51 protein-coding genes (1 of these 51 running past the window's edge) are annotated in these 57,671 nt (G+C 40.1%); 23 read left to right on the plus strand and 28 right to left on the minus strand.

All coding sequences use genetic code 11. From position 1 onward, the window contains the following. Positions 1–129: 129 nt before the first annotated feature. The 14 genes from alr to ppsA form a co-directional block, all read right to left on the minus strand. Positions 130–1,203 (minus strand): alanine racemase, encoded by a 1,074-nt coding sequence (gene alr, locus FTU17_RS07770; protein WP_180135052.1) that lies wholly within the window; start codon positions 1,201–1,203, stop codon positions 130–132. A gap of 48 nt (positions 1,204–1,251) precedes the next feature. Further along, the gene (dnaB, locus tag FTU17_RS07775; RefSeq protein ID WP_078188586.1) at positions 1,252–2,691 is read right to left on the minus strand and encodes a replicative DNA helicase; all 1,440 of its coding nucleotides are present in this window, start codon (positions 2,689–2,691) and stop codon (positions 1,252–1,254) included. Between the two features lie 237 nt (positions 2,692–2,928). After that, entirely contained in the window at positions 2,929–3,375 is a 447-nt protein-coding gene (rplI, locus tag FTU17_RS07780; protein ID WP_078188585.1) for a 50S ribosomal protein L9, read from the minus strand. Between the two features lie 9 nt (positions 3,376–3,384). Next, entirely contained in the window at positions 3,385–3,612 is a 228-nt protein-coding gene (rpsR, locus tag FTU17_RS07785) for a 30S ribosomal protein S18 (protein ID WP_004278792.1), read from the minus strand. A 12-nt stretch (positions 3,613–3,624) separates the two neighbouring features. Next, positions 3,625–4,011, minus strand: coding sequence for a 30S ribosomal protein S6 (rpsF, locus tag FTU17_RS07790; protein ID WP_004696436.1), 387 nt, complete (start codon positions 4,009–4,011; stop codon positions 3,625–3,627). A gap of 157 nt (positions 4,012–4,168) precedes the next feature. Continuing rightward, the gene (locus tag FTU17_RS07795; RefSeq protein ID WP_180135053.1) at positions 4,169–4,960 is read right to left on the minus strand and encodes a DUF3142 domain-containing protein; all 792 of its coding nucleotides are present in this window, start codon (positions 4,958–4,960) and stop codon (positions 4,169–4,171) included. 7 nt (positions 4,961–4,967) lie between these two features. Beyond that, positions 4,968–7,082, minus strand: a complete 2,115-nt coding sequence (locus tag FTU17_RS07800; protein ID WP_373684063.1) for a hypothetical protein — start codon at positions 7,080–7,082, stop codon at positions 4,968–4,970. 103 nt (positions 7,083–7,185) lie between these two features. Next, entirely contained in the window at positions 7,186–8,064 is an 879-nt protein-coding gene (cyoE, locus tag FTU17_RS07805; protein ID WP_180135055.1) for a heme o synthase, read from the minus strand. 10 nt (positions 8,065–8,074) lie between these two features. After that, entirely contained in the window at positions 8,075–8,401 is a 327-nt protein-coding gene (locus FTU17_RS07810; RefSeq protein WP_078188582.1) for a cytochrome o ubiquinol oxidase subunit IV, read from the minus strand. Beyond that, entirely contained in the window at positions 8,401–9,021 is a 621-nt protein-coding gene (cyoC, locus tag FTU17_RS07815) for a cytochrome o ubiquinol oxidase subunit III (protein ID WP_078188581.1), read from the minus strand. Before cyoC ends, FTU17_RS07810 begins: the two co-directional genes overlap by 1 nt. A gap of 4 nt (positions 9,022–9,025) precedes the next feature. Then, positions 9,026–11,014, minus strand: coding sequence for a cytochrome o ubiquinol oxidase subunit I (gene cyoB, locus FTU17_RS07820; protein WP_067767311.1), 1,989 nt, complete (start codon positions 11,012–11,014; stop codon positions 9,026–9,028). Positions 11,015–11,017: 3 nt separating this feature from the next. Continuing rightward, positions 11,018–12,085: a ubiquinol oxidase subunit II gene (gene cyoA / locus FTU17_RS07825; protein ID WP_078188579.1), complete on the minus strand. Its 1,068-nt coding sequence runs from the start codon at positions 12,083–12,085 to the stop codon at positions 11,018–11,020. Positions 12,086–12,387: 302 nt separating this feature from the next. Continuing rightward, on the minus strand, positions 12,388–13,170 hold the full coding sequence (locus tag FTU17_RS07830) for an RDD family protein (protein WP_180005233.1): 783 nt from the start codon (positions 13,168–13,170) through the stop codon (positions 12,388–12,390). 82 nt (positions 13,171–13,252) lie between these two features. After that, positions 13,253–15,631, minus strand: a complete 2,379-nt coding sequence (gene ppsA / locus FTU17_RS07835; RefSeq protein ID WP_180135056.1) for a phosphoenolpyruvate synthase — start codon at positions 15,629–15,631, stop codon at positions 13,253–13,255. A 153-nt stretch (positions 15,632–15,784) separates the two neighbouring features. On the opposite strand from ppsA, the gene FTU17_RS07840 reads away from it, so the two are divergent. Next, positions 15,785–16,621: a pyruvate, water dikinase regulatory protein gene (locus tag FTU17_RS07840; RefSeq protein ID WP_078193964.1), complete on the plus strand. Its 837-nt coding sequence runs from the start codon at positions 15,785–15,787 to the stop codon at positions 16,619–16,621. Between the two features lie 1,001 nt (positions 16,622–17,622). On the opposite strand, the gene FTU17_RS07845 is transcribed toward FTU17_RS07840, so the two are convergent. The 5 genes from FTU17_RS07845 to FTU17_RS07865 all read right to left on the minus strand — a co-directional run bounded on the left by FTU17_RS07845 (position 17,623) and on the right by FTU17_RS07865 (position 21,601). After that, positions 17,623–18,195 carry a flavoprotein gene (locus FTU17_RS07845; RefSeq protein ID WP_180004943.1) on the minus strand — a complete coding sequence of 191 codons (573 nt, stop codon included), beginning with the start codon at positions 18,193–18,195 and terminating at the stop codon, positions 17,623–17,625. Between the two features lie 262 nt (positions 18,196–18,457). Next, positions 18,458–18,934 carry an inner membrane protein YiaA gene (gene yiaA / locus FTU17_RS07850; protein WP_180007913.1) on the minus strand — a complete coding sequence of 159 codons (477 nt, stop codon included), beginning with the start codon at positions 18,932–18,934 and terminating at the stop codon, positions 18,458–18,460. A gap of 233 nt (positions 18,935–19,167) precedes the next feature. Then, positions 19,168–20,175, minus strand: coding sequence for an LLM class flavin-dependent oxidoreductase (locus FTU17_RS07855; protein ID WP_180135057.1), 1,008 nt, complete (start codon positions 20,173–20,175; stop codon positions 19,168–19,170). Between the two features lie 179 nt (positions 20,176–20,354). Beyond that, entirely contained in the window at positions 20,355–20,882 is a 528-nt protein-coding gene (locus tag FTU17_RS07860; RefSeq protein WP_168377731.1) for a hypothetical protein, read from the minus strand. 290 nt (positions 20,883–21,172) lie between these two features. Next, a complete protein-coding gene (locus tag FTU17_RS07865) occupies positions 21,173–21,601 on the minus strand; it encodes a glycine zipper domain-containing protein (protein WP_078193959.1) in 429 nt (142 codons plus the stop codon). Positions 21,602–21,969: 368 nt separating this feature from the next. On the opposite strand from FTU17_RS07865, the gene prfA reads away from it, so the two are divergent. Both prfA and prmC read left to right on the plus strand, forming a co-directional pair. Beyond that, a complete protein-coding gene (gene prfA / locus FTU17_RS07870) occupies positions 21,970–23,058 on the plus strand; it encodes a peptide chain release factor 1 (protein ID WP_180051129.1) in 1,089 nt (362 codons plus the stop codon). Further along, the gene (gene prmC, locus FTU17_RS07875; RefSeq protein ID WP_180135058.1) at positions 23,058–23,876 is read left to right on the plus strand and encodes a peptide chain release factor N(5)-glutamine methyltransferase; all 819 of its coding nucleotides are present in this window, start codon (positions 23,058–23,060) and stop codon (positions 23,874–23,876) included. Before prfA ends, prmC begins: the two co-directional genes overlap by 1 nt. A gap of 76 nt (positions 23,877–23,952) precedes the next feature. Here the strand turns inward: prmC and FTU17_RS07880 are convergent, their stop codons facing one another. After that, positions 23,953–24,306, minus strand: coding sequence for a hypothetical protein (locus tag FTU17_RS07880; RefSeq protein ID WP_078188566.1), 354 nt, complete (start codon positions 24,304–24,306; stop codon positions 23,953–23,955). A gap of 200 nt (positions 24,307–24,506) precedes the next feature. Further along, entirely contained in the window at positions 24,507–25,541 is a 1,035-nt protein-coding gene (locus FTU17_RS07885) for an AraC family transcriptional regulator (RefSeq protein ID WP_180135059.1), read from the minus strand. Positions 25,542–25,682: 141 nt separating this feature from the next. Here FTU17_RS07885 and FTU17_RS07890 point away from each other — a divergent pair, with 141 nt between their 5' ends. The 3 genes from FTU17_RS07890 (at position 25,683) to FTU17_RS07900 (ending at position 29,863) form a co-directional block, all read left to right on the plus strand. Continuing rightward, complete coding sequence (locus FTU17_RS07890; protein WP_180040376.1) at positions 25,683–26,453, plus strand: SDR family NAD(P)-dependent oxidoreductase; 771 nt, start codon at positions 25,683–25,685, stop codon at positions 26,451–26,453. Between the two features lie 319 nt (positions 26,454–26,772). Beyond that, positions 26,773–27,909 carry an acyl-CoA dehydrogenase family protein gene (locus FTU17_RS07895; RefSeq protein WP_078193952.1) on the plus strand — a complete coding sequence of 379 codons (1,137 nt, stop codon included), beginning with the start codon at positions 26,773–26,775 and terminating at the stop codon, positions 27,907–27,909. Between the two features lie 310 nt (positions 27,910–28,219). Beyond that, entirely contained in the window at positions 28,220–29,863 is a 1,644-nt protein-coding gene (locus tag FTU17_RS07900; protein WP_180135060.1) for an AMP-binding protein, read from the plus strand. Between the two features lie 99 nt (positions 29,864–29,962). Here FTU17_RS07900 and FTU17_RS07905 read toward each other — a convergent pair whose 3' ends face one another. Further along, positions 29,963–31,162 carry a multidrug effflux MFS transporter gene (locus FTU17_RS07905; protein WP_257227376.1) on the minus strand — a complete coding sequence of 400 codons (1,200 nt, stop codon included), beginning with the start codon at positions 31,160–31,162 and terminating at the stop codon, positions 29,963–29,965. A gap of 71 nt (positions 31,163–31,233) precedes the next feature. Here FTU17_RS07905 and FTU17_RS07910 point away from each other — a divergent pair, with 71 nt between their 5' ends. From FTU17_RS07910 to FTU17_RS07940, 7 genes are all read left to right on the plus strand, one after another. Beyond that, positions 31,234–31,836 carry a TetR/AcrR family transcriptional regulator gene (locus FTU17_RS07910; protein WP_180135061.1) on the plus strand — a complete coding sequence of 201 codons (603 nt, stop codon included), beginning with the start codon at positions 31,234–31,236 and terminating at the stop codon, positions 31,834–31,836. Between the two features lie 104 nt (positions 31,837–31,940). Beyond that, complete coding sequence (locus FTU17_RS07915) at positions 31,941–32,720, plus strand: HesA/MoeB/ThiF family protein (protein ID WP_180135062.1); 780 nt, start codon at positions 31,941–31,943, stop codon at positions 32,718–32,720. A 58-nt stretch (positions 32,721–32,778) separates the two neighbouring features. Further along, positions 32,779–34,077 (plus strand): AarF/ABC1/UbiB kinase family protein, encoded by a 1,299-nt coding sequence (locus FTU17_RS07920; RefSeq protein WP_180040380.1) that lies wholly within the window; start codon positions 32,779–32,781, stop codon positions 34,075–34,077. Positions 34,078–34,160: 83 nt separating this feature from the next. Next, on the plus strand, positions 34,161–34,541 hold the full coding sequence (folB, locus tag FTU17_RS07925; RefSeq protein ID WP_168377722.1) for a dihydroneopterin aldolase: 381 nt from the start codon (positions 34,161–34,163) through the stop codon (positions 34,539–34,541). Then, on the plus strand, positions 34,498–34,947 hold the full coding sequence (locus FTU17_RS07930) for a 2-amino-4-hydroxy-6-hydroxymethyldihydropteridine diphosphokinase (protein ID WP_180135063.1): 450 nt from the start codon (positions 34,498–34,500) through the stop codon (positions 34,945–34,947). Before folB ends, FTU17_RS07930 begins: the two co-directional genes overlap by 44 nt. Before the next feature lie 162 nt (positions 34,948–35,109). Next, entirely contained in the window at positions 35,110–35,688 is a 579-nt protein-coding gene (locus tag FTU17_RS07935) for a DedA family protein (RefSeq protein WP_257227377.1), read from the plus strand. 77 nt (positions 35,689–35,765) lie between these two features. Beyond that, a complete protein-coding gene (locus tag FTU17_RS07940) occupies positions 35,766–36,446 on the plus strand; it encodes a hypothetical protein (protein WP_180022028.1) in 681 nt (226 codons plus the stop codon). Between the two features lie 59 nt (positions 36,447–36,505). Here the strand turns inward: FTU17_RS07940 and coq7 are convergent, their stop codons facing one another. Both coq7 and FTU17_RS07950 read right to left on the minus strand, forming a co-directional pair. Beyond that, complete coding sequence (coq7, locus tag FTU17_RS07945; RefSeq protein WP_078188555.1) at positions 36,506–37,141, minus strand: 2-polyprenyl-3-methyl-6-methoxy-1,4-benzoquinone monooxygenase; 636 nt, start codon at positions 37,139–37,141, stop codon at positions 36,506–36,508. A gap of 3 nt (positions 37,142–37,144) precedes the next feature. Then, positions 37,145–38,464: an MFS transporter gene (locus FTU17_RS07950; protein ID WP_078188554.1), complete on the minus strand. Its 1,320-nt coding sequence runs from the start codon at positions 38,462–38,464 to the stop codon at positions 37,145–37,147. Positions 38,465–38,641: 177 nt separating this feature from the next. Here FTU17_RS07950 and FTU17_RS07955 point away from each other — a divergent pair, with 177 nt between their 5' ends. Together FTU17_RS07955 and FTU17_RS07960 are read left to right on the plus strand one after the other, a co-directional pair. After that, positions 38,642–41,383, plus strand: coding sequence for an autotransporter assembly complex family protein (locus FTU17_RS07955; RefSeq protein ID WP_180135064.1), 2,742 nt, complete (start codon positions 38,642–38,644; stop codon positions 41,381–41,383). Positions 41,384–41,404: 21 nt separating this feature from the next. Beyond that, positions 41,405–45,925, plus strand: coding sequence for a translocation/assembly module TamB domain-containing protein (locus tag FTU17_RS07960; RefSeq protein ID WP_180040388.1), 4,521 nt, complete (start codon positions 41,405–41,407; stop codon positions 45,923–45,925). A 71-nt stretch (positions 45,926–45,996) separates the two neighbouring features. Here the strand turns inward: FTU17_RS07960 and xseB are convergent, their stop codons facing one another. From xseB to FTU17_RS07980, 4 genes are all read right to left on the minus strand, one after another. After that, the gene (gene xseB, locus FTU17_RS07965) at positions 45,997–46,191 is read right to left on the minus strand and encodes an exodeoxyribonuclease VII small subunit (RefSeq protein WP_180004957.1); all 195 of its coding nucleotides are present in this window, start codon (positions 46,189–46,191) and stop codon (positions 45,997–45,999) included. Continuing rightward, entirely contained in the window at positions 46,181–47,461 is a 1,281-nt protein-coding gene (xseA, locus tag FTU17_RS07970; protein WP_180135065.1) for an exodeoxyribonuclease VII large subunit, read from the minus strand. The genes xseB and xseA overlap by 11 nt, the downstream gene beginning before the upstream one ends. A 123-nt stretch (positions 47,462–47,584) precedes the next feature. Continuing rightward, positions 47,585–48,880 (minus strand): Y-family DNA polymerase, encoded by a 1,296-nt coding sequence (locus FTU17_RS07975; protein ID WP_180135066.1) that lies wholly within the window; start codon positions 48,878–48,880, stop codon positions 47,585–47,587. A gap of 15 nt (positions 48,881–48,895) precedes the next feature. Continuing rightward, positions 48,896–49,543, minus strand: coding sequence for a LexA family transcriptional regulator (locus FTU17_RS07980; protein ID WP_180135067.1), 648 nt, complete (start codon positions 49,541–49,543; stop codon positions 48,896–48,898). 299 nt (positions 49,544–49,842) lie between these two features. On the opposite strand from FTU17_RS07980, the gene FTU17_RS07985 reads away from it, so the two are divergent. From FTU17_RS07985 to FTU17_RS08020, 8 genes are all read left to right on the plus strand, one after another. Then, on the plus strand, positions 49,843–50,277 hold the full coding sequence (locus tag FTU17_RS07985) for an I78 family peptidase inhibitor (RefSeq protein ID WP_078189190.1): 435 nt from the start codon (positions 49,843–49,845) through the stop codon (positions 50,275–50,277). Positions 50,278–50,389: 112 nt separating this feature from the next. Next, a complete protein-coding gene (locus tag FTU17_RS07990) occupies positions 50,390–50,749 on the plus strand; it encodes a hypothetical protein (RefSeq protein WP_078193938.1) in 360 nt (119 codons plus the stop codon). Between the two features lie 296 nt (positions 50,750–51,045). Next, positions 51,046–51,315 (plus strand): hypothetical protein, encoded by a 270-nt coding sequence (locus tag FTU17_RS07995; protein ID WP_078189189.1) that lies wholly within the window; start codon positions 51,046–51,048, stop codon positions 51,313–51,315. 296 nt (positions 51,316–51,611) lie between these two features. Then, a complete protein-coding gene (locus FTU17_RS08000) occupies positions 51,612–54,251 on the plus strand; it encodes a bifunctional aconitate hydratase 2/2-methylisocitrate dehydratase (protein ID WP_078193936.1) in 2,640 nt (879 codons plus the stop codon). 99 nt (positions 54,252–54,350) lie between these two features. Then, complete coding sequence (locus FTU17_RS08005; protein ID WP_180040398.1) at positions 54,351–55,361, plus strand: hypothetical protein; 1,011 nt, start codon at positions 54,351–54,353, stop codon at positions 55,359–55,361. Positions 55,362–55,467: 106 nt separating this feature from the next. After that, complete coding sequence (locus tag FTU17_RS08010; protein WP_180059714.1) at positions 55,468–55,683, plus strand: hypothetical protein; 216 nt, start codon at positions 55,468–55,470, stop codon at positions 55,681–55,683. A gap of 205 nt (positions 55,684–55,888) precedes the next feature. Then, a complete protein-coding gene (gene gltS, locus FTU17_RS08015) occupies positions 55,889–57,112 on the plus strand; it encodes a sodium/glutamate symporter (protein ID WP_180011287.1) in 1,224 nt (407 codons plus the stop codon). A gap of 95 nt (positions 57,113–57,207) precedes the next feature. After that, on the plus strand, positions 57,208–57,671 hold the 5' portion of the coding sequence (locus FTU17_RS08020; RefSeq protein WP_180105529.1) for a tetratricopeptide repeat protein. The gene runs 394 nt beyond the window's last position; the window shows 464 of its 858 coding nt (coding positions 1–464); it begins with the start codon at positions 57,208–57,210; the stop codon falls past the right edge of the window.

A 57,671-nucleotide genomic window follows, 5' to 3' on the forward strand; every position in this document is an offset into this window, starting at 1 on the left:
TTGTTATAGACCACATTTAAGTTTAAATATGAACACCCCGAATCAGACGTATGAGCAAACTAAAACCGAGCTAATTGCTTAACTCGGTTTGAAGTGGAATACTGTCAATCTATTTCAGGACAAGACAAATTAAGCTAATTTACGTACAGGGCGCGCGCTCATACGGCATAATAATTCATAGCCAATGGTTCCGTTCGCTTCTGCAACGTCATCAACTAAACGGTCTTTACCCCAAAGCTCAACTTCAGTGCCTATTGGTGCATTCATACCAGTGATATCAATCGCAATCATATCCATGGCAACACGACCAATCACACGTGTTTTCTGTCCTTGAATAGATACATAGTTTTGTTTAGGGAAGGCACGTGGATAACCGTCACCATAACCAATCGACACAATCGCAAGATTCATTTCTTGTTCTGCAACGAAAGTCGATCCATAACCCACAGATTCACCAGCTTGAATGGTATTTAAAGCAATCACTTCAGCGGTAAAGGTCATCACCGGTTTAAGATCTAATGCTTCTACAGAACGGTCTGAGAAAGGTGTCGCGCCATATAGCATGATGCCTGGGCGAACAAAATCAAAATTCAGTTCTGGCCATTTGAAAATCGCAGCCGAGTTACAGCACGAACCCATGATTGGCGCACAAGCTTCTTTTACGTGTAAGAATTGTTCACGTTGTTGGTCATTTAAAGGATGATTTTCTGCGTCTGCATTGGCAAAGTGCATCGCCAGTACGCAAGTAAAACCTTCCGCCTTTAAAGCATTGATGACATCAATAATTTCAGGCACTTTAAAACCTAAACGGTTCATACCGCTGTTGAGTTTGACCCAAACTTTCAGACCTTGAGCAATATAGGCATCCTTATGTGCACGTAACCAATCTAGTTGTTGCTGATGATGCACCACACATTCAATTTTTTTATCGATGATAATTTGCATTTCATCATCTGAGAAAATGCCTTCAATTAAAGTAATGGGTTGTTCATAACCCAGTTCGCGAATTTCTAAGGCTTCTTCTAGGCAGGCAACACCGAAGGCATCACTGTCTTTTAAGGCTGCTAAGCAGTCTTTAACTCCATGTCCATAAGCATTGGCTTTCACCATGCTTACAATTTTAGCGGTTGGGGCAAGTTGTTTGACACGGTTTAAATTATATTGAAGTGCTTGTTGATCAATATAAACTGTAGCTTGGCGCACCCTAAATACTCCTACAGGGTCGATGAATTAATGGATGATAAAGAGTCTTTACTCTTCATCATCATACTGAGCATAAAACTCAGGGGAGAGGTTACTAAATTTGGTGTATTGACCTTCGAAGGCAAGACGCACAGTACCAATTGGACCGTTACGCTGTTTACCAATAATAATTTCTGCAGTACCTGCTTCTTTAGACTCTTTGTTATAAACCTCGTCGCGGTAAATAAACATGATCAAATCGGCATCCTGCTCGATTGCACCTGATTCACGTAAGTCGGACATCACTGGGCGTTTATTAGGACGGTTTTCCAGTGATCGGTTCAACTGAGACAGTGCAATTACAGGGCAGTGCATTTCTTTAGCCAGTGCCTTTAAGCTTCGGGAAATTTCCGAGATCTCGCCAACACGGTTATCGCCCATACCGGGTACTTTCATAAGCTGCAAGTAATCGACCATGATACAGCCGAGTTTACCGCCATGCATTTTTGCAATGCGTCGCGCACGGGCACGTACTTCCGTTGGAGGAAGTGCAGATGAGTCATCGATATACAAATTCTTTTCTTGGAGATGCACAATGGTACTGGTGACTTTTGACCATTCATCAGCATCCATTTTACCTGCACGTAAATGCCCTTGGTGTACACGACCGAATGAGGATATCAAACGCATGGCAATTGAGTCTGCAGGCATCTCCATGGAATAAACCAGAGCGGGCAGGTTGTTATTAAACAGCACGCTTTCAACCAAGTTCATGGCAAAAGTAGTTTTACCCATCGATGGACGAGCCGCTACAATAATCAAATCGCCTGCTTGCATACCTGAGGTTTTATTATCAAGTTCAACAAATCCAGTAGTTAAACCCGTGATACTACCTTCAGTTTGTGAAAGTTCATTCAACTTATCAAAAACACTGGCAACGACAGAGTTAATAGCTTTAGGGCCTTGTGCTTTGGCGTTATTGTTGTGTTGCTCGGCAATCGAGAAAATATTGGTTTCTGCCAGATCTAAAATTTCGCTAACCGTACGACCTTTGGTGTCATAGGCATTTTGTAAAATTTCTGAGCTGACTTTAATCATGCTGCGTAAAGTTGAAAACTCTTTAATTTTAGCAGCATAAGTTTCAAGGTTATAGAAACTTGAAGGTGAATCTGACATCAGTTGCATCAGATATTCTTCGCCACCTGCAGCATCGAGCAAGTTTTGTTTAATCAGCCAATCATTGACCAATACCGCATCATAAGGTGAGCTATCTTTTGACAGTTGATCGATTGCACGGAAAATATATTTATGACGGGTCGCATAAAAATCAGCTTCAGTCAGTACATCACCCACTTGCTCAAATGATTCTGCAACGGTCATCAGTGCGGCAAGCACAGCTTGTTCAATCGCTAGGTTATGGGGTGGGGTACGAAACTCTTTCAACGAACTTTGTTCTGTGGTTTTTGCTGTTGGCGTAGAGTTTGGCTTGCTGGCATTCGCCTGTGACATAAAAATCCCTGATGCTGAAACCATTTAATGTGATGGAAATGGGTGCTAATTACAGTTTTTTCAACTCTTCATTGAACTGAAATGATAGGCGTTTTCTACAGAAATGCGAACAAGTATTTCCGATTAATTCGTCACACATTGAATTGAATGAAGAGTTGAAAATGTAAAAAAGTGGAGCACTATTTTTTACAGATAAAAAAAGAGCATGCGTAAGCATGCTCTTTTCTTTGCAAGAAATTACTCAGCTACGATAGTAACTAGAACTTCTGCAACAACATCATGATGCAATTGGATTGCGATGTTGAATTCACCAGTGTTGCGAAGCGCACCATTTGGTAAACGAACTTCTGCGCGGTCTACAACAAGACCAGCATTAGTTAACGCGTCAGCGATGTCACGAGTACCGATAGAACCGAATAGTTTACCTTCGTCACCAGCTTTAGCAGTGATTACGATGTTAACTTCGTTCAATTGGTCAGCACGTGCTTGAGCAGCAGCTAATACTTCAGCTTCTTGTTTCTCAAGTTCAGCACGACGAGCTTCAAATGCAGCAGTGTTAGCTTCAGTAGCAGCAACTGCTTTACCTTGAGGGATAAGGAAGTTACGGCCGTAACCAGCTTTAACTGAAACTTTATCGCCTAATTTACCAAGGTTTTTAATGCGTTGTAATAAGATAATATCCACAGCTCAACCTCACTTATGATTGTCAGTGTAAGGGATCAAAGACAAGTAGCGAGCTTGTTTGATAGCAAGCGCTAATTGACGTTGGTAACGAGCTTTAGTACCTGTAATACGGCTAGGAACAATCTTGCCGTTTTCAGTGATGTACTGTTTTAAAGTGTCGATATCTTTGTAGTCGATGTACGTAACGTTCTCAGCTGTAAAGCGGCAGAACTTGCGACGACGGTAAAAACGTGCCATGTTATGTTCTCCTTATGCTTCAGCAGAGTCTTGAGCTTGTTGTGCTTCTTCACGTTGAGCTTTACGCGCACGTTTTTCTTCAGCACTCTTAGCCAATAGTGACTCTTCAGTGATAGCGTTTTCACGACGGATGATAAGGCTACGAATGATTGCATCGTTGTAACGGAACAATTCTTCTAGCTCATCAAGAGTAGTTTGACCACACTCAACATTCATAAGAATGTAGTGAGCTTTGTGGATCTTGTTGATTGGGTAAGCCAATTGACGACGACCCCAGTCTTCAAGACGGTGGATTTGACCTTCAGCTTCTTTGATGTGAGTTAGGTAACGTTCTACCATACCCACAACTTGATCGCTTTGGTCTGGATGTACCAATAGTACGATTTCGTAGTGACGCATTGTCAGCTCCTTACGGTTTAGGCAGCCCCAATCATTAATTGATTGAAGCAAGGAGTCACAACCAAAGTTGTGTCGCAATAATTGCGAAGCGTGAATTTTAGAGCGTTTAGGTTTGAAATACAAGGCATGGATTTAAAATGCTTGAATTATTTATGGTTTAAGGCCGATTAGCGGTACGTAATAAAAACACCACATAACCTTTAAAATAAGGATCATTAATTAAATGTTGAGGTGCGTGCCAACGGCCATGTTGTACGAGGCCTATTTTATAGGGTAGTTTCAATTTTGAAACTTTATTCAGATAACTCGTGTAATTCTCGATCGTGGCACTACCACGATAAGTTTGAATGGCGATCTCATCAATATTGCGGCGCAATATACTGAGCGTTTGCTGATCTTGAATATTTGTCCAATCCATTAAACCAGTAATGCTTAAACGATATTTTTGAGGTAGTTGCTTTCGTATATTTTCAAGGAATAAGGCATATTGATGAATGTTTTTAGTTTTGGCGTCAAAATCGATTTGTAAGCCTTGGATCTGATTGCCGTTATTTTCCCAATGTTTTAGCCGCTGCAAAATTTGCTGAATATTGCTATTTGACCATTGTAAATGATGGCTACGGATTACAATCCAAATTTTCTGCTGTGGTTTATGGAGGACTTGAATACCTTGTGGGATAAACTCGGATTGCTTTAAAGGTTTATTCCAATTCATTTCACCTTGTAAAATATAGAGCTCTGAGGCTTGCTGTAAGTAGGGGCTACTGGAAATATTGCCCCAAATCCAAAAACTTGCATATTGCCGTGCATCAACATACCGTGAAGGATCTACATCTGCTTTCAATAAAGATGAATTTTCAGATTGAGCCGGTGAGCAAGCAGTACATAAAACCAAGCCTGATATAAACAAAAGAAAAATTGTTTTTGCAAACTTACTCAATGGCCACATAAGCTATTTACCAATAATATTTTAGAGATTTAGCCCAAGAAGTGTCAGGATAGTCACGTTTGATTTGATTAAACCATTGTTTTCTAACTGATTGAACTACGTCTTGATCTTGGCAATCATTCGTACCATTGGGTGAATAACACATAATAGAACGATATAGGGCATAGGCTTTTAACTCAGGATCGGCACTCTGTTTCATAATGTCTTTATAGACCTGCCCACGAGTAAAGAGGGTGCCTTGAAAACTTGTTTGGTCTTTTTCGACATAAGTTTGATGATGTACGCTATAGCCTTGTTCGGAACGAATATATTCACCTAGGCACAAGCGTAGCGTTAAATCTTGAGGGGATTTTTCAAGTTTTTGCGTTAGTGTATATAAATCAGGGCATTGTAAACTATGACTGATTTTTGTACCTTTCCATACAAAATCGCCCAGTGGGGGTTGGTTTTTATAGTGTTCGAATTTTTCATTGTTATAAATATATTGCGCAGCATTTTTAGGTAAAAGTGCGTAGGCTTGATTGAATAAATTGTAGTTTTGATGAATCAATGATTTTTGCAATATCGTATTAATCGCTAAATTTTTCTGATCGGTTTGTGCTGTTTGATCTTGAATGATCGACATCAAACTACGTTCATTCGCTATATTTTCAATAAAGCTTTTCTGAAGGGAAGCTTGTTTGATTTTTGCGAGTTTACCGACAAAAAGCGCAGCGTTATTTAGCTTTGCATAATAAGGGTAAAGCATGAGTTCTGCCAAACCTCGTTGTTCGGCGGTTTTGCTGATGGAAAGTAGGTTTTCCCAATATTGTTGAGTAGCTTGATTTTGCCCACTTGCTTCCAGAATACGACCTTTAAGTAGTAGCTGACTCAATTGTAGGTAACTATTGATGCTGCTCGGTGCTTGTTGTGGCAGATATTTGAGTGCTTCTTGTGCTTTGTTTTGCACATAAAATAAATGATTGGCCTGTAAATAGTGGAACAGTTCAGGTTGGTCTTTAAAGTAATTTTTTTGTGCATTGAGTTCAGCCCACGAAATCACAATGTCATCATCAGACTGTTTTTCGCGCATATGCATAAGGTCATAAATGCTAAGAAAAAATGGATCTTTCAGGTTTTTGACATGAAAATGTTTTGACTGAAAAACACGACGATCTATTTCATAAGGTAAATTGGGAATTTCTAAATTATAAACACGAGATTTAGGGTTATTGATTTGCCATACATATTCATTAATGAGTAAATCATGTTTGCCACTCAGCCAAAAACCACGACGCAAATAACCACGAGCACTTGCAGCATATTGACCTTGCGGATAGAGCTTAAAGTACTGGGTAATGTTATTAAAAAAAGTAGAGAGCAAATTTTGATTGAGCTTGTTATGGTCAAGATCACCATATTCACGAACACCACTTTGATAGGCTTCATCTAGAGAGCTTCGAATCAGCATATATTGAGAGGTTTCTTTGAGCCATGCTTGATCAACACTGGTGAGTACTGAATAAATCTTCGTTGCTGTGGAAAAGTTAGCATTATAAAAAGAAATTGTGGCGTTTAGATAGGATGCATATTGACGTGTAGGTACTGACCAATTCGAATTCACGGTGATTAAATTCAGCTTGTCCGTGCATTCTGCAATTTTTTGACGTTCACGGATTAATATATCTTTTTCTGTATTTGAAAGTTTTGTATCTGTTTTGACTTGCTGAATAAATGCTTGCGCGCCAGATTTTAGACTAATGCAATGCTCATTATAAATTAAGGGTGGATTCGTGATTTGACTCCGTGCGTTTGGCAGTTTATTGGTACTATGATCGATGATATTTGAAAACTCAAACGGAACTTTACTATAGTTGGTCATCCATAGTGTTGAATTTGATTCTTCGATATTAATTTTGGCCAAACCCATATCACTGAGTAAAAGCAGAATATTAGTTCGATTGTCATTTGCAGGGCTAAGTACAGGTAAATTGTCACAAGAATTATAGCGATGACCATCAACCTGTGTTGAGGGTTCACATGACATGTCTACACCTGCATGGCTTGGTAAGCCAAACAAAAGAGTAAAAGGTATACACAGTGTTAAAAATGAAGAGCGAATGAATTGTTGTTGGTATGACATAGCGCAGGTATAAATTTATAATTGTGGCTGCGATATTATCAAGTTGCAGGGATACATTGAAGAGATATAGAAATAAAAAAGATAGAGTAAAACTCTATCTTCTTTAAAAAAATACAATTGGCTTTAGAGGGGCAGTGGAAGTAAAACTAAAAATTAAACTAATCACTGTGATCAATTTGACTGAAAACATGAAATATTGTTTTGCCCAAACTTGATCATCTTCAGCTTTGAATCCTTGAATGGTTAAATAAATCCAATACAGACTTAAGGCATTCAGAACAATCATATAAATCCAATTGGCATAACCATAAAAGTATAAACCGTTCATGGTGATGCAGAACAAAATCACGTAAACCAAAGATTCAACCTTGGTACGATAAATTGAACGTGCTACAGGTAAAATTGGAATTCCTGCATTTTTGTAGTCATCAAATCGATAAACAGCAATTCCCCAAGAATGAGGCATTTGCCAAAATGCATAACCAATAAAAATCAGTAATGCACCTAAATCAAACTGGTTTGCAACAGCCGTATACCCGATTACAGGTGGCGCTGCGCCAGAAAGACTGCCGATAATGGTTTGATGAATTGTTGTTCGTTTTGTCCATAAGCTGTAAAAACCAACGTATACGACAAAACCAATAACAGCAAAAAGAAAAGCGTAAGCATTTACCCAGAACCATAAAATGCTAAAACCAATTACACCTAAAACTAAAGCAAAAACTAAAGCAACAGGAATCGAGATTGATTTTTTAACCATCGCACGATTTTGTGTGCGTTGCATTTTTGAGTCGATGTCTTGGTCAATAACGTTATTGACAACACATCCAGAAGCGACCACAAAGAGGGTGCCTAAGAGGGTAAGAAGCAACAGAAGGAAATCTACAGAACTTTGGGCAGCTACAAAGTAGCCACCCAAAGCGGTAACAAAGTTACCAAAGAGAATTCCTGGTTTAGTCAGGAATAAATACTTTTTCAGCATGACGACCAGTTTAGATCATCATGTTGAAGTGAAGGTAGTTCATAATCCACACAGAACCTACTAAAAGGATAGCAATTGTGAGGATTGTATAAACAAATGCAATCACGTTCCAGCGTTGCTCTGAAGAAGAGTTCATATGCAGGAAGTAAACTAACTGAATAAGAACCTGAGCAACCGCAGTAATCGCGATTACGGCAACCAATAGACCACGGCTAAAACCACCCGCCATTACCATACCGAATGGAATTACGGTAAGTAGAACAGAAAGGATAAAACCGATTGTATATTGTTTAACGTTACCGTGAGCTGCACCAGCAGAGTTATGATCGTGACTCATTAGATAACTCCCATCAAGTAAACAACGCTGAATACGCAGATCCAAACGATGTCAAGGAAGTGCCAGAACAAGCTTAGGCAAGCAAGACGACGAGTGTTTGGAAGTGTCAAACCATATTTCTTGATTTGGAACATCAACACAAGCATCCATACCAAACCAGAAGTTACGTGAATACCGTGCGTACCAACTAAAGTAAAGAACGCAGATAAGAACGCACTTGTGCTTGGGCCATGACCAGCATGAACTAAATGATTGAACTCATAAAGCTCCATGCCAATGAAGGCTGCACCAAATACCCAAGTAACTGCTAACCAAGTTAAAACTTGACCAACATTTTTCTTGTATGCTGCAAGAACAGCAAAACCAAAAGTTACAGAAGAGATAAGAAGGGCGAAAGTTTCAGTTAAAACGAAACCTAAAGATTCACCAAACAGCTCTTGTGCACTTGGCGTACCCACTGGAACGTGGCTACTTAATACAGCGAACGCGATGAAGAGTGTCCCGAAAAGAACCAAGTCACTCATCAAGTAAGTCCAGAAACCAAAGACAGTGATGTCAGTATCATCGTGATGATGATGTTCGTCATGTCCGTGGTTGTCGTGATGAAGTACTTCAGCCATTGTCTTAGTCCTTCTTCAAATGTTTTTCAAGAAGCGCGTAGCGTTCATTTTCAATACGTTCAACTTCTGCAGCTGGAACATAGTAGTCAACTTTCTTAGTGAAAGAAGAAACGATGAAGCTGATAATTGAAGCAATGAAAGTTACAACGACTAACCACCAGATATGCCAGATTAATGCGAAGCCCATAACTGTAATAAACATTGCAATTACGAAACCTGCCGCACGGTTTGTAGGCATATGGATGTCTTCGTATGTAGTTGGCTTAGCGTAAGCAACACCATTTTCTTTGTCAGTCCAGAAAGTATCAATACCATTGATCTTTGGAAGATAAGCAAAGTTATAGAATGGTGAAGGAGATGAAGTAGCCCACTCAAGAGTACGACCATCCCAGATATCGCCAGTAACGTCCATGTTGTCTTTGCGTTGAAGGAAACCAACAACGATTTGCATAACAAAACAGAAGATACCGATAGCAACCAATACAGAACCAAATAAAGCGATCGCTAAGTACGGATCCCATTCAGGGTTGTCATATGTATTCAAACGACGAGTCATACCCATGAAACCAAGGATATAAAGTGGCATGAATGCAAAGTAGAAACCGAAGAACCAGAACCAGAACGCTGCTTTACCCCAAGTTTCATTCAATTTCCAACCAAACATTTTTGGCCAGTAGAAAATGATACCCGCGAACATCGCGAACACTACACCACCAATAATTACGTTATGGAAGTGAGCGATAAGGAATAAAGAGTTGTGTACTAAGAAGTCCGCTGGTGGAACTGCCATTAATACGCCTGTTAAACCACCAATACCGAAAGTCACAAGGAAGCCAAGTGTCCAAAGCATTGGAGTTGTATAGGTGATGCGGCCCTTGTACATAGTGAATAACCAAGAGAAGATTTTCACACCAGTAGGGATCGCAATGATCATGGTCATGATACCGAAAAACGCGTTAACGTTGGCACCAGCACCCATTGTAAAGAAGTGGTGAACCCATACAACTAGTGAAAGAACACCAATTGCTACAGTTGCGTACACCATTGATTTATAGCCGAACAACGCTTTGCGTGAGAACACAGCAGTAACTTCTGAGTAAATACCAAAAGCTGGTAATACCAAGATGTAAACTTCCGGGTGACCCCAAGTCCAAATCAAGTTTACATACAACATTGGGCTACCACCCATGTCATTTGTAAAGAAATGGAAGCCGAAGTAACGGTCAAGTGAAAGCATTGCAATAGTCGCAGTCAAAACTGGGAAAGTTGCAACGATAAGCACTACAGTAACTAATGCAGTCCAAGTGAAAATAGGCATGTCCATAAGTTTCATGCCAGGCGCACGCATTTTGATGATGGTAACGAAGAAGTTAACACCAGTAAGAAGCGTACCTAAACCAGAAACCTGAAGTGCCCAAATATAGTAGTCTACACCTACGCCTGGAGAGTATTCGATGCCAGAAAGTGGAGGGTAAGCCATCCAACCTGTTGCAGCGAATTCACCAATTGCAAGAGAAGCCATCATCAAGCCCGCAGCGCCGGCGAATAACCAGAAGCTAAGAGAGTTTAATAATGGAAATGCTACGTCACGTGCACCAATTTGAAGTGGTACAGCAACGTTCATTAAACCAACAACTAGACCCATTGCTACGAAGAAGATCATGATTACGCCATGGGCAGTAAAGATCTGGTCATAGTGTTCTGGGTGTAAGTAACCTTCACCGCCACCTTTTGCAAGGAACAGTTGAAGACGCATCATAATCGCATCGGCAAAACCACGCACAAGCATGACAATTGACACGAGGATATACATGATACCAATTTTTTTATGGTCTACAGATGTGAACCATTCGTTCCACAAGTAGCCCCATTTTTTAAAGTAGGTGATACCAGCAACAACTGCGATACCGCCAAGGATCATCATTGCAACAGTAACCAACACGATTGGATCGTGTGGAATTGCATCTGGTCCTAACTTACCTAATAAGCTCATGTCTTATTCCCCTGCAACAGTCGCATGTTCAACGCCTGCATGAGCTTCAGAAGCAGCAGCTTCGTGTCCAACAGTAGCTGTATGATCAGCACCGTGGTAGTTACTCATGTATTTATTGATCACTGATTCGAACAATTTAGGTTCTACTGAAGAGTAATAAGTCACTGGATGTGGCTTAGTAGGGTAAGGCTTCATTGCTTCAGCTTTAGCCTTTTCTTCAGGAGTAGTTGCTCTAGCAACTAAAGCTTCGATCTGATGTTTAGAGCGGTCGCCGTCTTTAAGAGTTTGGAATTCAGCTTGGTCTAAAACAGTTTTTTGAACTGCTTGTGGATTCACTGAAGTACCATTACCAGCTTTAACAGCAGAAACCCATTCAGCAAACTGAGTATCTGTCACAGAGTGAGCGCGGAAGCGCATTTGTGAGAAACCGTAACCTGAGTAGTTAGATGAGAAACCACGGAAGCCTTCAGCAGGACTAAGTTCGTCAGCTAAAAGGTTCAGGTGAGTTTGCATACCCGCCATTGCATAAATCTGACCACCTAACGCAGGGATGAAGAATGAGTTCATCGTAAAGTTAGATGTAATACGAAGCGATACCGGAGTTTTCTCTGGGAAACGCATTTCGTTTACAGTCGCGATGCCTTGTTCCGGGTAGATAAAGATCCATTTAAATTGTTCAGCAATAACTTGAACTGTTAATGGTGCTTTTTCTGATTTTAATGGTTTGTATGGATCGTACTCGTGTGAGCCCCACCATGTTAATGCCGCTAAAATACCAATAATAATGACAGGAATACCCCAAACTACAACTTCAATTGCAGTCGAGTGTGCCCAAGTAGGTTTATAGTCTGCATCTTTATTTGACGCGCGATATTTCCAACCAAACCATAACGCCATAAGTGCTGATGGAATAACGACCAACAACATTAGGTAGATCGCAGTAAGCATGAGGTTTGATTGACCTTCAGCAACTGGACCTTTTGAGTTTAGAAGTACCATATCACCACCACACCCAGTTAAGAGTGCAGCGATCGCAGATAAAGACAATACAGCTAAAATTGTTTGTCTCATTTTACAACCTCGGTGAAGAGTCCCATTCCCTAAATTTAAAATTTGGGATAGCGAATAAAGTGTCGCATGATTGTGATTTTTTCAGACATGAAAAAACAGTCACAATGATGCGACACCGCTACGTTGTAGGGCATTATGCCTGATATCGGCAAACTAAGCTATACATAAAGATGCTTTAAATGACTGTATTAAAACCCTATTTTGCTAGTCAGGATTGTATTTTTTTTATCTAAATTTTATTTTAATTTCAATATAATGCACAAAAAAGGGATGAAAAAATCATCCCTGAATAAAAGTGAAAATTATTGGTTTATTACCTTGGTTTTTGCCAATTTGTCATGCAAGGTTTGACGCTTCTTGCCGAAAATGAAAACGGAATCGATGATTACGCTTAATGGCATTGATAAAAAGTTCAGGAAAATAAATAAAACACTGCGTAAAGTGAAGCCACGCATGAGGTTTACAGGTTGACTGGTTTCGGCATCTACAATTTTAATTTTGGTGATTTTTTTACCAATGCTTTGACCTGATTTAGCAATCAAATATGCTTGAATGAAAAGCATAATGAAGAGATACGCAAACATTGCAATCCAAGCTTGGTTGGGAAACATTTCAACCATTTGTGTTTGTAGTGCTTGTAAAACATTGGGGTCAGCATTTGGGGTCATCACAGCTTGCATAAACTGTTCATTCAGATTTGCAAATTGTGTCTTTTCACTTGGACTAAAAAATGCCGTTAAGATAAAAGTTGCTGGTATCCAAAGCAGTAAATCGACGATTTTCGCCAAAACACGTTTAGGAATACTAGCTAGGCTAGTTTGCTCTTGTACCGCTTGAGGCTGTGCATAGGTATTTGATGGCGTAGTTGCAGTTTGATTTGATTCGAATGCTGTTGGTGCAGTATATCCTGCAGGCATATAAACCAACTGACCTTGAGTGAGTTCACCCAAAGCTTTCCATTCGGTCATACCTTGGTGCCAAACCAAGTCCGTGAGTAACACTTGTTGGCTCGCGAGCATTTGGTTAAGTTGTTCTAAGGTGTAGGGACCAGCTTGTTGGTTATTTCGTGCCAAGTAAATCTGCATAAAACTAAAATCTCAAAAAACGTCTGTAAAAGTATAAATAAAAAAAAAGACCCACATGTGGGTCTTTTTTTAACACAGTTTATTAAGCTTGTTGAGCTTTTTCTTCAGAAAGGAAGAACCATGTGTCTAATACTGAGTCTGGGTTAAGCGAAACAGACTCGATGCCTTGTTCCATTAACCATTTAGCTAGGTCAGGGTGATCTGAAGGACCTTGACCACAAATACCTACGTATTTGCCAGCTTTACGACAAGCATGGATTGCCATTGAAAGAAGTGCTTTAACGGCTGGATCACGTTCATCAAATAGGTGAGAAACGATACCAGAGTCACGGTCTAGACCGAGTGTTAACTGAGTTAAGTCGTTAGAACCGATAGAGAAACCGTCGAAATGTTCAAGGAACTGTTCAGCCAACAATGCGTTAGTTGGAAGTTCACACATCATGATCACTTTAAGACCATTTTCACCACGTTTAAGACCGTTAAGTGCTAACAATTCAATAACACGTTTCGCTTCAGCAACAGTACGTACGAAAGGAATCATGATTTGAATGTTAGTTAAGCCCATTTCGTCACGTGCTTTTTTCAGTGCGCGGCATTCAAGTTCGAAGCAATCACGGAAGTTATCAGATACATAGCGGCTTGCACCACGGAAGCCAAGCATTGGGTTTTCTTCTTCAGGTTCGTATAACTTACCACCGATTAAGTTTGCATATTCGTTTGACTTAAAGTCAGACATACGAACAATCACTGGTTTGTCAGCAAACGCTGCAGCAAGTGTAGAAATACCTTCAACTAGTTTTTCAACATAGAATTCGATAGGAGATGCATAACCCGCAGTACGTGACATTACAGCAGCACGAGTTTCACGTGGTAGGCTGTCAATATTAAGCAATGCTTTAGGATGTACGCCGATCATACGGTTGATGATGAACTCAAGACGAGCAAGACCAACACCTTCGTTAGGAATTTGAGCAAAGTCAAATGCGCGGTCAGGGTTACCTACGTTCATCATGATTTTGAACGGAAGTTTAGGCATAGATTCGATAGAATTGCGTTGGATTTCAAAGTCCAAAGCACCTTCGTAAATAAAGCCTGTGTCACCTTCAGCACAAGAAACAGTCACTTCTTGACCGTCAGTCAATACTTCAGTCGCATTACCACAACCTACAATTGCAGGAACACCAAGCTCACGTGCAATAATCGCAGCGTGACAAGTACGGCCACCACGGTTAGTGACAATTGCAGCTGCACGTTTCATTACTGGTTCCCAATCTGGGTCAGTCATGTCAGATACAAGTACATCGCCGTCTTGAACTTTGTCCATTTCTTTGATTGAAGTCACAATACGAACGCGACCAGAACCAATACGTTGACCGATTGAACGGCCTTCACAAACTACATTACCTTTTTGCTTAAGTAGGTAACGTTCCATGGTGCCAACGTTTTGGCGGCTCTTCACAGTTTCAGGACGTGCTTGAACGATATAGATTTGACCATCATCGCCATCTTTCGCCCATTCGATGTCCATTGCTGAACCATAGTGGTTTTCAATGATCAATGCTTGTTTAGCAAGTTCTTGAAGTTCGTGGTCATTTAAAGCGAATTGTTGACGATCTGCTTTTTCAACGTCTACAACAACCACTGACTTACCTGCAGCACCTTCTTCACCATAAATCATTTTTTGGTGTTTAGAACCAAGGTTACGACGTAATACAGCGTGTTTGCCTGCATTTAAAAGTGGTTTAGATACATAGAATTCGTCAGGGTTTACAGCACCTTGTACAACCATTTCACCTAAGCCATAAGAAGCTGTGATGAAAACTGCGTCGCGGAAACCAGATTCTGTATCTAGTGTAAACATTACACCAGCTGCACCTGTTTCAGAGCGAACCATGCGTTGAACACCTGCAGATAACGCAACGACGTCATGTGCGAAGTTTTGGTGTACACGGTAAGAAATTGCGCGGTCGTTATAAAGTGAAGCAAATACTTCTTTAATCGCAATAAGGACGTTGTCGATACCACGGATGTTCAAGAAAGTTTCTTGTTGGCCGGCAAATGAAGCATCTGGTAAGTCTTCTGCTGTTGCAGATGAGCGAACGGCAACCGCGATTTCAGGGTTGCCGTTTGAAAGAGCTGTGAAAGCCTCACGAATTTCTGTTTCAAGTTCAGCAGTCAGCGGAGTGTCTACAATCCATTGACGGATTTTTGCACCAGTTTCAGCAAGTGCATTTACATCGTCAACATTGAGTGCAGCAAGTTCAGCGTTAATTTTAGCGTTTAGGCCACTTTGCTCGAGGAATTCACGATATGCTTGAGCTGTAGTAGCAAAACCACCAGGAACAGATACACCAGCATTTGCGAGATGGCTGATCATTTCACCTAATGATGAGTTTTTACCGCCCACGAGTTCTACGTCGTGTTTCCCTAATTTTTCTAGACCAATTACGCGCGCTTCCAAAGTTGTTACTCCACTTTTGCAGTATTAATCACTATCTTGGCATGAAATTATAACAAATTACTTAGCATTCTAAATTTACTAAGTGACAGTCATGTAAGATGGTTTACTATAAAGATTATATAGCACTAAGACAAATTTTGGAGGAGAATTTTAATGTCAGAAGGTAAACAGATTCAGCGTAGTGTTTTCTTTGTTTCGGATGGGACAGCGATTACCGCAGAAACGCTTGGTCATTCACTGTTAGCCCAGTTCCCTCATGTAGATTTTGACATTCATATTATTCCTTATATTACCTCTGAAGAAGCAGCTACAAATGTGGTTGCAGAGATCAATCTTAGAGCGCAGCAAGACGGTCAAAAGCCTTTGGTGTTTGACACCCTTGTAGACCCGTATGTACGTGACATTATTAATACTGCAAATGCGATAAATCTTGATGTTTTTGAAGGGCTTATTAGTAAACTGTCTGACGAGTTAGGTACTGCGCCTACGACTTTAGTCGGTCAAACCCATGCAGTAACAGATTCTGAGTCTTATAAAGCACGTATTGATGCGGTGCATTTTGCTTTAGATAACGATGATGGGGCACGTACTCGTCATTATGATAAAGCCGACTTAATTTTAATCGGGGTATCACGTTCGGGTAAAACACCAACTTCCATCTATCTCTCTTTGCAATTTGGTATTCGTGTAGCGAACTATCCGTTGACAGAAGAAGACTTGGATGACAACCGTTTACCTGCAGTTTTACGTGAGCATAAACATAAGTTATTTGGCTTGATGATTGATGCAGAGCGCCTTGTAGCAATTCGTTCAGAACGTAAGGCCAATAGCCGTTATGCAAGTTTTAGTCAGTGCCAGATGGAATTACGTGCGATTGAAGGTATTTATATTTCAGAAGGAATTAAATACTTAAACGTGTCGGAAATGTCGATTGAAGAAATTTCAACACGTGTTTTACAAATGACAGGACTGAAACGTCGCATTGGTTAAGTGTAAATTGAGCCACTTCGGTGGCTCTTTTAATGATAATAAATTACTGTATAAATTATATAAAAATAGTATTAATTTTTGACTTGTCATACTTTTAATGAATGATAAATATTTAAAATATTGATGAAAATTTTTCTCAACATTTAGACTTAAAATTTAAGCAAATTCTGTATTCAAATGTGTACCAATTTGATGAATTTTTTTGGCTGAAAATTTATAAAATATGGCCTAATTGACAGCTTCAATCTTTTAAAATAATCCGTGTATTGCTGTGTTTTTATCTATGAATTAAGCCTGAATAATCTACTTGATAAGAGTAGTGTATATACTAGATTTAGCACATACAGTTTAATATTTGATCACAATTTTAAAAAATACTGATTTAAATGCTAAAAAAATAGGCAGAAAATAGAATAAAAAATAATCAAACAGTCGCTTTTAGGCGTTAAATCTCAAGAAATGGCATCATTTATTTAATTGATGTGGGTGGGGAATGCTCGAATTGAGACTATTTAGGCTTTAAAAGCAGATATGAAGTGATATTAAAATTGGATTTTTAGCAGTTATTTTCTTATTGAATATAGATTAGAACATAAGTAAATGTCGGCTGAATATGAGCATCGGTATAAATTTTCCTACTTATAATTAGTCATTAAAAGAGTTGTGTAAGACAAAATTAAGAGACTGAAAATTTATTGGTTTGAAATAAAATTTTCATGAAGAATTGATCATAACTATTCAAAAATCGCACTTCTATAAATGAACTGTAGCTGATGATGCAGGTCGGAGGCATGATTTAAGTCTGAGCGCTGAAAAAGCATGTAGCACGATTAAAGCTATTTTCATTTATGGATTTTTAAGAATCCTTAGCCTTACCGAATAGAAGTATTCAATAACGTAGGGGATCTAGCAAAAGCCACCAGAGATGGCTATTGGTGTTGTGAGTTTTGATCAATCGGATAAATTCTAGTAATTGTCATGTGAAAATAATTGCAATGTAATTACTTTTCTTTAGGCTGGTTAGATTCGCTGCGCACAATGACATCACACTCAAACGTATGCTCATCTAAAGCCGTGATTGAATTACTCTGAATTTTTGCAATAGGCCAAGTGTTTAAGATGCAGTTGGGCTGCTGTAATGCTGCATAATAATGATCCGATTTTAGGAAGGTTTTGTTCTGAATTGCGGTATTTGGACTGAGTAAATGTCTTAACCAATGATTCGGTACTTGATCTTCTAAAAAGCGAATCGCCAAAATACTCTTAATACGATTGCTAAATAAACGTCGATTTTTTGCAATCAGTGGGTGCTGGATTAATTTATTCAGTAGACGTTCGGTGCGTGGCAAGACAAATTGCGGTTTGATTTGATAGACCATGATGTTATCTGCAACCTGACATAGATGGTGCAGTTCAGAGACCACATGCTGATCTATCCCAATAATTGCGATTTTTTGATTCTTAAAATCATAATCTTTGATCTGTTCTGAACTGATGATCGTTCCACGAAAGTGTTCAAAATCCTCTAGATGATTATTAAAAATATGGTGGGTTGCATCCTGCTTGTTGGCCATATTTATTCCTTGTCTTTTGTTTTTTTAGTTGAGTCTTAGATAGGAATATATTCTGTGATGGGCCAGTCGGGGTAAAGCGTTTTTTCAGTCTGATGAGTCATACAATTTGTCTAGAATTGATTTGCTTGGCCCTTGTCATTTATACATTTCTAGGAGTGAACTGATTTTTTTATGCGTTGTAGTTCATTAACCGCTCAAGCAGATCGATAAAACAATGAGCGACCTGCATGAACAGCTTTTGAGATCTATAATTTTGTGAGTTTTAAAGTGGTTCATCATCTGATGAGTTATAGTCAAGCTGACTCGTGGTTGAATGTTTAAGTTCGGGTTGGTCGGTGTGTGTACGTAAATAGTCCATATCACGAATATTTTTTTGTACAGCAACTGCACCAAACAAACTCATTAGGAAAGCCATCATGTAAAAACCTTTTTCACTTAATGCCAGTTCAGCATTCCAAAGGCCAATGGCAAGAAGTACAAGGCAAATAATGACGGATGCCCAGCACAGTCCAAAGTAGATTGCAGTGACATGCATTCCTTCTAAACGGTCACGAATGATTTTTTGTAGTGAAACCGATGAAAATAATCCATAAAGCAATAAAATGAGATAAAAGCCTTTTTCATTCAGCATCATATTTGCATTGAATAAACCTATGCAAAACACCACAGCGCCTAAGATCAGTGCACACCAACTTGCTGCGATAAATGCGGGTGTGGGTTTATTAATATATTGGCTCATCTGCTTATTTTTCTCTTTGTTTTGCTTATGTTTAATATTTATACAGCAATAAAAATGAGTAAAGCAATTATTTAGTTGAGACAATGATGGTTTTTAAGTACAGGTTTGGTCGTTGTTAGCCGAAACCATATTATCTGTTGACTGCTATCCGTCTAAAGAGCCACAAAAAATGTAGTCACAATTCTACCTTTAGACGGATTAAACGCTTGGATTAGATCATTAAGCTTAGAGTCTTAAGCTAGATCATTTTTGATTTGCATTAAACGTTCGAAGTTTTCAATGCGCTTATCGGTATCGTAAATGTCGCAGGTGAAAATAAATTCATCAACGTCATATTTGGTGAGTAGGTTTTCTAAACCTGCTCGAACGGTTGCATTTGAACCGACTTGTCCCATAGCGTAGAAATTGTCGACAGACATCTTTTCTGCAGCAGACCATAAGCCTTGCATACTGTCGACTGGAGCTTTGAGTTTTAAACTTTGACCACGCATTAAACCTAAAACCCGTTGATAAGCACTCGTTGCTAGATATTCTGCTTCTTCATCTGTTTCAGCAACAACCGTTGGTACGCCCATAGAAACATAAGGTTGATCTAAATATTCGGATGCTTGGAAAGTCTCACGATAGAGCTGAATCGCTTGTCCAAGCATGCGTGGTGCGAAATGAGAAGCAAAAGAATAGGGTAGACCTAAACGTGCAGCGAGTTGTGCACTGAATAGACTTGAACCTAGAAGCCATACAGGAACATGTGTATTTTGTCCCGGTGTGGCAATGATGCGCTGGTGAGGTTCAGGTGCTTTAAAGTATTGCAATATCTCAAGGACATCTTGTGGAAATTGATCTTCGGTTTCCTGACGGCCACGGCGTAAAGCGCGCATGGTGGTTTGGTCAGTACCCGGCGCACGACCTAAGCCGAGTTCAATACGGCCGGGATATAGCGTTTCAAGCGTGCCAAATTGTTCAGCGACAACCAAAGGTGCATGGTTGGGCAACATAATCCCGCCTGAACCGAGCTTGATGGATTGTGTATTTGCTAAGAGATAACCGAGTAAAACCGCAGTTGCAGAACTTGCGATGCCATCCATATTGTGGTGTTCGGCTAACCAGAGACGCTCATAGCCAAGTTGTTCTGCTTTCTGTGTTAACTGGAGTGCATGTTTGAGTGAAAATTCGATGGTTTTATCATCTCGAACAGGTGCGAGTTCAAGTATTGAAAATTTTGTATCGGCTAGAGTACGCATGTTTTCTCTCAGAGATCTTTATATCGAAATAATACGATATAAAACGCCTAATGTATATCGAATAAATTCGATATATTGGTTGGGCTGTGTAAAAAGTCAACTTTTGGTATATCTAAACTTTTTTTTATAAACAAAAAAAGCACCCGAAGGTGCTGATTTTTTTCATTGAAATATATCGATTAACGTTTACCGTTTTTGTACCAACCTAAGTGACGACCATTGTCTCCACGGTAGCCTCGGTCGTTGTAGCTGTAATTATTGGTACGATAGCCACGGTTGTTATAACGACGGTCATAGCGATCATCATAACGACCATTGTAGCGGTCATCATAGCGACGGTCTTCAGACACTTTTTTACCTAGTGCAGAACCACCAGCTGAACCAAGTGCAGCACCTATATAACCACCGTTTGTGCCGCCCATGTTTTTACCTACGGTATAACCACCTGCGCCACCAAGTGCACCACCGATGATGGCACCATTACGGTCACGTTTGTTTGCCGATGCTGCTGCACCTGCACCGCCACCAATTGCTGAACCAATCATTGCGCCAGTTTGGCCGCCAACTTGGTTACCGATTGCTGCACCAACAACACCACCTAAAGCAGATGTTAATGCAGTATTGGTGCTATTACCTGCATGTGTTGCAGTCATAGTAAGTGCTGAAGCGGCAATTGCTGCACTGAATAGAATTTTATTAATTTTCATTTTTAAACTCCTTACGAAGCATGATGTTTATCTGTTGATATCAATATATGAAAACACATAGCGAATATTTGGAGCGTGATGTGAAATAAAATACGTGTTCCGTTGCTGCAATGTAAATTTTGCACTTTATTTCTACATGATTGATGACTTGGTTGGAGGGAAGGCAAATCTAAATATTTATCAGGAGCAATAAATAAAGTTGTATTTATCATTTGAAAAAAGGCGATACATAAAAAAAGCACCCGAAGGTGCTATTTTCACTATTCAATAAGGACTCACTAATTTTTGAATTAGTGACGACGACGGTAACGTTTTTTGTATTTACGTTCTTGGTGTTTGTCGTAAGCTTTATCTTTAGAGATTTTATTACCTAGAGCAGCACCACCAGCAGCACCTAGTGCAGAGCCGATGTAACCACCGTTTGTACCGCCCATGCTTTTACCAACAGTATAACCTGTACCACCACCTAAAGCACCGCCGATAGCAGATTCTGTACGGTTGCGTTTATTACTTGCTACCGCAGCACCACCAGCACCACCAAGAGCGGCACCAATTGTAGCGCCGGTATTACCTCCCATGTTTTTACCAATTGCAGTACCTGCAACACTACCTAATGCACTAGCTGCAGCAACGCGTGTTGTACTATCTGCATTTGCAGACACAGTGAACATAGAAGCAGTTGCTAGAGTGGCTGTCATTAAAAGAGTATTCAGTTTCATAGTTCACTCCATGTCCTTCATAAACGCGAGGACTTTTTCATAATCATTTCGATGGCAGTAAATGTAACAAAACTATTCGCTATAAATATGGAGAGCTTTCTCTTTATTTGGTGATTTGAGTGTCTAGTTTGTATAAGTTTTATTAATATTGTGAAAAAAATGGTCGAATGCAGAAAATCTGTACGACTTTGTGGAGAAAGCTAGGAGTGATGAAGTTCACACTTTGATATTTAGGGTCATTGATAGGCCAAAAAACAATATATATGTCATTTCAGACCCATTATCGGTACACTAGCGCCATTATTTTGAATTTTGGCATATCCGTGAAAGTTTAGCGGTAGAGCCTGTGTATTGAGATTTTTTGAAAAATGAAAGAATCGTTACGTTTACGATTAGATCAGCTCTCTGACCGTCACGAAGAATTAAATGCATTACTCGCAGATGTAGAAGTCATTTCAGACAATAAACGTTTCCGTCAGTTGTCTCGTGAGCATAGTGATTTATCTGAAATCACTGAAGTTTGGAAAAAATACCGTCAAGCAGAAGAAGATATTGAAACTGCTGAAGTGATGTTGACGGATCCAGATTTCAAAGAAATGGCCGTTGAAGAAATTAAAGAAAATAAAGCTTTGATTGGTCAGCTTGAAGCAGACTTAAACATTCTGATGATTCCAAAAGATCCGAATGATGCGAACTCTGCTTATTTAGAAATTCGTGCCGGAACAGGTGGTGATGAAGCTGCAATTTTCTCTGGTGACTTATATCGAATGTACAGTAAATATGCTGAATCACAAGGTTGGCGTATTGAAGTGCTGTCTGAAAATGACGGCGAACATGGCGGTTATAAAGAAGTGATTTGCCTCATCAATGGTGAAGGCGTATATGGTCGTTTGAAATTTGAAAGTGGTGCACATCGTGTACAGCGTGTTCCTGCAACAGAGTCACAAGGTCGTGTTCATACTTCGGCATGTACTGTTGCGATTTTGCCGGAAATTGATGTAGACACCAGTGTTGAAATTAATCCTTCAGAATTACGTATTGATACCTATCGTGCATCTGGTGCGGGTGGTCAGCACATTAACAAAACTGACTCTGCTGTACGTATTACCCATATTCCAACGGGTACAGTTGTAGAATGTCAGGACGAACGTTCACAGCATAAAAACAAAGCCAAAGCGATGGCGCTATTGGTTTCTCGTTTAGAAAATGCTAAACGCGCAGCGGCAGATGCAGCGACGTCTGAAATGCGTCGTGACTTGGTAGGTTCTGGTGACCGTTCTGAGCGTATTCGTACCTATAACTATCCACAAGGTCGTATGACTGATCATCGTATTAACTTAACACTGTATAAGTTAGATGCAGTGATGGAAGGTGATTTGACTGAATTGCTAGATAGTTTGCATCGTGAATATCAAGCCGATCAGTTGGCATTATTAGCACAGCAGAATGGTGGCTAATGAATATTGCACAGGCTTTGGCCTATCGTGGTGAACCTGAAAGTTATGAACGTCAGGAAAATGCGTGGTTGTTAGAGCATATCATCAAGATTGATTCTTTTGATTTAATCATGAAAAAGGATCAAGAATTGACGGCAGAACAAGAACAACTCTATGTCGACAGTCTTGCTCGTATTGCAGCAGGTGAGCCTTTGGCTTATGTCACAGGTTCTCAGCCATTTTGGACGCTAGATTTAAAAGTGACTAAAGATACTTTGGTTCCACGTCCTGATACGGAAGTACTCGTTGAAACTGTACTCCGTTTAGAACTTCCTGAAGATGCTCGTGTGGTCGATTTAGGAACAGGAACTGGTGCTGTAGCCTTGTCATTAGCCAGTGAACGTCCAGATTGGTCAATTGTAGCTTCGGATATTTACGAACCTACCTTGGAAGTTGCTGAGTTTAATGCCAAAAAGCATGATCTTGAACATGTGCAGTTTGTCTTAGGTTCTTGGTTGAAACCCTTTGGTCGTGCTTTCTTTGATGTAATTGTGTCAAATCCGCCGTATATCGATGCTGATGATGTACACATGAAAGATTTGGCGACAGAGCCTGAACGTGCTTTGGTTGCGGACAATCATGGGCTTGCAGATATTGAGCAAATCATTCTTCAAGCCAAAAAACATTTAACCGTGAATGGGTGGGTGGTGCTTGAACATGGCTATGACCAAGGTGAAGCAGTCAGACATTTGTTCTTACGAGTTGGATATCGAAATGTTCGGACTGTAAAAGATTATGGTGGAAATGACCGTGTCAGCTTAGGTCAGTGGCAACATTGATTTGGTATTAGAGATAGTCAAAAATAAAGCGCATTGAATGCGCTTTATTTTTTTGTTTTTGATATTCGATCAATACTTACATTGGGTAGTCTTGTAAGCTATCGAAAACTTCAACTTGTTCTAAAGCTGCTGTTTCTACTGCAAGACAGTAAGCAATAATTTTTGCAGTTGCATTCACTAAATTTTCATCTTTTAGATTTGCACCTGCTTGAATTGCTTCAATGTCATCCGCTTGGATATCCAGTGCATGAGCAACTTCAACTGCATTTTCAGTGCTAAAAAATTGTGAGATCAAATTTTGCAAATCGATATCTGCGACAGTTTTAAGCTGTTCATGAAACAGTTCATCAATTGCGTCAATCTGAGTGAAAAGAGAATCTGAAAAGTTTTGAACAAGTTGTTGTTCAAGAACATCAATCATCTTAAGCATAGGATAGCCTTTCAAGGAGATGCAGGAGAATTGAAAAATAAATAAGCAAAGTGCTTTAAATTGAGTGAAAAATAACCTAATTAGACTAAAGTAGCAATCGTTCAAGGATGAATGGTCAGTCTATTTATTGAATATTTTTAAGTTATTGATTTTCTATTAATTAGATGAATATTCAATTTATAAATAGCGAATATCAAATTCTAGGCCTTGAATTCAGGCGCATTATTTTGTCGATACGCACCGGGACTGACGCCTGTCCATTTTTTAAATGCCCGATGAAAAGCACTCGGATCATGAAAATTTAGTTCTTCACTGATATCTTGCAAACTTTTATCGGTATGGGTTAAAAAATCGATGGCAGTATCACGTCGGATATCATTTTTGAGTTGTTGATAACTCACACCTTCACTTTTAAGACGGCGATGCATGGTGGCTTCCGACATATTCATTTTGACCGCCAACTCATAAAACTCTAACCATTCGGCAGGAGAAACGTCTAACAGTTGTTTACGAATTTGGCTACTGAGCGCATACGGGTTTTTAAAGCGCACCAAAAGGTTTTCAGGCGTTTGTTGTAGGAATTGATACCATGAACGTGTGTCTTGTTTGATTGGCAGGGTTAAATAACTGGCATCTAGTTGTATATAGTTTTGACTGGCTTGGTAATGAATATTTTCACAAAAGCGAACTTTATAGTCGTGATCATCAAGCGGCGCATCACATTTGAATTGGATTTGATTTAACAAAATTCGTTGTCCACTCAGCCAGCACAGTAGCGTATGGATGAGCATTAAATAAGTTGCATAGCTGAACATGCGTTTAGGCGCTTGTTGGTCATAGATCACGATATAAGCAAAGTGATCTTCAATGGTTAAATCGCTATGTAAGTCATCTAAAACCAGATTTAAAAATTGTAGGATTTGCTTGAGTGCATCACCCAATGTGCTGTTATGCATGACCATTTTCGACAGTAGCTTAAAACTACCACGTCGCATAGCATGCCGATCCATGCCAAAAAATTCATCATCCATCACATCTGCAAGATGAGTCCATAAAGCCGCATATTGTGAAACGGAAACTCTGGTTTTACTCGATAGCAGTAACTCTGAGGGTATACCAGACTTTTGTAAAATAGCAGAAATATCAAAGTGCTTTTTTTGCGCATCGTGTAATGCTTCATGCACCAAGTCGATAGAAATCGTCCCTTTGCTGTATTCGAGTCCATGCTTCGGCATATGTGCGGATAGGTCCTTGTTCAGAATTGTCCAAATACATCAGAAAAGATGCAACATTTGGAAATTGTACTGAATAAATTCTCTGTTTACTCTGCATCTTAAGTCGAATTTAAAACAAGACATCGTAAATAGGGAAATGCTATGGACATTAAAGGAAAAGTTTTTGTTGTGACAGGTGGTGCATCAGGACTAGGCGCTGCGACAGCAACACATCTGATTGGCCTGGGTGCAAAAGTGATTATTGTGGATATGAATCATGAGCATGGCGAAGCGATGCAACGTCAACTGGGTGATCATGCCAAATTTGTTCAATTGGATGTTACCGATGAACAAGCGGTCGGTACTTTCTTTGTACAAGTTGAAGCGGAATTTGGTCAACTTAATGGCTTAGTGAACTGTGCAGGTATCGCACCCTCTGCAAAAGTTTTAGGTCGTGACGGATTACATGATTTGGCGATGTTCCAAAAAGTATTAAATATTAATGTTTCAGGCACATTCAATATGCTGCGCTATGCGGCACAACTGATTGCTAAATATGAATTAAAAGCAGGTGAAGAAGAGCGTGGCGTAATTGTGAATACGGCATCGGTAGCGGCTTTTGATGGTCAAATTGGTCAGTCGGCTTATGCAGCATCAAAAGGGGCAGTGGTTGCAATGACATTACCTCTTGCACGTGAGCTTGCACGTGAATCAATCCGTGTGATGACCATTGCTCCGGGCATTATGGAAACGCCGATGCTCAAAGGCTTAGCACAAAATGTACAAGATGCTTTGGGGCAAATGGTGCCTTTCCCTCCACGTTTAGCAAAACCACAAGAGTTTGCAAACTTAGTGACGCATATTTTTGAAAATGCTTATCTCAATGGCGAAGTGATACGTCTTGATGGCGCGATCCGTATGCAGCCTAAATAGTTATTTATTAAAACTGCTTATTCAGGCTTCTACGACGGAGTCTGATCGAGAATAACTTTGTTGACAGTAGCTCATCTTGTTACTTTTGTTTTAGGCAAAAGTAACCAAAATCATTGTCATTTGCAAAACTCGTCATCAAGTATTTATTGATTTACGGGTCGCAGAAACACTAGAGATTAATAGCGTCCTGCCTCAGACAGTTGTAAATGACGTCGTCGTGTATCCAACTTTGCTTTATACAGCCAAAGAATTTTTAATTCCGCAGTTATCCAAAATTTAAAGCTATTCCCGCTATAAAAGATTTAGAAAAGGAAGTCTCATGATTTTAAATGATGAACAAAAAATGGTTCAGGACATGATGCGAAGCTATTCGCAAGAAAAACTGAAACCAACGGCTGCAGAGCGTGACAAAACGGCAGCATTTCCTGCACAAGAGCTAAAGGAACTTGGTGAGCTGGGTGCTTTAGGCATGACGGTTTCTGACGAATGGGGTGGTGCAGGTTTAGACTATGTGTCTTTGGTTGTTGCCTTAGAAGAAATTGCTGCAGGTGATGGTGCGATTTCGACGATTGTCAGCGTACAAAACTCACTGCCATGTGGCATTACGCAGCGTTATGGTACAGAAGCACAAAAAGAAAAATACTTAAAAAAATTAGCCACTGGCGAATGGTTAGGTTGTTTTTGCTTAACAGAACCACAAGTGGGTTCAGATGCGAGTGCATTGGAATGTAAAGCGGAGCGTGATGGTGATGAGTGGGTGTTAAATGGCACCAAGCAATTTATTACCACAGGAAAACATGCCCAAGTTGCCTTAGTTTTTGCGGTAACGGACAAGTCTGCAGGTAAAAAAGGGATTTCGTGCTTTTTAGTACCAACGGATGCGCCAGGTTATATCGTATCGCGATTAGAAGACAAAATGGGTCAGCATTGTTCCGATACAGCAACTATTGTTTTAGATGACTGTCGTATTCCTGCGGATAGTCTTTTAGGCCAAGAGGGGGAAGGCTATAAAATTGCCTTATCAAACCTAGAGTCAGGTCGAATTGGTATTGCTGCGCAGTCTGTGGGTATGGCCCGTGCGGCATTAGATGCGGCTGTTGAATATGCCAATGAACGCAAGGCATTTGGGGTGGAGATTGTACAGCATCAGGCCGTGGCATTTCGCCTAGCAGATATGGCCACCCAAATTGAGGCGGCACGCCAATTAATCTTCCATGCAGCGACTTTAAAAGATGCCGGTTTTCCATGTTTAAAAGAAGCCTCAATGGCGAAACTTTTTGCATCGACGATGGCTGAACGAGTGTGTTCAGATGCGATTCAAATTCATGGGGGCTATGGTTATGTATCTGATTTCCCAGTAGAACGAATTTATCGTGATGTGCGTGTCAGTCAAATCTATGAAGGTGCGTCGGACATTCAACGTCTGGTGATTGCACGTGAAGTAACCAAAGGATAGCTGGTTAAGAAATAGACTTTGGTCGATGTTCAAACCCTGCAATGGCGTTGATGGTTATGGAAATTGCAGGGCACATCCAAACATGGTTATCTAGGTATAGACAGTCTAAAAATAGGTAGTTTACGAATAGATTGTCGAAGAGTATAAGTTTCAAAACTAAAAAACCGACATTGCAATCGGTGTATGGAAAAGCAGTTAAAGCGGATGTGGCAAAGGAATCGTCACTAGTACGCAGTGGTACAACAACAAGATGAATAAACCTCAAAGTCTTGCACTTTGAATCATAGAGAACAGGATAGGAATTGTCGTCATGAAGACACTAGAACAAGCATATCGTGATTTTAATTTTGAAAAGATGGTTACAGAACAATTGGTCGGTACGCCAAGTTCAATCAATGCTTATGATGAATGTTGTGGGCGCTATGTTGGGCAAAATAGAACTGCGCTGATCTGGGAAGGTAAAAATGGTGAATCTGAGCAATGGACTTTTGAGCAATTAGATTTAGCTTCTGCACAATTGGCAAATTATTATCAGCGCATTGGACTGAAAGCAGGTGATTGCATTGCAGGTCTATTACCCCGTACAGCAGAGTTATTGATCACCGTATTGGCAACATGGCGTATAGGGGCAATTTATCAGCCTTTATTTACGGCATTTGAGTCCAAAGCGATTGAGCATCGGGTGCAAACTGCGGGAACAAAGCTGATTGTAACCAACACTGAGCAACGATCAAAACTCAATCATATTGATTTACCACATATTTTAACCGTGCATGCCGATCAAGCGATTCAGACAGATCCTGACTTTTGGTCAGAGCTGCAACTTCATGACACCGCATATAACTCAGTACCCCGTTCTTTTGATGATGAATTTTTAATGATGTTTACCTCAGGGACGACGGGTTTAGCCAAGTCTGTACCTGTGCCACACAAAGCGCTGTTGGCATTTAAAGGATATATGACACATGCGGTTGATTTGCGTGATGAAGATTCATTTTGGAATTTAGCAGATCCGGGTTGGGCTTATGGTTTGTACTATGGAATTGCAGGGCCTTTAAGTTTAGGGCACAGCATTATTATGGATGAACGTGCTTTTAGTGTTGATCACGCACTTCAAGTCATCAAAAAATATAAAGTCAGCAATTTGACCGGTTCACCAACGGCTTTTCGTATGTTCTTTGGGTTTAAAGAAAAATTTGATGAATCCATAAAATCACATTTACGGGCTGTGAGTAGCGCAGGAGAGCCACTAACTCCCGAAGTGATTCAATGGTTTAATCACGACTTAAACGTCAATATTTATGACCAATATGGACAAACGGAACTTGGAATGGTGATTGCAAATCATCATGCTTTAGAACACTACAAAAAAGTGGGTTCAGCCGGTTTTGCTATACCGGGCCATCGTTTCGCGGTGCTTAATAAAGATTATCAAGAAATTGAACGTGGTGGCATTGGAACATTGGCATTAGATTGGTCGCAATCTCCACTCATGTGGTTCACAGGCTATGGCGGCAATAACCGTAAAGCCTTTGTCGGGAACTACTATTTAACTGGTGATACTGTTAGGTTAAATGAAGAAGGCGGCATTGATTTTGTGGGTCGTGCTGACGATGTCATTACAACGTCAGGCTATCGTGTAGGGCCTTTCGATGTGGAAAGCACATTATTAGAGTGCGAAGAGGTTTTAGAATCGGCAGTTGTCGGTAAGCCTGATCCTGAGCGTACAGAATTGGTCAAAGCTTTTGTGGTATTGAAACCACAATATCAAGCAAGTTCAGAACTCATGGATAAGCTACAAGCCTATGTGCGATCTCGTTTATCCAAGCATGCTTATCCAAAAGAAATTGAATTTGTAGATGGGTTGCCTAAAACATCGAGTGGAAAAATCCAACGTAATCTGTTGAAACAACAAGAAGTGGCCAAAGCGCAATTAATGCAAAAGGTCAGTTAAGTTTAGGCTGAGATGGATTAAAGGAAAGGCTGCGTACATGCAGCCTTTTTTGATTTGCTTATCTGAAGTTGGATAATAATTATTTTTGAGTTTGCAATTTTAATGCTGAGACATCGGTAAATGTTTTGGAAAGCTAATGAGGCAAAGCTGTGCAGAAATAAGTGCACAAGCAAACATGACTGTGACTAAACCTAAGCTGCCAAAATTACTAAATTTACCGGTTAAAGTTGTAATGATCGCACCAAAGCCAAATTGTAAAGCACCTAATAATGCAGATGCTGTACCAGCATTTTTATGCTGAAACATAAGAGCCAAATGGCTTCCGGTAGGCATAATGAAACCTAAAAGTGCAACGGCGATAAATAGTGCGCTACAGAAGAATATTAGATTTGAATAGCCTAAGCATTGTGCAAGGAGCAATACAGTCATAATGAGTAAGAAACTGCTGTTCATGATTTTATAGGCATTCAGTGGTCCAAATTTTTCATGCACTTTGGGGTTAAAGATTGCAGCAGCAATTAAACCAAATGCATTGAATGCAAAGAGCAGGCTAAATTGGGTAGAACTCAACTGATACTCACTGATAAATACACTGGCTGAACCAGCGATATAGGCAAAGAAGCCAGCTTGTGCAATACACAGTGTGAGTGAGTAAATGATGAACTTACGATCCCTGATAATTTGCCCATATAATTTGATGGTTTGTGAGAGCTTGAATTGTTGACGCAATTCCACTTGACGTGTTTCAGGGAGTAGCATTGCAACGGCTGCCAATACAATCGCGGCATATACGGCTAAAAAAATAAAAATATTTCGCCATGAACCTAAAGCCTGTAAGCCATCGCCAATTAGAGGTGCAGCCACCGGTGAAAGGCCTAATATCGCCAAAACCATTGACATCATTTTGCCCATTGCCGGGCCTTGAAACTGATCTTTGATAATCGCAAAGGCAATCACCATCCCAATTGAACCACCTAAACCTTGAATAAAGCGAATCCATTGTAATTGTTCAACGCTTTGTGCAAATGTGCAGCCGATCGAGCCTAAAATATAAATCCCTAAACCTAAGTAAATAAGCGGCTTACGGCCAAATTTATCCGATAGTGGGCCATACATCAGCTGGCCAAGCATTAAACCCACAAAAAATGTCATCAAACTCAGTTGGATCGCACCTTCGCTACTCCCTAAAGATGTTGCCATAACGGGAATGCTTGGTAGGTACATATCAATACCTATCGGGCCGATGGTTGCGAGTAATGCAATGAGTATGGGCATTGCACGTGTATTTGATGCTGTCATAATGTGGTTGGATCTTGTGGAAAGCAGCGCATTCTGAAACTTATCGGTTTCCTAAGTCAAAGAGAGCAGCATTGGCAAAACTAGGCCGTCCTTTGGTCATGTCGGCAGAACAGCGGCGTGCAGAAATTTTTTCTATTGCAGAACAACTCTTTGGTGAGAAGGGCTTTGAAAATGTCACCATGTCTGAAATTGCGACCGCAGCAGGTATGTCTAAAAAAACGCTATATGTGTATTTTTCTGATAAACGTGAACTGCTTATTTCATTGGTTGAGTCGTCCTATATCTGGACTGAAGATGCTTTTGATGCCAATAGTTTAGATCGTGTGTTGGCCTTGCAAAATCAACTGAAGAAAATCGCTGAGCATGTCCTGTCCGAGCGGCATATCAAGTTGTGCCGACTGGCGATCGCAGAGCGTGTTGGGGTTGATGGAATAAGCGATACGTTTTATGAAAAAGGCATCGCCAAAAGCCGAGATCAGTTGATTCATGCTGTGAGTCATATTCCAAGTGCCCAATTTGTATTGAACTTAAATGCAGATATCATGGCGGATATGTTATTTGGTGCGACCATTTCGAAGCCTTTCGTCGATTTACTATTTTTAAATCAGCAGATAGATATGCAGCAGGTGACTATGGCAATTGAACAAAGTATTCAGGCTTTGTTTAAAATGTGAATGCCTAAATTTTCATAGCAAAATTGAATGTTTATTTTCGTCCTTATCTTTGGATTGCTCGTTATAATGGCCTCGGTTTTATGTTTTAAATGAGATAGCAGAACATGGATGCACAGCTCGATCTAGATTCAGACATGGAATTAAGTGATGATGAAATGCATCTATACAGCCGTCAAATATTGCTTGATGGTTGGGACATCGATGCGCAAGAGAAGCTAAAACTTGCCAATGTACTCATCGTGGGGTGTGGTGGGATTGGGTGTACCACAGCCGAATTATTGGCACGTGCAGGCGTCGGACAAATCACTTTGATCGATGCAGATCGAATTGAAATCAGTAATTTGCAACGACAAATTGCTTATACCAAACACGATGTAGGATTTTATAAAGCTGAAATTTTGGCTAAACGCTTACAAGCGATTAACCCGCATATCCGAGTGCAAAGCTATACCAAAAAATTAGATGAAAGCAACGCAAAGGCATTGATTTCACAGCAAGATTTGGTTCTCGATGGTTGTGATAATTTCAGCACGCGTTATTTGGTCAATGTGAGCTGCGTAGAAAATAATGTGGCGCTGATTAGTGCTTCAGCGATTGGTTTCCAAGGGCAACTGTTTATGGTCGAAGGAAACGCTGCATGTTATGAATGTCTATTTCCAAAAGAACAACAAGCCAATGAAAGTTTGCGCTGTGCAGACTCGGGTGTGCTTGCAACCACACCAAATGTTATGGCAAGTTTGCAAGCTCATCATGCCTTGCTCTATTTGGGTTTAGGAAAGACAGTATTGAAACAAAAACTTTTGTTGTGGGATGGTCTGTCAATGAAACAAAAAATTCTCGCTTTTGAAATAGATCCCGATTGTCCAATCTGTCAGGCAAGATAAAGCAGCAAGCCCTTATTTTTTTGCTACACTCACGTTAATTATTTTTTTCTAAGACATTATGAAAAACAATATCTGGTTAGATGGAATTCGCTCGGTTGCCCGAATGGGTGAGACCGCAGTCGTTGCGGCAAAAGCCGGCTTTAAATATGCAACTGAAAAACCAAGTAACGCAAAACTCATGCGTGAAACTTTTGAATCACTGGGTTCAACCTATATTAAATTAGGTCAATTTATTGCAAGTACACCTTCTTTATTTCCACGTGAATATGTAGAAGAGTTTCAAGGTTGTTTAGATCAGACACCGTCACTGCCGTTTAGTTATGTGCAGCAGGTATTGGCTTCAGAATTTGCTGGTCGTAATTTAGATGAAATATTTGCTTCAATTGATGAAAAGCCTTTGGCTTCTGCATCGATTGCACAGGTGCATGCCGCTAAATTGGTCACTGGTGAAAATGTTGTTATTAAGGTGCAAAAGCCGGGTGTCGAGACGATTCTCTATACAGATTTAAATGTCTTACATTGGGCTACTAAACTGGTTGAAAAAGCTGTACCCAAAGTTAAATTTGCCTCACTTGCAGATATTGTTGAAGAAATTAAAGTTCGCATGGTACGTGAGGTGGACTTTATTGAAGAAGCTCAAAATCTTGACGACTTTGTGAATTATCTGAACGTAACTCAAAACAAAGCCGCAACAGCACCAAAGGTTTATCACCAATATTCAACACGTCGCGTCTTAACCATGGAGCGTTTATACGGCGTACCATTGACTGATTTTGATGTGGTCAAGAAAGTCGCTAAAGATCCATCGCAAGTTTTGGTGACAGCGATGAATACATGGTTTGGCAGCTTGATGTTATGTAACAGTTTCCATGCAGACTTACATGCAGGCAACCTGATGCTGTTAGAAGATGGTCGAGTAGGCTTCATCGATTTTGGTATCGTAGGCCAGTTGAAACCTGAAGTGTGGACAGCATGTATTGCGTTTATGGATGCCCTACAAAAAACTGACTACAACTTGATGGCTGAAAACATGCTGAAAATGGGCATGACGGCTGTCAAAATTGACACACAAGTCTTAGCTGCCGACTTAGAGCGCTTATTTAGCGGTGTGCTTTTGGCCGATCCGCAAGAGTTATTAACCTCAAATCCTGCCGATTTGAATGACATCATGATGGATATGGTACAAGTCGGAGAGCGTCATGGTATTCGCTTCCCACGTGACTTCGCTTTATTATTCAAACAAATGTTGTACTTTGACCGCTTTATGCGCATCCTTGCGCCATATACTGATATTTATGCAGACCAGCGTATTCAAATGGTGCAGACTATGGACCCTAATTTATTGTTGAAGCAATAATTTAGCCGCAAGATATAAATAAAACCCTCCTTCTTTAACAGGAGGATTTTATCGATGTTTAAGATTTTAATTTGAGTGTAAGAATGGACGCAATTATCATTGAAGGTTTGAAAGTTGAGACTGTCATCGGCTGTTTCAATTGGGAGCGTCAGATTATTCAGCCTTTGATGCTCGACCTCAATATTCAAACTAGTTTAGCGCAGGCGGCTCAGTCAGATGAGCTTGAAGATACCTTGAATTATGCTGAAATTTGCGAAATATCAGCCAAAGTCATTCAAACTGCTCAACCTAAATTGATCGAACATGCAGCAAAACTGGTGATTGATGCACTTTTCGCTACCTATGACAGCATTGAATCTATTATGATTAGCATCCGGAAGCCTGCCATTATCGCGCAAGCCAATTCTGTAGGAATTCGTCTTGAACGCCACCGAAACGATTTTCGCCCTAGCTCTGGCGAGTAATTTCAATCCCAAACCTCATTTTCAACAGGCTTTACGTCAAATTCAGGCTTTGGGTCATGTTGAATTTTCCAAAATTTATGTGATTCCTTGTCGTGATGGCATTGGGGCGGATTATTGGAATGCAGCCTGTTTGGTGAAAAGCAGTTTATCTGTAGATGAAATCAGCGCCTTACTGAAAAAAATGGAAGCAGACTCAGGTCGTGTTCGTCCGTCTCATAATATCGCTTTGGATCTGGATCTGATCGCGTGGGGCGAAAGCTTAGCGTACATGCAGTTTAATCCGAAAAAACTGCCTTTAGCACTCGATGTTAAAATACCAATGTTCGACATTTGGAAAAATAAGATGTTTGAACATCCAGCACATCAATTTCCTATGGTGAGTTGTCAAAAAGTTTTAGTGGATTGAGCGAATGAAACGCAATGCTTTCAAAACTCATGACGTATATTTCAAATGTCCCTAAATATCCCAAGTAGACAATAACAAAAAATATTCAAATCCTGTCATGGTATGCGCTAGCGTATAGGTTGTCGCAGGATTACATTATCTTTTTAGCTTCAAAATAATGATATGAACTGGACGGATCTGATTCAGCACTATGGCTATATTGCGATTTTTATTGGCACGTTGTTTGAAGGAGAAACAGTGCTGATGATTGGCGCCTATGCCGTACATCAACACATACTTCATTTTCCAGTGTTGATTGCAGTGGCGATGTTGGGCAGTTTTATTGGCGATCAGTTTTATTATCAAATGGGCGCTCGCTATGGGCAAAAACTTATCCAGTCGAATGTAGAATTTGCACAAAAATTCGATCGTGCGAGCCAGTTTATTGAACGTTATCCTATTTTGACCATTTTATTTATGCGCTTTGCTTGGGGTTTTAGAACCATTTTACCTATTGCAGTCGGTGTGCGTACTTATCCTGTTTGGAAATATGTGCTGATTAGTCTGGTTGCCTGTTTTATTTGGGTAATGTTGGTCGCAACGATTGGCTTCCAAATCAGTCATTATTTACATCTGTTTTGGGCGAAAATGTTGTCTTATCATCAAGATATTTACATCGTTATTGCCGTTATTTTATGTATCGTATTCTTCCGTGTGCTCTATACGGTGTTGAAGTGGTGGCGTAAGCATCATCAACATTGATAAAGTGAACGTGGTTGATCTGATAAAGTCGTCAAAACATAATTAAAAGATTTAAAGGGATATTTAGTGAGAGCAATATGGGCTTAGGTTATGGTGCGGGTGCGGGAGGTTTCCTTATTATTTGCTTTGCGATTTTGGTGCTATTTATCGTCATTGCAATTTGGTTGAGTTGGAATAATTGGTATAAAAAGCAAAAAAATCGACCATATAAAGTAAATGCGGCACTTAAAATTGGTTTATCTGGCGTATTGTTTTTCCCTTTATTTGTTGCAGTAACGCTTGGATTGTTCGTGATTTCAGATCTTATTTCTGACTATGCAGAGTGGCAGCATCAAAAGAAAATTCATATACAGTTGCAGGAACCCTTAAACTATGGAGAGGTTGTACTGCCTGAAGGCACGTGGATTAACCGATCATTTGAAACCGATTATACTCTGGAACAGATGACTGATATTCGTCAAGGTTTGACATCGGCTCGTTTTCCACAGCCGATTCAAATAGCTAGATTTGATGTTATTGCATTTGAGCTGCATCGTCATTTATTGCTTGAGTTGGTACATGATCAAACCGTTATGTTGAATAACCAAAAAGAAATTTGTCCGGCAGGATGGCTACTTGAGTTAGGTGGAGCAGGTTATCCGTCCACTGCACAACGTTATAGTTTGAATTTTGATTGGTTTACACCAAGTCGATGGCAGCCTATAAACTGTTTTGATGGTGAAGGAATTATTGTATTAAAGTCAAAAGATTTCTCATAAAAAAGCCTGCATCATTGCAGGCTTTTTTTTTCACTATTTATAAAACTTAGCGAAAATCATTAAATGTAATAACTGGTTTTGGTCATCAGCTTAGAAATACCAGTCATGGCAATACGAACTGGAACAGGAAGGTCTACACCACCTGCATTGAGTGCTGTATCACGGTGATGCAGCTCATCTTCATTCATTTGCACTAAGATTTTACGTGAACGTTCGTCTTGTTCAGGAAGTTGGCGGATGTGATCTTCTAAATGCAGGCTCACTTGACGCTCAGTTTCAGCGACAAAACCTAAGCTGTATTTATCACCGGCAATACCTGCCAATGCACCCATCCCAAAAGAAAGGCCGTACCAAACAGGGTTGAGCAGACTGGTATGGCTGTCTAATTCTTTTAAGCGGTCTTCACACCAAGCCAAATGATCTTGTTCTTCAATCGCAGCTTGTTCCATTTCACGGCGTACATTTGGAAGTTTCGCGGTGAGGGCTTGGCCATGATAAAGCGCTTGAGCACACACTTCACCACTATGGTTGACCCGCATTAGACCTGCCACATGGCGTGCTTCGCTGACTGCAAGTTGCGTTTTTTCAGCAACAGACGGGTTTTCACGATGTGCAGCCGTTGCTCCGGGAACTAAACTACGTAAGGCCTGATCAAATGAGTGAATAAGTTTGTCGACACCTGTAAATTGACGCATGGATTAATCCTCCAGAGAGACTTGCGTAGTTTGAAGCAAAGGTTTGATGCGTAATAGCAGCCAAATACAAAAGATTGCACTGAGCACTGCGGTTATACAAAAAAGTATCTTAATATCAATCTTTAAAACACTCAGAATGATAATTGAAAATATAGCAGAAGATACCATAAATACCGCATTTAAAATGTTGTTTGCGGCAACGACTCGCGCACGATGTGAGCGTGGAGAGTAAGCTTGCATCATTGCATAGAGCGGAACGATGTAAAAACCACCACTAATACCCAATAAAGTCACGGCAATCATGACATGGTAATAGCCCCAACCTTGATGAAAAACTTCTGAAAGGGTAATAAGTGGGCCAGTTTGAGTCGGGACGAGGGTCAAACTAAATGCTAAATACAGTGCAAATACCGTTAAACCTACAGCACCGATGGGAACCATCTTAATATTAACTTGAGTTCCGCCCAATTTACGACAAAGCAATGAACCTACGCCCACACCCACAGAGAAAAAAGTCAATAGCAAGCTAACGACATTTTCAGAGGCATGTAGGTTTTGCTGGGTCATTTGTGGAATTTGAGTGAGGTAGGTAGCACCATAAAACCAATACCACGAGTTCCCCAATAAAATGGTAAAAATCAGCGGTAAACTTTTGGCATATTTCATCGTTTGGTAACTGGTACGAAAAAAGTTCCAATCGATTTTTAAATCAGGTGTTGTGACATTTTGCTTAAGAATAAAACGACTGGTGATATAACCTAAAATGGCGATGGTCATTACGGTCAGGCTGATCCACATTAAATTGCCTTGAGATGAAGCAATCACTGCACCGCCCAAAATCATCCCGAATAAAATTGCCATGGATGTTGCAGATTGGAAGAGCGCATTGCCTGACATCAGCTCATTGGGCTTTAAAATTTCAGGCAAAATTGCATATTTGATTGGACCAAAAAATGTCGAATGGGTCCCCATCAAAAATAAAGCCAGCAACAATAACCATAAATGACCGGTCAGAAAGCCAATACTGCCGATGATCATGATGATAATTTCTAAAATTTTGATGCCACGGACAAGTTGTGAACGTTCAAACTTATCTGCGATCTGTCCCGCTGTCGCTGAAAAAATAAAGTAGGGTAAAATAAACAATAATGCAGCTAGATTGTTTAGCGTGCTGATGGGTAATGCCTGTTGTTGGATTAATCCATAGGTGATGACCAACAATAAAGCCTGTTTATACACATTGTCATTGAGCGCCCCAAAAAATTGGGTCAAAAACATAGGCAGGAAGCGGCGTGTACCTAGCAGATGTTCGTTGTTATTCATAAGTGTCTTGCTACATTAAGTTTTATTAAGAAATGTGAGTGATTGGTAAAATCTCTAAAAAATCATGTAATATGTTTTTTGAGTTTGGAGATGGCGAAAAACCAATAGATATAAGATCTTTAGCTCTATATCTGGTTGACTAAGTCCATTACATAATGAAATTTGTTAGAGTTTGCTATGCCTGCAAAAATCAAGTTTAAAAAAACATTGCTTCATCACAGTATAGCTCACTGCATACGACAGCATCATAGCAATAAAAGTCTATATATGAGCATCTTTTTGACCTTGTGTGCTCAGCATAGTTTCGCCCAAACTCCCGCAGAAACGGTTGCAACATCTGCAGATACAAAATCAGAGATTGTTGCTGAAATCAAGGATGAGGCTGTAAAGCAAGGGCTATCGACGCCTGAAGCAATTGAAAAAATTGAAAATATAAATGAACCAGAAGAATCTGTTGATAGCATGAAAATGCTGCAAGAACAGCAGCAAGCAGGAACACAACTACAAGAATTTAAACCCATTGAGTTTGAAGATTTAGAAAACTTACCCGTGACACCTGTTGATCAAAACATGGCGAATGAAATCTTCCAAGTTGCTGAAGAAGCCAAACGTCAAGCACAGGAGTACCGTGCAATAAAGCAAACAGAAATTGCTGTTGCGGATATTACCCAAAAAGAGTTAACGGAAATTAACCAAGCGCCAGTCAATATTGATCAGCTCATGGGTGAAATTCGTTCGGATAATGAAATTACCGCGACACGAAATGAAAATGCCAATACTCTGCAAGAGCTGCATAACCCAACAGTTGAGGATGATGGAGAGCCGGGAATTTTCAAGCGCTTATTATATAAAGTACGTCCGCCACGTCAGATGAATACGGCAAAAGTGCCACGAATTAGTGCGGATGTTGAAATTACCTCAGCACATAACACCAGTCAAACGTCGAGTAAGGCCTACGGTGCGGCACTGGAAGATCTCAAAGCCAATATTAAAGGTAAGCTTTCAGGTTTTACTCAAGAATCCTTTAGTGATTTTCCATCGGCTTTGCCTCAATTACGTAGCTTGTCCAATCAAGCCGCGCAAGCCGTGGGTTTCTATCAATCAGAATTCAAATTTGAAAAAGTCTCTGACAGCAAAGTTCGTGTATTGGTTACACCAAATACGCCTGTGCAAATTGAAAAACAGAATGTTGAATTTTCTGGGGCTGGGGCGAACCAAGCTCAGTTTCAGGTGATTGGTGTTTTACCAGATCAGGAAGAAGGTGACATTCTTAATCATGGTGAATACGAAACGACGAAAGGCCGAATTAATGATGCAGCAACTAATAACGGTTATTTCGACTCGTACTGGCGTTTGCACGATGTAAGAGTGGCTCAACCACAAAATACAGCCGATATCAATTTGCGCTTTGAGACGGGTGAGCGTTATAAGCTTGGCGAAGTCGAATTTCGAATGAGTGATCCTAATGCAGAGTTTCCATTGGATCGCGATATTTTAGAAAGTTTGGTGACGTGGAAAGATGGTGCTGACTATACTTTCTGGCGTGTGAATGGTTTGGCTAATAACTTGACCAACTCTCGCTATTTTAACTACACCTTGGTTGATTCAATTCGACCAGACCCGATAGAAAAGCCACTTGAATTGCCCCCGGATATTCAAACCTTGGTCGATCAAAATCAGTTGTCAGAAAGTTCACAAGTAGTGAAAGACAAAACGGAAGTGATGTCGAATAAAGAAGTGACGCAAAAAGTGGTTAATGAAGACCAATTTGCGGGGGTGAATGATGTAGAGCAATCCTCTAAATTACGCAGTTTGCAAGATACGCAAGATGCTAAACAAGTAGAACAAGAACGTTTAAAAGCGCAAGCACGTGAAGATAAAAAAGTCCCTGTGATTGTGACACTAAATGCAGATAAGTTGAATAGTGCAGAAATTGGTGCTGGTTTTGGTACCGACACCGGTACACGTGTTCGTGGCCAGTATCGCCGTGCCATCGTGAATAAACGTGGTCATTCTTTTGACGCCAACATGGAAGTATCCAAAATCCGTCAATCGATTGATGGACGCTATAACATTCCATATAACCACCCATTAAATGACTATGTCAGCTTAGTCGGTGGTTATGAACGTGAAGAACGTGATGATGTCGGTCAAGGTGTTAATCTTTCCATTGAATCTGCTGTAGCGGGTGTGGACCGGATTATTAAAAACCCCCGTGGTAGTTGGCAGCATACCTTTGGTTTACGTTATCGTTTGGACCGTATTACTGATGACGGACTTAATCCTAGTGATGACATTCCAGATGCATTCTTGGTGAATACCAACAATGAACAACAGTCCTTGATGTTTGGCTATGAAATTTCTCGAACCGACTCTGATAAACGTGTGAATCCGAGTAAAGGGATCAAGCAAACCTATAAAGTTGAAGTCGGAAGTGAAAGCTTACTTTCAGATGCTGATATGGCGATCTTGAATGCGGGCTGGCGCTTTATTTATTCGTTGGGTGAAAATGATAATCACCAAGTCGTTGGGCGCAGTGATTTAGGTTATATTCTGACAGAGAACTTTGATAAAGTTCCTTATAACTTACGCTACTTTACCGGTGGTGACCAAACCATTCGCGGCTTTGACTATAAGAGTTTAGCGGCCGAAGAAAATGGCTATAAAATTGGTGGTCAAGTCTTGGCAACGGGTTCATTAGAATATAACTACCAATTTAAAGAAGGCTGGCGTGCTGCGGTCTTTAGTGACTTTGGTAATGCGTACGATAAAGACTTTAATACACCGACTGCATATAGCGCAGGTGTGGGGATTCGTTGGGCTTCTCCAATTGGCCCAATTCGTTTAGATGTCGCTACTGGACTTTCTGACGACAGCAAACCAATTCGTTTACATTTCTTTATTGGTTCACAATTATAATTTTTAGGTGATGTGTTTTTTATGACTGAACAAGAACAGCAAGAACCAGAAAACGAAACGCCGGTAGAGCAACTGCCGAAGAAGCGTCGTATTCTTCGAAGTGTCATTTTGACCTTCGTGTTCGTGCTTATCTTTTTGGTGGCTGCATTAGCAGTTATGTTCTCTACAGACAAAGGCAGTAAGTTTTTACTTGACCGTGTTCTGGAACGTCAGCAAATCATTCACTATGAATATGAAGGTGGTAACCTGTGGCGGGGCATTATTTTACGAAATGTCCTCGTTACGCTAAAACCTGTCGATGTAAAAATTGACCGTGCCGATATTACACTCGGTTGGCGCGCCATTATTAATAAAGAAATTCATTTAAATAAAGCAGATGTTAAAAATCTGCAAATTATTACCAAGACCCCACCTAGCGATAAACCTTTTGCATTTAGTGAAATCCGTCTGCCGTTCGTACTTCGTGTCGATCATGCAGATCTAGATCATATGCTGATTAAAACCCATAGTTCAGGTGTGGATTTTTATGACATTGAATTAAATGAAGCGCTTTGGTCAGGGACGGAATTAAAATTCGAAGATACCCGTATGGATATGGGCTATTTATCTGTGCGTCAAGCTTCGGGAAATATGAAATTTGAAGGCAAATATCCGCTAAATGCTGTGGGCATTGTCAATTTACCTTCACTACGTGAAAGTCTGAATATTCATGATATTCAAGTGGTGGCTAAAGGATCGTTGGATACGATACAAGCCGGTGTAGCAACCCATACCCCAGATCTTCTAACTGGTTGGGCTGTGGTCCATCCGATGCGTCCACATGTCCCGATGTTTGGTGCACTCAAATTTAAAAACTATCATTTACCTTTACTGACGGAGCAAAAGCTTTTTGCTAAAAATGGTCTGGCAAAATTCAAAGGGGATATTCAGCGTCTTAATTTAGATTTAGACACGGACCTGAGCGGTGCCAATATCCCTGAAGGTAAATATACTGCGCTCATGAGTACGGACTTGGTCAACCAACTTGATATTACTAACCTAAATGGTCAAGTGATGGGCGGCGCTGTCAATTTGGGTGGCGTGGTGAGTTGGAAAGATCAGGTCACTTGGGATGTAAGCGGTCGTTTAGATAAAATTAATCCAAAACATAAGCTGATCCCGCAAGTGGTTCAAGATTTTCTACCTGTAAATTTAAACAGTAAGATTGCGTCTAAAGGGACCCTTGAAAAAGGTATGCACCTGACGGCGTTGGTGGATTTTGACCAATATGAAACTTGGAATTTAAAACTTGATCAAGCGCCTGCTAAAAATAATAAAGCTCAGCCGATGCTGATGGATGTGTCTTGGAAAAATATAGACCGTGCAGTGCCATATGTTGGATGGTTGAGTAGTGATTCGGGCAATGTGCAATTGGCACTTACAGAAGGTCAGCAAAACATTAATGTGGCGACCACCGTGTCAAGACATGAAAAAGGTGCTCTGCCTGCTGGACAATATCAAGCCAAACTGAATCTGAAAAATAACAATCTCAATGTCCCTGCCTTTAGTTATGTGGCCGACAAAGGTCAGCTCAAAGGTAATGCAGTTGTAGAATTGCCTGATCAAAAACGTATGCTGAAATGGCAAGCCAATGTACAAGCACAGCAGTTCAATCCGCAAACCATCGTAGCTGCTGCGCCTGTCGATCAAATTACAGGGTCATTAAAAGCCAATGGTTATGCAAAACCAAATCAACAGATTATTCAGCTGAATAATATTGATTTGTTAGGCCGACTAGCACAGCAAAATGAAACGGTTCATTTAACAGGTAAATCTACTGCTGCGCTGACTTTCCATGATGAGAAACAAGGTGGAGGCTTTAAAGCTTTTGCTGTGAATTATGATGGTGGCCTCAATGCAAGCCAAGTTGCCGCAAGTAAAGGCAGTTTGATTTTCAAAGTATCTGGCACACCTGAATTAATTAAAATAGCCGAGCTGCGTCATGATGGCGTGGCAGGTAAAATTTCTGCCAATGGACAAGTTTTACTACAAAAAGCCATTGGTTGGGATATTAATGCATCACTGGTGCATTTTAAGCCGCATTACTTTGCCTCAAATGTACGGGGTGAATTATCTGGAAATTTAAAAACCAGTGGTGTGTGGTCAGATACGCTAAAACGTATTCAAATTGAACGTCTGAATTTGGCAGGTATGATCAATAACAAACCTGTCCGTGGTCAAGGTAACTTGGCGATGGTGATTAATTCAAATCAATCCGGCTTTATGCCAAAACAGTTTGAAGCGAATAATTTACTGTTGGCTTATGCCAATAACCAAATTCAAGCCACAGGTAATGCACAAAATTTACAATTGAAAATTAATGCACCGGCATTATATGAAATTTATGCAGGCCTACGTGGACGTGCTTATGGCTACTTAAATGTTCAAGCACAACCACGACTGCAAGCATCTGCCAATATCGCAATAGATGATTTTGCTTTTAATAATTTATTCAGTGTGAAAAAAATACGGGTGCAAGGCGAGTTGCCAACTTCTGCGACTTCACCAAGTTTATTAACGGCAACGATGGATAATTTACGTAGTAACAACCGTGAGATTGTGAAAGGTCAAATTTCACTGGCCGGTACACGTAATGCGCATTTATTAAAAGTCAGTGCTGAAAATAAATTATCAAAATTTTATGTGCAGTTAGCTGGTGGTTTTAACGCACAAAATAATTGGCTTGGTCAGATTCAAAAAGGCGATTTTGACTCCTTACGTACCCGTCTTGTGCAGCGTCAAAATGCATCGATTATTTACAACACTGCACAGTCTGACTTATTTGTTGGCGCACATTGTTGGATGAGCCAGCAAAGTGAATTATGTTTTGATCAGCCGATTCGTGTGAATAAAAACCGCGGCAATGTATCCTTTGTGACAAAGAACCTAGACTTAAATGATTTTGCAGCATTTATGCCTGAAGGCCTGGCGATTACGGGTAAAGTGAATGGTTATGCAAAAGCGTCTTGGGCGAAAGGTGCAAAACCTAAAATTGATGCACGTTTAGTGACTCGTGACGGTTTACTTGGTTTAGCAGCTGAAGATCCACAGTATTTAGCATCCACTTTAAAATATGACGAAGTAGGTTTGATTGCGAAAAGTGTCGCTGAAGGGTTACAGATTCGACTCGATACCAAAGCTCCTGATATTGGTACAGGTTATGCCAATATTATTATTGATCCGTATAAAGCCAATAAACCGATCCGTGGTGAAGTGGCCTTTAACCAAGTTCAATTGAAAATCTTAAAACCATTTATACAAGATGTCCGTTCAATGGGCGGTACGTTGTCTTATGCGGCAAAAATTAGCGGAACATTGTCACAGCCTTTAATGGATGGTGAGATTCGAGTGAAAAATGGCTCGATTAGCATGATTTCATTGCCTGTGAACTTGACCAATATTCAGTTGTATTCTGCTGTACGTCAAAACCATGCGACGATTGATGGTGCATTTAACAGTGGGCGTGGTGTGGGCAAATTAACCGGAAATATTGACTGGAAAAATGATCCACGTATCCAGTTGAATTTAACGGGTAATGAAATGTTAGTCCGTCAAGCGCCATTGATCACCGCTGTTGTAACGCCTGATTTATCTTTAGATGTGCTGCCTTTCAGTAAGAAATTAACCTTAAAAGGTAAAATTGATGTGCCGCGTGCATTGATTTCGATGCCGGAATCTTCTGCAACAGTGGTTGGGGTATCTTCAGATGTACGTGTGGTACATGAAGGTGATAACCAACTTGAGATCTTAAAATCGGCACGTCCTTGGGATATTCGCGCTGACGTACAGGTAAATATTGGTAATCAAGTGATTTTCCAAGGTTTTGATAGCCGAATTCCGTTGATTGGTCGTTTGAATTTGACACAACGTGGTTTAGAAACAGCAATGCGTGCCAATGGTGCAATCGGTGTTTCTCAGCGTGTGAAAATCGAAGCTTATGGTCAAAGTCTTGACTTGAACCGTGCGATTGCCCGTTTCAATGGACCATTGGCGAACCCAACTTTAGATATTGATGCCAATAAAGCCGTACAAGGCAGTACCGTTGGTGTTCGTGTGACGGGTACAGCATCAAGTCCTGCAATTCAGGTGTATAACGATGCAGGTCTGTCTGAACAAGAAGCCTTAAATGCCTTAATTACAGGTCGTATCAATGAAGGAAGTTCAGGTTTAAGTCAGGCGGAAGGTTTCCGTTCTGATGTGAACAATACGATTGCTGCAGCCGGTATTAGTATGGGCTTGGGTGGTACACGTGCATTGACCAATCAAATTGGTCGTACATTTGGTTTGAGTGGTTTGGCATTGGATGCTCAAGGAACAGGGGATGATACTCAGGTTTCTGTGACGGGTTATATCACACCTGACTTATTCATTCGTTATGGCGTCGGAGTATTTACACCAGTGAATAAACTGACCTTACGTTATCAAATGAATCAACGTTTGTACTTGGAAGCGAGTCAGTCTTTAGAACGAGCAATCGACTTGTTCTATAATTGGCGCTTCTAAGAGAAGTCAAAATTTGAGTATAAAAAACGCAGCTTAGGCTGCGTTTTTTATACAAATGATGAGCTGAGAAATCAATCTTTAAACGTATCATTCAGTGCCTGTTGTACCGCTTCAACACGAGACTTACAGGCTTTATAGGCTTGCATCGACTCTTCAACGATTTTCATAAGATTATCAATGTCGGGTTCTTGCTGAGATTCGAGTAATTCAGCATTACGTTTTAAAACTTCATAGCCTTCTTTAAAACTTAGTGTATCAGTCGTCATGATTTTTTACCTGTATATGTTGAATGTCAGCCGTGATGACACCGTCTTGCATTTCAATTTCAATCGGTGAATGCGTTGAAGGCTGAAGATTTTTCGTTGCACGAATGGCGTGACCTTGCTGCCGGACGATGGCATAACCTTTGGAGAGCACATGTGCAGGGTTTTGCAGCAAAGTCTCACGCATGAGTATTTCAATATTCTGTGCAGCTGTTTTAAGTTGTAACTGAGCAAAATAAGCAGTGTTATCTTGGTATTGCTGTAAGAGCCGAGTTGAGTCATTGATTTGACTTTGAGCCAAGGTCTTTATGACCTGTAGCAACTGATCATTTTGACTTTGATACAGAGCAATTTGATGTTGAGAGCGCAGTTGAATGCTTTGTAAGGCCTCTAAAACTTCTTGTGTTCGCTCAACAATATGATTACGAATCCCCCCAATCACTTTACTCGGGGTGTCGAAAGAGCGATGTGCAACTTCATCTAAGATCGTGCGGTCTTTTTCATGGCCGATACCGACCCAAATTGGCACGCTACGCTTAGATAAAAGTGCAGCCAAATCATAATCATTCAGATAAGCAAGATCGTTAACAGCACCGCCACCACGAATAATCACGATCAAATCTGGCGCAGTTTGAAAGTCATTGGCCCATTGTCTTAAACCCAGTGCTAAAGCATCTCGGATACTTTGTGCTGCGGTATTCCCTTGAAAGGTTGCAGCATGATAGACAAATTCACACACGCCAGCATGTTGTAGTGCATCTGCATCTTTTTTAAAGTCACCTAAGCCAGCCGCATTTTCAGGCGCAATAACCAAGACATGCTGAATATCAAATGGCGCAGGCAAGTTTCGATTTTTATGAATCAGACCTTCGCTGGTGAGTTTTTCTAAAATTTGTTGATAGCGTCGAGCTAGATCACCCAAGGTAAAACTCGAATCAATTTCTTCGATATTGACTGAAAAGCCGTACTGCGGGTCAAATTTGGCACGCACTTTAACCAAGACATTTAAGTCACGACTGAGCTCAATGCCGCTTTCACGTTCAAATTTTCCGACAACTTTATTTGCAGTAAATTTCCAAATTGTGGCCTTACAACTGGCAATGACTCTATCACTTTCTTGTTCTTTTTCAGCCAATTCTAAATAGTAATGTCCACCTTTGATGTTTAAATTTCGAATCTCGGCTTTGACCCACACGGCATCATTAAAAGCCAATTGAATGACTTCTTTGACCGCAGATAGGTATTCGCTCAGCGTTAATTGAACATCAGACATAATTTAAAATAGGAGAATATACAAATGAATATTCATTTAAATACTAAATAAATATTCAGCAATTGCAAATGATCATTTCGGTTAACACAGCAGACATTATCAGCGCCACTACAGCGTAGCGTTTCATTTCACACGAAGCAGTTCGTTCCAATTACTCAGGTAAGCGGGGGAACACAGATTTTTTTTCATCCGCCATGTTGCAGCATCGTCCTGCGCTAAGCCGATCGAGACAAAATGATGCCCAAATTTTTTTTGAATATCGTCGATGGTGTCGGACAGTTTCAAACGGCTTTGTCTTAACGCCATATCGCAAAACAAATCTGGGGTAAAGTTTTGTTTTGGAATGATTTCTAATAACACCACACCGGCTTTTTTATATTTAAATCCCGCTTTAAAGATTTTTTCGGCGGCACGCGTTGCTGCTTGGGTGATACTAATTAAGTCATCGGTATGCTCATTCAGTGTAATGGCCAGATAAGGTGCGTATTTTTCAGTAGAATTAAAGCGGCTCGTTTGAATAAACACTCCCACCATACGACATAGAGAATGATCTGCTCTTAAACGTGTGACGGCTCGCGCGATATATACACGAATAGAGGCTTTAATATCTTCCAGTTCGTAGACTGGCTGACCATAGGAACGACTACTGATAATTTGCTGTTTGCTCGGTGCTTCTTCTTCAATAGCCAGACAAGATAGACCTTGCAGTTCCAAGACGGTTTTTTCCATCACCACACTAAATTTTTTTCGAATATCTTTAGGCTGTGCATTGATCAGATCTAGAACATGATGAATGCCAAGTTGATTCAGGGCTTTTGTATGATTTCGACCGACGCCCCAAACTTCATTGACTGGCGTATGGGCAAGGAGCTGTTCTGAGGAACACGGGTCCATTTCAACTAAATTGCACACACCGTTCAAATACGCATTTTTTTTGGCAAGATGGTTGGCTATTTTGGCTTCCGTTTTAGAGCGACCAATCCCGACACAGCAGGTTAAGCCTAGCCATTTTAGGATCGTCTCTCGTATTTCTTTGGCATATAGGCTTAAATCGAACAGTTCTTGATAGGCGGTGAGATCTAAAAAACACTCATCGATCGAGTAAACTTCACGGTCTTCGGGGCCGACATACAGGCCTAAAATATTCATAAATCGATTAGACATTTCGGTGTAGAGAGCATAGTTACTCGACAACACCTGAACATGATGCTGTTGGATTAAATCCTGAATTTGATAGACCGGCACAGCCATTTTAATCCCGAGGTCTTTGGCTTCCTGACTTCGAGATACAACACAGCCATCGTTATTGGACAGCACGACGACAGGGACATTATTGAGCTTTGGGTTAAAGACACGCTCACAACTGACGTAGCAGTTGTTGAGGTCAACTAACGCAAATATTTTATTTGCAGCTTTCATGACGAATTCTTGTGTTTAGGTGTGTGATGAGCGCTTATAAAATTGCTTTAAATTAAAAGTCACAACACCCTGAACAATGATAGATTCGCTATCTGAAGGGATAATATGCGCATAGGCTGGATTTTCTGCTTTTAGCCAAATTTTGGGTAAGACTTTATTGGGGTCACCAAAAATGTCGGCAATTTCTTCTTTTGACATTTTTGCGGTGATCATCAAACGCTTTAAGGTGATTTCACGATTATCAATTAGTGCGACTACGATATCGCCATGTTTGGCTTCTAAGCTTCGATCCACCAAAAAAGTATCATTAATTTCAAAGCCAGCATTGAGTAAAGACTCGCTATCGACATGCGCAACAAATGTAGCGAGCGGGTTAATCACCAAATAATCGTTCAGGTCTAAGACTTTTTCAAAAACATCTTTATTGGCGAAAGCTGGGCCAGCAGGAATACGTTCCAAGGCAACGGGAAGTTCAATACGGGTATTTTTTTGAACAGGCTGAACATTGAGCGAAGAATCCAAAAATGGATCTTTAGGAGGTTCTTGAGATTGCTGTTCAAGCAGGGCATTGATGGTGGGACTCGGTTTACCATCTTCGCCCATGAGCTGTTGCAAAGACGACCAAGCTTGGTCCGAAAAATAAATTGGCAGTTTTTTTGACATATTTTGCTCCTACGCAACGTGGCGTGTTTGAAGAAAATTACTTTTTTTAGGATACGCGTTGGGCAGGTCAAATTTCAAATTAATAAAACCTTTAAAATCAAAACTGCGACAAGTTGAGTCGTTTTAAATATTGCAAAAATCATCATCGGCTCACAGAAAATGGCGTGCTGTATTTTGAATAAAGGCTGCATTGCTGCCCAATCGCAGAAAGCAGAAGGATTGCTAAAAATTGCAATAAACAACTCGTTTAGTTGCCATAAACTTGATAAGTTAAATTTTTATATTCAGAAATAGACATGATGAAAAATATATGGATTTTAGCTGCACTGACAGCATTTATGGCGGGTTGTAGTACAACACAACAAACTGAAACGACACCAGAAAAAATTGGTATGGCAAATCCAGCCAGCCAATATTGTGTCGAGCAAAAAGGTAAACTTGAAATTCGTGATGAAGCAAATGGTCAGGTCGGGTATTGCCATTTGCCAAACGGGCAAGTGGTTGAAGAGTGGGCATTATTCCGTAGTAGCCAAACTCAATGTGTCGCTGATAAGGCCAAGACGCTGATTGGCCAAGCAAAATTGACTGAAGATCAGATCAAGGCGATTAGCCAAGCTCAAATTGTCCGTCTAGTCAAACCTGGGCAGCCAGTGACAATGGATTATCGTGTAGAGCGCGTCACTGTCACGGTAAATCCAATCAATCAAAAAATTATTCAAGCAACTTGCGGTTAATGCAAACTTATAAAAAAGGCCCGAAAGGGCTTTTTTTGTTTGTTCGGCTGCGACTAATTTAAATGACAAATCCATTACGATCTTTTATATTGCCCCTCGTAAGGAGAAGTTCATGAAAAAGTTATTTGCTTTATCCGTTATGGTGGCTTTGGTCGGCTGTGCTGAGAAAAAACCATTAACCCCTGAAGAGCAGTGGCAGGGTTACTGCCGCAGTGTAGGTAATGCTGCACGTACGATTATGTTAGATCGTCAAAATGCAATTGAAAAAGACAAAGCAGTTGAGCATGCCAACAAAATTGAGGATGAAACCACCAAAGGATTTATCCTGAACATCATTGATGAAGTTTATGCCTTGCCGCAAGCTGAGATTAATACTGATGTTGAAAAAGCACGTGAAAAAATTCGTGCTGAGTTTACTGAAAAATGTATCGCAACACCGCATACTGAAATGCCAGATTATAAACCGTTCTAAGGAACGGTTTTTTATGCGAGAAAGCGCGTAAAGCAAAACCTAAAGGCTGTATTCATCAGTGAGTAGTTACAACTGGGTAACTATCCGTTGTTTAGCCATATGATTGAGTTCATGCTTATTTTGCGAATGCATATTTATCTTCGGGTTACTTTTGAGTATAAGATGCTTAAAGACTTAAAATAGCCTAAGCATAGCGGAATACAAATTGTGACAACTTGCTAAATCATAAATATAGAAAAGCAAATCTTTTTAATGAATAATGAAATGGAGAATAAAAAACAGTAGAGGAGCAGAATATGGACGTTATAGGTTATATGCATCACTCAGATCTACTCCTAGAAGATGAACAAGGCGTAGCAATTATCGGTGGTGGGAACTACGTGCTCAGCATTGGAGATAAAGTCACATTACGCCAAAAAGTAGATGAATTTTCTCAACGCTATTTGGTCGATATCAGCTTTGCAAGTAATCAACATCAAACCACATGTCAGGACGAATGGTGCCTCAGATTTACAGGCGATCGAGCAGAACTTCAGCAATATATCACTGCAACCACTGTACACTAAGGTGGAATATCCAATACTGATAAAAACAGGCAACATTTAGTTGCCTTTTTTTGATGGTTAATTTTAGTCAAAAGTTAATATGCGCAAGAAAAGCGTGTTCTAAGTATTGATTTTGCTTAATGTATAAACGATATGAGGATCATTTATTTATAAAATAACGGGCATCACGAAGAAACACTTGTAGTGCATTAACTTTTAACTGGAATTTTAGTAAAATTTAGCAGTCCATATTATTTGCGTAGCTTTATTTAAAGCAGGAATGCGTAAATAATTTTTTAAAAAAGAGGAATAACACCGTGCTAGAAGCTTACCGCCAACACGTTGAAGAACGTGCCGCACTCGGAGTCCCACCGAAGCCACTTGACGATGCTCAAACAGCTGCATTAGTTGAATTATTAAAAAACCCACCAGCTGGCGAAGAAGCATTTTTAGTTGATTTACTAGAAAACCGTGTTCCAGCGGGTGTTGACCAAGCTGCATACGTTAAAGCTGCTTTCTTAGCTGCTTTGGCAAAAGGTGAAGCGACTTCTCCACTAGTAACTAAAGAACGTGCGGTTTACCTACTAGGTACTATGCTTGGTGGTTATAACGTTGCTCCTTTAGTTGCACTTCTTGATGATGCAGAGCTTGGTGAATTAGCTGCTGACGCACTTAAGAAAACTCTTCTTGTATTTGATGCCTTCCACGACGTTGCTGATAAAGCAAAAGCGGGCAATGCGAATGCACAAGCAGTTATGCAATCTTGGGCAGATGCTGAATGGTTCACTAGCCGTAAAGACGTTCCTGAAGAAATCAAACTTACAGTTTTCAAAGTAACTGGCGAAACGAACACAGACGACTTGTCACCTGCACAAGACGCGTGGAGCCGTCCAGACATTCCGTTACATGCTAACGCAATGCTTAAAAACGTACGTGACGGTATCAATCCAGAAGTTCCTGGCGAAGTTGGTCCACTTAGCCAAATCAAAGAGCTTATCGCGAAAGGCAACCAAGTTGCTTACGTAGGTGACGTTGTTGGTACTGGTTCTTCTCGTAAGTCAGCAACTAACTCTGTACTTTGGTTCTTTGGTGACGAAATTGCTCACATTCCGAACAAAAAAGACGGTGGTTATTGCTTAGGTTCTAAAATCGCTCCGATTTTCTTCAACACTATGGAAGATGCTGGTGCATTGCCAGTAGAAATCGATGTTCAAAACATGAACATGGGCGACGAAATCACGCTTAAAATCGACCACGCTGCTGCTAAAGTAACTGCGTTCAAAGACGGCGTTCAAATCGCTGAATCTGAACTTAAAACTCCAGTTCTTTTAGATGAAGTACGTGCTGGTGGCCGTATCAACCTTATCGTTGGTCGTGGTTTAACAACTAAAGCTCGTGAAGCTCTTGGTCTTGCACCTTCAACTTTATTCCGTACTCCAGTTCAACCTGCAGCTACTGGTAAAGGCTTCACTCAAGCTCAAAAAATGGTTGGTCGCGCTTGTGGTCTTCCTGAAGGTCAAGGTGTACTTCCAGGTACTTACTGTGAACCTAAGATGACTACTGTTGGTTCTCAAGATACAACAGGTCCAATGACTCGTGACGAACTTAAAGATCTTGCTTGCCTAGGCTTCTCTGCTGACCTAGTTATGCAATCTTTCTGTCATACAGCTGCGTATCCAAAACCAGTTGACGTTCAAATGCAGCACACGCTTCCTGATTTCATTATGAACCGTGGTGGTGTTTCTCTACGTCCAGGCGACGGTATTATCCACTCTTGGTTAAACCGTATGCTTCTTCCAGATACAGTTGGTACTGGTGGTGACTCACATACTCGTTTCCCAATTGGTATTTCTTTCCCAGCGGGTTCTGGTCTTGTAGCGTTCGCTGCTGCAACTGGTGTTATGCCACTAGACATGCCTGAGTCTGTTCTTGTTAAGTTCAAAGGTAAAATGCAACCTGGTATCACTCTACGTGACCTAGTACATGCGATTCCTTACGTTGCGATCCAACAAGGTGACTTAACTGTAGAGAAAAAAGGTAAGAAAAACATCTTCTCTGGCCGTATCCTTGAGATCGACCTTACAGAAATGGAAACTGACCTTACTGTTGAGCAAGCGTTCGAACTTTCTGACGCATCTGCTGAACGTTCTGCTGCTGGTTGTTCTATCACACTTTCTGAAGAGAAAGTTGCTGAATACCTTAAATCAAACATTACTATGTTGAAATGGATGATTTCTGAAGGTTATGGCGATGCTCGTACTATGGCGCGCCGTGTAGAAAACATGGAGAAATGGTTAGCGAACCCAAGCCTAATCAAAGCAGATCCAGATGCTGAATACACTAAAGTGTATGAAATTGACCTTTCTACAATTACTGAACCAGTTCTTTGCTGCCCGAACGACCCAGATGACGCTAAATTGCTTTCTGACGTTGCTGGTACAAAAATTGACGAAGTATTCGTTGGTTCATGTATGACTAACATTGGTCACTTCCGTGCGGCTGGTAAACTTCTAGACAAAGTTCCTGGTGGTTCTTTATCTACTCGTCTATGGTTGGCTCCTCCAACTCGTATGGACGAACGTCAATTGATGGAAGAAGGTTTCTATAACATCTATGGTAAAGCTGGCGCTCGTACAGAAATGCCAGGTTGTTCATTATGTATGGGTAACCAAGCACGTGTAGCTCCGAACACTACTTGTGTATCGACTTCTACTCGTAACTTCCCGAACCGTCTAGGTCAAGGTGCGAACGTTTACTTAGCTTCTGCTGAGCTTGCTTCTGTTGCTGCTGTACTTGGTAAATTACCAACTCCAGCTGAGTACCAAGAATACGCAGCTCAAATTGATAGCATGTCTGCCGACATCTACCAATACTTAAGCTTCGACAAAATGGGCGACTATACTGACGCTGCTAAAGACGTTGATACTAAGAAAATTGCTGCTGCTCAATTGTCTTAATTGATTAAGTAGTTAATAAGAAAATCCCACGTCATGTGGGATTTTCTTTATATAAAATTGCAATAGAAATAGCAAAATAATATTTTAGAAATTAGACATATGAAACTAAAAAACATTACACTTATACTATTAACACTTTGTTCATCAAATATTTTTGCTGAGGTATCTTTTACAAAGCTAGCAAATATTAAGTTAGTTGATGAAAATGCATATCGAACAAACTCAGAAGTACAATCTGACATTGAAGATTTGATCCAAGCAAAAAAATTCAAAGAAATCTCAACTAACGCCAATCAACTCTTAAATAGCGAAGAATATAATTTTGATGGTAAATTTAAACACACAAGTTATTTAGATTCTTTTCTTAGAATCGTAAATAAGCATCGTGTAACATCTTCAAATTATTACAAAGAGAATATTGCTCAAGGACAGAAATGGATCAAAGCTGAACCAGAATCACCATTAGGTTATATTTATTATGCAATGTGGGTTAGGCAACAGGCTTGGAGTGTTAGAGGGGGAAGTTATAGTTCACAGGTATCGCAAAATAATATGCAATATTTTGCTGATAAATCAATGCAGAATTTAAATTTTCTAATGGAAAATTATGATGTTGCATCAAAAGATCCTTTTTATTACTACATTCTTTTAATGACGCTACGTGATTTAGGTTTTGAAGAAAATTATCTAAGAGCTTATCAAGATGGAATTGTAAAATATCCAAAACAGAGAGTTATTTATAATACATTTATGGAAAGTTTTGAGAAAAAGTGGTTTGGAGAAAATTATGATGCTATTCAAATGATTATTAATGATATACAGGAAATGAATCCTGCAGAAAAAGATTTTCATTATTATCATATTCTATATACAGTACATAACAATAAGTATGATTTGAAAAAACTAAATGTAAATTGGGCTAGGGTTGAGCAAGGTGCCGTAGATTCTTTAAGTAAACTTACTTCTTTGAGTAAAATAAATGATGTGCAAAAATTGTATTGCTCTTATCCTGGGAATAGAGTGAGGTTGGAACGGTTATTAAAATCCTTTAAACAAGGACAATTAGAAAAAAGCTATATAGAAAATAGTTTGAATAACTGTCAAAAATAGAAATAATCGCCTCTTAATTGGAGGCTTTTATTTATAAATGTTATTTACAGTTCTAAGAATACAACGTTTAATCACAACTAATATTATTTTACAGTAGCATAGATCAGTGCCCAAACAATCCCGATTCCTCTGTATTGGTGGCTTCCTCAACGGAACCCAAGTCAAAGACCAAGGCGAAAGCTTTGTCTGTGTCGAAAATGGCAAACAGATGACTTACCACAAAAAAGAAATGTTTAACCAAGATGCTTGGGATCAAGATTACTATGTCTGTGAAACCACCAGTGATAAAGAGGCGCATAACTGGGTATTCGACATAAAATAATATCTCAAAAATCTTTATATTCAGTCATAAATAACCAATGCTCAGCACATCACATACGCTGAGTATTTTTATTTATTTCACTTATTAGGCTTCAAAAATGTGTAGTAGAAGAAGGGGGGGAAATAGCTTATTTACATTTTTCTAGCTGAAAAAATCAAATAATTATGTAAAAAGATAAATAAAATTGAGCACTTAAGATTAAATTATGAATTATGAGCTAGATGCTTTTTTGACAATTGTCGTGGCGGTTTTGGTTTTATTTATCGGTTATTTCTTCGTACACAAAATTTCCATCCTGAAAAAATACAACATTCCTGAACCTGTAGCAGGCGGTTTGGTCGCTGCGATTATCACATTTATATTATTTAAAAACTTTAATATCACCGTAAATTTTGATGCCAAAATCCAGCAAATATTCATGCTGATGTTCTTTACATCGGTAGGCTTGAGCGCAAGTCTTGGAAAACTCAAAGAAGGCGGAAAGGCGCTGGTGCTGTTTTTAGGTTGTGTGATTGTATTTGTCATGCTGCAAAACATCGTTGGTATCAGTTTAGCCAAAATTTTAGGATTAGATCCGCTCATCGGTTTAATTACAGGTTCAGTCACATTAACTGGCGGTCACGGTACAGCAGGTGCATGGGGCACAGTCTTTGAACAAGATCATGGTATACAAGGCGCAGTCGTACTCGGTATGGCAAGTGCAACATTCGGCTTAGTCATTGGTGGCATGATGGGCGGGCCAGTGGCGAAATTCCTCATCCGCCGTTTTCAGTTGGCAGAAGAACTTGTACCGACAACAGGACGTAATGAAGCACCGCCTGCATCTGAAACGGCGCCTTTCGAATATCCTGAAAAAACTCGTTTAATTACCGCAGATGATGCCGTCAAAACGATGGGGATGTTTGCCATCTGTATCAGCTTTGCTTATTTCATGACAGAGTTTGCTCGTGGACAGTGGTTTGAATTACCTACCTTCGTTTGGGCTTTAGCGTGTGGTGTATTTTTAAGAAACACCCTTGAACTTGGCTTTAAAATTGAAATGTTTGATCGCTGTATCGATGTATTTGGTAACGCATCCTTGGCATTATTTTTATCCATGGCGCTGATGTCATTGCAGCTCTGGTTATTGGCAGATCTTGCAGGCCCGCTGGTGATTATTTTACTGGTACAAACCCTCGTTTTAGCACTGTATCTGTACTTTGTAACTTTTAAGATCATGGGAAAAAGCTATGACGCAGCCGTACTTTGTGCAGGGCAATGTGGTATAAATTTGGGTGCAACACCGACAGCGATTGCCAATATTCAGGCAGTGACCAATACCTATGGGCCATCACATAAAGCCTTTTTGATTATTCCTTTGACAGGGGCATTCTTTGTAGATATTGTCAATGCTGTGGTCATTCAGGCAACGATAGGCTTCTTTGGTTAATACTATATATACAGCTTTAAAAAATGCTAAAGCATCTAGATAGAGTGCTTTAGCATTTCATTTTTCACCATCTTATTGATCAAGAATAATAAACAATGAAAGTTTTAAAATATCATTTGCCTTACATCAAATTGTTCATGCTATTTGTATTAACAGCATTTCCATTTTCTATAACCTTTTCAGCCGAAATTGATGTCCGAAAGACCATCGTTCAAGCAAAAAATAACGATAAACAGGCGCTTTATGATTTGGCTGTACTGAAACATATGGGGCTAGAAGGTGTGGAGATTAATCTGCCTGAAGCCATAGCGCTGTATAAGCGTGCTTCTGCCTTAGGGCACCGCTCTGCAAATCAAAATTTGGGATTGATGTATTACAAAGGTGTAGGAGTAAAAGTAGATTATGTAGAAGCCGCAAAATGGTTTGAGATCGGTGCTGAAAGAAACTTAGATGATTCAAAGCGTATGCTTTTGATTATGAATAAATATGAACTCATTCCAAGGGATGAGAAAAAATTGGAAAGTCTTTTAATTGAATTTGCAAATAAAGGCAAGCAAGA

The organism is Acinetobacter sp. YH12070 (assembly GCF_013419625.1).
Classification (GTDB): Bacteria; Pseudomonadota; Gammaproteobacteria; order Pseudomonadales; family Moraxellaceae; genus Acinetobacter; species Acinetobacter amyesii.

Excerpts from the sequence above, each read along its gene's own strand:
- dnaB (WP_078188586.1), bottom strand. The coding sequence starts at position 2,691 with ATGTCACAGGCGAATGCCAGCAAGCCAAACTCTACGCCAACAGCAAAA.
- rpsR (WP_004278792.1), bottom strand. The coding sequence starts at position 3,612 with ATGGCACGTTTTTACCGTCGTCGCAAGTTCTGCCGCTTTACAGCTGAG.
- rpsF (WP_004696436.1), bottom strand. The coding sequence starts at position 4,011 with ATGCGTCACTACGAAATCGTACTATTGGTACATCCAGACCAAAGCGAT.
- FTU17_RS07795 (WP_180135053.1), bottom strand. The coding sequence starts at position 4,960 with ATGTGGCCATTGAGTAAGTTTGCAAAAACAATTTTTCTTTTGTTTATA.
- FTU17_RS07800 (WP_373684063.1), bottom strand. The coding sequence starts at position 7,082 with ATGTCATACCAACAACAATTCATTCGCTCTTCATTTTTAACACTGTGT.
- cyoE (WP_180135055.1), bottom strand. The coding sequence starts at position 8,064 with ATGCTGAAAAAGTATTTATTCCTGACTAAACCAGGAATTCTCTTTGGT.
- FTU17_RS07810 (WP_078188582.1), bottom strand. The coding sequence starts at position 8,401 with ATGAGTCACGATCATAACTCTGCTGGTGCAGCTCACGGTAACGTTAAA.
- cyoC (WP_078188581.1), bottom strand. The coding sequence starts at position 9,021 with ATGGCTGAAGTACTTCATCACGACAACCACGGACATGACGAACATCAT.
- cyoB (WP_067767311.1), bottom strand. The coding sequence starts at position 11,014 with ATGAGCTTATTAGGTAAGTTAGGACCAGATGCAATTCCACACGATCCA.
- cyoA (WP_078188579.1), bottom strand. The coding sequence starts at position 12,085 with ATGAGACAAACAATTTTAGCTGTATTGTCTTTATCTGCGATCGCTGCA.
- FTU17_RS07830 (WP_180005233.1), bottom strand. The coding sequence starts at position 13,170 with ATGCAGATTTACTTGGCACGAAATAACCAACAAGCTGGTCCCTACACC.
- FTU17_RS07840 (WP_078193964.1), top strand. The coding sequence starts at position 15,785 with ATGTCAGAAGGTAAACAGATTCAGCGTAGTGTTTTCTTTGTTTCGGAT.
- FTU17_RS07845 (WP_180004943.1), bottom strand. The coding sequence starts at position 18,195 with ATGGCCAACAAGCAGGATGCAACCCACCATATTTTTAATAATCATCTA.
- yiaA (WP_180007913.1), bottom strand. The coding sequence starts at position 18,934 with ATGAGCCAATATATTAATAAACCCACACCCGCATTTATCGCAGCAAGT.
- FTU17_RS07855 (WP_180135057.1), bottom strand. The coding sequence starts at position 20,175 with ATGCGTACTCTAGCCGATACAAAATTTTCAATACTTGAACTCGCACCT.
- FTU17_RS07860 (WP_168377731.1), bottom strand. The coding sequence starts at position 20,882 with ATGAAAATTAATAAAATTCTATTCAGTGCAGCAATTGCCGCTTCAGCA.
- FTU17_RS07865 (WP_078193959.1), bottom strand. The coding sequence starts at position 21,601 with ATGAAACTGAATACTCTTTTAATGACAGCCACTCTAGCAACTGCTTCT.
- prfA (WP_180051129.1), top strand. The coding sequence starts at position 21,970 with ATGAAAGAATCGTTACGTTTACGATTAGATCAGCTCTCTGACCGTCAC.
- prmC (WP_180135058.1), top strand. The coding sequence starts at position 23,058 with ATGAATATTGCACAGGCTTTGGCCTATCGTGGTGAACCTGAAAGTTAT.
- FTU17_RS07880 (WP_078188566.1), bottom strand. The coding sequence starts at position 24,306 with ATGCTTAAGATGATTGATGTTCTTGAACAACAACTTGTTCAAAACTTT.
- FTU17_RS07885 (WP_180135059.1), bottom strand. The coding sequence starts at position 25,541 with ATGCCGAAGCATGGACTCGAATACAGCAAAGGGACGATTTCTATCGAC.
- FTU17_RS07890 (WP_180040376.1), top strand. The coding sequence starts at position 25,683 with ATGGACATTAAAGGAAAAGTTTTTGTTGTGACAGGTGGTGCATCAGGA.
- FTU17_RS07895 (WP_078193952.1), top strand. The coding sequence starts at position 26,773 with ATGATTTTAAATGATGAACAAAAAATGGTTCAGGACATGATGCGAAGC.
- FTU17_RS07900 (WP_180135060.1), top strand. The coding sequence starts at position 28,220 with ATGAAGACACTAGAACAAGCATATCGTGATTTTAATTTTGAAAAGATG.
- FTU17_RS07905 (WP_257227376.1), bottom strand. The coding sequence starts at position 31,162 with ATGACAGCATCAAATACACGTGCAATGCCCATACTCATTGCATTACTC.
- FTU17_RS07915 (WP_180135062.1), top strand. The coding sequence starts at position 31,941 with ATGGATGCACAGCTCGATCTAGATTCAGACATGGAATTAAGTGATGAT.
- FTU17_RS07920 (WP_180040380.1), top strand. The coding sequence starts at position 32,779 with ATGAAAAACAATATCTGGTTAGATGGAATTCGCTCGGTTGCCCGAATG.
- folB (WP_168377722.1), top strand. The coding sequence starts at position 34,161 with ATGGACGCAATTATCATTGAAGGTTTGAAAGTTGAGACTGTCATCGGC.
- FTU17_RS07935 (WP_257227377.1), top strand. The coding sequence starts at position 35,110 with ATGAACTGGACGGATCTGATTCAGCACTATGGCTATATTGCGATTTTT.
- FTU17_RS07940 (WP_180022028.1), top strand. The coding sequence starts at position 35,766 with ATGGGCTTAGGTTATGGTGCGGGTGCGGGAGGTTTCCTTATTATTTGC.
- coq7 (WP_078188555.1), bottom strand. The coding sequence starts at position 37,141 with ATGCGTCAATTTACAGGTGTCGACAAACTTATTCACTCATTTGATCAG.
- FTU17_RS07950 (WP_078188554.1), bottom strand. The coding sequence starts at position 38,464 with ATGAATAACAACGAACATCTGCTAGGTACACGCCGCTTCCTGCCTATG.
- FTU17_RS07955 (WP_180135064.1), top strand. The coding sequence starts at position 38,642 with ATGCCTGCAAAAATCAAGTTTAAAAAAACATTGCTTCATCACAGTATA.
- FTU17_RS07960 (WP_180040388.1), top strand. The coding sequence starts at position 41,405 with ATGACTGAACAAGAACAGCAAGAACCAGAAAACGAAACGCCGGTAGAG.
- xseB (WP_180004957.1), bottom strand. The coding sequence starts at position 46,191 with ATGACGACTGATACACTAAGTTTTAAAGAAGGCTATGAAGTTTTAAAA.
- xseA (WP_180135065.1), bottom strand. The coding sequence starts at position 47,461 with ATGTCTGATGTTCAATTAACGCTGAGCGAATACCTATCTGCGGTCAAA.
- FTU17_RS07975 (WP_180135066.1), bottom strand. The coding sequence starts at position 48,880 with ATGAAAGCTGCAAATAAAATATTTGCGTTAGTTGACCTCAACAACTGC.
- FTU17_RS07980 (WP_180135067.1), bottom strand. The coding sequence starts at position 49,543 with ATGTCAAAAAAACTGCCAATTTATTTTTCGGACCAAGCTTGGTCGTCT.
- FTU17_RS07985 (WP_078189190.1), top strand. The coding sequence starts at position 49,843 with ATGAAAAATATATGGATTTTAGCTGCACTGACAGCATTTATGGCGGGT.
- FTU17_RS07990 (WP_078193938.1), top strand. The coding sequence starts at position 50,390 with ATGAAAAAGTTATTTGCTTTATCCGTTATGGTGGCTTTGGTCGGCTGT.
- FTU17_RS07995 (WP_078189189.1), top strand. The coding sequence starts at position 51,046 with ATGGACGTTATAGGTTATATGCATCACTCAGATCTACTCCTAGAAGAT.
- FTU17_RS08005 (WP_180040398.1), top strand. The coding sequence starts at position 54,351 with ATGAAACTAAAAAACATTACACTTATACTATTAACACTTTGTTCATCA.
- gltS (WP_180011287.1), top strand. The coding sequence starts at position 55,889 with ATGAATTATGAGCTAGATGCTTTTTTGACAATTGTCGTGGCGGTTTTG.